Source organism: Bowdeniella nasicola (assembly GCF_001907295.1).
GTDB lineage: Bacteria > Actinomycetota > Actinomycetes > Actinomycetales > Actinomycetaceae > Bowdeniella > Bowdeniella nasicola.
In genome coordinates this window covers 1-43,394 of record NZ_MQVR01000012.1, presented here as the reverse complement: position 1 = coordinate 43,394, position 43,394 = coordinate 1, and the positions used below count along the sequence as shown (strand labels likewise).

35 protein-coding genes and 1 tRNA gene are annotated in these 43,394 nt (G+C 68.2%); 22 read left to right on the top strand and 14 right to left on the bottom strand.

Annotated elements, in window-relative coordinates; genetic code table 11:
* The first annotated feature begins 180 nt into the window (after window positions 1–180).
* The gene (locus BSZ39_RS03460) at window positions 181–888 is read left to right on the top strand and encodes a TetR/AcrR family transcriptional regulator (protein ID WP_158025080.1); all 708 of its coding nucleotides are present in this window, start codon (window positions 181–183) and stop codon (window positions 886–888) included.
* Window positions 889–1,292: 404 nt separating this feature from the next.
* Here the strand turns inward: BSZ39_RS03460 and BSZ39_RS03455 are convergent.
* The 3 genes from BSZ39_RS03455 to BSZ39_RS03445 all read right to left on the bottom strand — a co-directional run bounded on the left by BSZ39_RS03455 (window position 1,293) and on the right by BSZ39_RS03445 (window position 4,827).
* Window positions 1,293–1,366, bottom strand: a tRNA-Pro gene (locus BSZ39_RS03455).
* Window positions 1,367–1,422: 56 nt separating this feature from the next.
* Window positions 1,423–2,436 carry a metallophosphoesterase gene (locus BSZ39_RS03450; RefSeq protein ID WP_073715992.1) on the bottom strand — a complete coding sequence of 338 codons (1,014 nt, stop codon included), beginning with the start codon at window positions 2,434–2,436 and terminating at the stop codon, window positions 1,423–1,425.
* A gap of 6 nt (window positions 2,437–2,442) precedes the next feature.
* The gene (locus tag BSZ39_RS03445) at window positions 2,443–4,827 is read right to left on the bottom strand and encodes a penicillin-binding protein (RefSeq protein ID WP_073715991.1); all 2,385 of its coding nucleotides are present in this window, start codon (window positions 4,825–4,827) and stop codon (window positions 2,443–2,445) included.
* 145 nt (window positions 4,828–4,972) lie between these two features.
* Between BSZ39_RS03445 and BSZ39_RS03440 the strand changes: the two genes are divergently transcribed.
* The 3 genes from BSZ39_RS03440 to BSZ39_RS03430 are packed head-to-tail and all read left to right on the top strand — an operon-like array spanning window position 4,973 to window position 5,973.
* Entirely contained in the window at window positions 4,973–5,335 is a 363-nt protein-coding gene (locus BSZ39_RS03440; protein ID WP_073715990.1) for a WhiB family transcriptional regulator, read from the top strand.
* A gap of 9 nt (window positions 5,336–5,344) precedes the next feature.
* Window positions 5,345–5,509 carry a Sp36 family protein gene (gene sp36, locus BSZ39_RS13380; RefSeq protein ID WP_073715989.1) on the top strand — a complete coding sequence of 55 codons (165 nt, stop codon included), beginning with the start codon at window positions 5,345–5,347 and terminating at the stop codon, window positions 5,507–5,509.
* Window positions 5,506–5,973: a RidA family protein gene (locus BSZ39_RS03430; RefSeq protein WP_073715988.1), complete on the top strand. Its 468-nt coding sequence runs from the start codon at window positions 5,506–5,508 to the stop codon at window positions 5,971–5,973. The genes sp36 and BSZ39_RS03430 overlap by 4 nt, the downstream gene beginning before the upstream one ends.
* Window positions 5,974–6,034: 61 nt before the next feature.
* On the opposite strand, the gene BSZ39_RS03425 is transcribed toward BSZ39_RS03430, so the two are convergent.
* Window positions 6,035–6,703, bottom strand: a complete 669-nt coding sequence (locus BSZ39_RS03425; protein ID WP_245792410.1) for a Crp/Fnr family transcriptional regulator — start codon at window positions 6,701–6,703, stop codon at window positions 6,035–6,037.
* A gap of 148 nt (window positions 6,704–6,851) precedes the next feature.
* Between BSZ39_RS03425 and nth the strand changes: the two genes are divergently transcribed.
* The gene (gene nth / locus BSZ39_RS03420; protein WP_073715987.1) at window positions 6,852–7,475 is read left to right on the top strand and encodes an endonuclease III; all 624 of its coding nucleotides are present in this window, start codon (window positions 6,852–6,854) and stop codon (window positions 7,473–7,475) included.
* Here the strand turns inward: nth and BSZ39_RS03415 are convergent.
* The 4 genes from BSZ39_RS03415 to BSZ39_RS03400 all read right to left on the bottom strand — a co-directional run bounded on the left by BSZ39_RS03415 (window position 7,472) and on the right by BSZ39_RS03400 (window position 14,426).
* A complete protein-coding gene (locus BSZ39_RS03415) occupies window positions 7,472–8,350 on the bottom strand; it encodes an alpha/beta fold hydrolase (protein WP_073715986.1) in 879 nt (292 codons plus the stop codon). The genes nth and BSZ39_RS03415 overlap by 4 nt on opposite strands.
* A 47-nt stretch (window positions 8,351–8,397) precedes the next feature.
* Window positions 8,398–10,353: an acetate--CoA ligase gene (gene acs, locus BSZ39_RS03410; RefSeq protein WP_073715985.1), complete on the bottom strand. Its 1,956-nt coding sequence runs from the start codon at window positions 10,351–10,353 to the stop codon at window positions 8,398–8,400.
* A gap of 150 nt (window positions 10,354–10,503) precedes the next feature.
* A complete protein-coding gene (locus BSZ39_RS03405) occupies window positions 10,504–12,747 on the bottom strand; it encodes a metallophosphoesterase (protein ID WP_073715984.1) in 2,244 nt (747 codons plus the stop codon).
* Between the two features lie 152 nt (window positions 12,748–12,899).
* Window positions 12,900–14,426 carry a hypothetical protein gene (locus tag BSZ39_RS03400; RefSeq protein ID WP_073715983.1) on the bottom strand — a complete coding sequence of 509 codons (1,527 nt, stop codon included), beginning with the start codon at window positions 14,424–14,426 and terminating at the stop codon, window positions 12,900–12,902.
* A 111-nt stretch (window positions 14,427–14,537) separates the two neighbouring features.
* Between BSZ39_RS03400 and BSZ39_RS03395 the strand changes: the two genes are divergently transcribed.
* Window positions 14,538–15,296, top strand: a complete 759-nt coding sequence (locus BSZ39_RS03395; RefSeq protein ID WP_143180349.1) for a hypothetical protein — start codon at window positions 14,538–14,540, stop codon at window positions 15,294–15,296.
* Here the strand turns inward: BSZ39_RS03395 and BSZ39_RS03390 are convergent.
* The gene (locus tag BSZ39_RS03390; RefSeq protein ID WP_073715981.1) at window positions 15,293–16,078 is read right to left on the bottom strand and encodes an HAD family hydrolase; all 786 of its coding nucleotides are present in this window, start codon (window positions 16,076–16,078) and stop codon (window positions 15,293–15,295) included. The two genes, BSZ39_RS03395 and BSZ39_RS03390, sit on opposite strands and share 4 nt — an antisense overlap.
* Before the next feature lie 121 nt (window positions 16,079–16,199).
* Here BSZ39_RS03390 and BSZ39_RS03385 point away from each other — a divergent pair, with 121 nt between their 5' ends.
* The 6 genes from BSZ39_RS03385 (at window position 16,200) to BSZ39_RS03360 (ending at window position 20,464) form a co-directional block, all read left to right on the top strand.
* Complete coding sequence (locus BSZ39_RS03385; protein ID WP_073715980.1) at window positions 16,200–17,213, top strand: CpaE/TadZ family protein; 1,014 nt, start codon at window positions 16,200–16,202, stop codon at window positions 17,211–17,213.
* Entirely contained in the window at window positions 17,210–18,307 is a 1,098-nt protein-coding gene (locus BSZ39_RS03380; RefSeq protein ID WP_245792409.1) for a TadA family conjugal transfer-associated ATPase, read from the top strand. Before BSZ39_RS03385 ends, BSZ39_RS03380 begins: the two co-directional genes overlap by 4 nt.
* The gene (locus tag BSZ39_RS03375) at window positions 18,304–19,314 is read left to right on the top strand and encodes a type II secretion system F family protein (RefSeq protein ID WP_083602905.1); all 1,011 of its coding nucleotides are present in this window, start codon (window positions 18,304–18,306) and stop codon (window positions 19,312–19,314) included. The genes BSZ39_RS03380 and BSZ39_RS03375 overlap by 4 nt, the downstream gene beginning before the upstream one ends.
* Window positions 19,315–19,470: 156 nt before the next feature.
* Window positions 19,471–19,746, top strand: coding sequence for a DUF4244 domain-containing protein (locus BSZ39_RS03370; RefSeq protein WP_073715979.1), 276 nt, complete (start codon window positions 19,471–19,473; stop codon window positions 19,744–19,746).
* Window positions 19,743–20,105, top strand: coding sequence for a TadE family type IV pilus minor pilin (locus tag BSZ39_RS03365; RefSeq protein WP_073715978.1), 363 nt, complete (start codon window positions 19,743–19,745; stop codon window positions 20,103–20,105). The genes BSZ39_RS03370 and BSZ39_RS03365 overlap by 4 nt, the downstream gene beginning before the upstream one ends.
* Window positions 20,102–20,464, top strand: a complete 363-nt coding sequence (locus tag BSZ39_RS03360) for an Rv3654c family TadE-like protein (protein ID WP_073715977.1) — start codon at window positions 20,102–20,104, stop codon at window positions 20,462–20,464. Before BSZ39_RS03365 ends, BSZ39_RS03360 begins: the two co-directional genes overlap by 4 nt.
* Here the strand turns inward: BSZ39_RS03360 and BSZ39_RS03355 are convergent.
* Entirely contained in the window at window positions 20,421–22,808 is a 2,388-nt protein-coding gene (locus BSZ39_RS03355) for a DEAD/DEAH box helicase (protein WP_073715976.1), read from the bottom strand. The genes BSZ39_RS03360 and BSZ39_RS03355 overlap by 44 nt on opposite strands.
* A gap of 33 nt (window positions 22,809–22,841) precedes the next feature.
* Here BSZ39_RS03355 and BSZ39_RS03350 point away from each other — a divergent pair, with 33 nt between their 5' ends.
* Entirely contained in the window at window positions 22,842–23,834 is a 993-nt protein-coding gene (locus BSZ39_RS03350) for a phosphatase PAP2 family protein (RefSeq protein ID WP_143180348.1), read from the top strand.
* On the opposite strand, the gene BSZ39_RS03345 is transcribed toward BSZ39_RS03350, so the two are convergent.
* Window positions 23,831–24,487, bottom strand: coding sequence for a class I SAM-dependent methyltransferase (locus BSZ39_RS03345; protein WP_073715974.1), 657 nt, complete (start codon window positions 24,485–24,487; stop codon window positions 23,831–23,833). The genes BSZ39_RS03350 and BSZ39_RS03345 overlap by 4 nt on opposite strands.
* Before the next feature lie 193 nt (window positions 24,488–24,680).
* Here BSZ39_RS03345 and BSZ39_RS03340 point away from each other — a divergent pair, with 193 nt between their 5' ends.
* The 7 genes from BSZ39_RS03340 (at window position 24,681) to purL (ending at window position 35,919) form a co-directional block, all read left to right on the top strand.
* Entirely contained in the window at window positions 24,681–26,540 is a 1,860-nt protein-coding gene (locus tag BSZ39_RS03340; RefSeq protein ID WP_073715973.1) for a ribonucleoside triphosphate reductase, read from the top strand.
* Between the two features lie 16 nt (window positions 26,541–26,556).
* Window positions 26,557–27,384, top strand: a complete 828-nt coding sequence (locus BSZ39_RS03335) for an anaerobic ribonucleoside-triphosphate reductase activating protein (protein ID WP_245792408.1) — start codon at window positions 26,557–26,559, stop codon at window positions 27,382–27,384.
* Between the two features lie 107 nt (window positions 27,385–27,491).
* Entirely contained in the window at window positions 27,492–29,237 is a 1,746-nt protein-coding gene (locus tag BSZ39_RS03330) for a variant leucine-rich repeat-containing protein (protein WP_073715972.1), read from the top strand.
* A gap of 54 nt (window positions 29,238–29,291) precedes the next feature.
* A complete protein-coding gene (locus BSZ39_RS03325) occupies window positions 29,292–30,269 on the top strand; it encodes an N-acetylmuramoyl-L-alanine amidase (protein WP_143180347.1) in 978 nt (325 codons plus the stop codon).
* A gap of 497 nt (window positions 30,270–30,766) precedes the next feature.
* The gene (locus tag BSZ39_RS03315; RefSeq protein ID WP_073715969.1) at window positions 30,767–32,446 is read left to right on the top strand and encodes a DUF7059 domain-containing protein; all 1,680 of its coding nucleotides are present in this window, start codon (window positions 30,767–30,769) and stop codon (window positions 32,444–32,446) included.
* Between the two features lie 51 nt (window positions 32,447–32,497).
* Window positions 32,498–33,478 carry a fatty acid desaturase gene (locus tag BSZ39_RS13155; RefSeq protein ID WP_083602903.1) on the top strand — a complete coding sequence of 327 codons (981 nt, stop codon included), beginning with the start codon at window positions 32,498–32,500 and terminating at the stop codon, window positions 33,476–33,478.
* Between the two features lie 140 nt (window positions 33,479–33,618).
* Window positions 33,619–35,919 (top strand): phosphoribosylformylglycinamidine synthase subunit PurL, encoded by a 2,301-nt coding sequence (gene purL / locus BSZ39_RS03305; RefSeq protein WP_073715968.1) that lies wholly within the window; start codon window positions 33,619–33,621, stop codon window positions 35,917–35,919.
* A 13-nt stretch (window positions 35,920–35,932) separates the two neighbouring features.
* On the opposite strand, the gene BSZ39_RS03300 is transcribed toward purL, so the two are convergent.
* The gene (locus BSZ39_RS03300; protein ID WP_073715967.1) at window positions 35,933–37,630 is read right to left on the bottom strand and encodes an HNH endonuclease signature motif containing protein; all 1,698 of its coding nucleotides are present in this window, start codon (window positions 37,628–37,630) and stop codon (window positions 35,933–35,935) included.
* Between the two features lie 297 nt (window positions 37,631–37,927).
* Here BSZ39_RS03300 and gdhA point away from each other — a divergent pair, with 297 nt between their 5' ends.
* Window positions 37,928–39,265 (top strand): NADP-specific glutamate dehydrogenase, encoded by a 1,338-nt coding sequence (gdhA, locus tag BSZ39_RS03295; RefSeq protein ID WP_073715966.1) that lies wholly within the window; start codon window positions 37,928–37,930, stop codon window positions 39,263–39,265.
* Here gdhA and BSZ39_RS03290 read toward each other — a convergent pair.
* Window positions 39,262–40,509 carry a hypothetical protein gene (locus tag BSZ39_RS03290; RefSeq protein ID WP_073715965.1) on the bottom strand — a complete coding sequence of 416 codons (1,248 nt, stop codon included), beginning with the start codon at window positions 40,507–40,509 and terminating at the stop codon, window positions 39,262–39,264. The genes gdhA and BSZ39_RS03290 overlap by 4 nt on opposite strands.
* A complete protein-coding gene (locus BSZ39_RS03285) occupies window positions 40,506–41,963 on the bottom strand; it encodes an MFS transporter (protein ID WP_073715964.1) in 1,458 nt (485 codons plus the stop codon). Before BSZ39_RS03285 ends, BSZ39_RS03290 begins: the two co-directional genes overlap by 4 nt.
* Before the next feature lie 196 nt (window positions 41,964–42,159).
* On the opposite strand from BSZ39_RS03285, the gene BSZ39_RS03280 reads away from it, so the two are divergent.
* A complete protein-coding gene (locus BSZ39_RS03280; protein ID WP_073715963.1) occupies window positions 42,160–43,230 on the top strand; it encodes a bifunctional metallophosphatase/5'-nucleotidase in 1,071 nt (356 codons plus the stop codon).
* Window positions 43,231–43,394: the final 164 nt, after the last annotated feature.

Here is a 43,394-nt window from a genome sequence, read left to right as displayed (position 1 = left end):
CGACCATGACCGATACCGACACGCCCGCACTAGCAAGCTAAAACCCCAAACGAGAGGAAAACGCCGTTACACCACTACAAGGGACTTGACCGTCAGGGGCCCGTTCCTTCATCCCCGGTCGGTGACTACAACGTCATGACCCACAACATCTAGATGGGGTCAAGAGCCTATGATGATTGCATGCCGAAACCAGCGAAGGATACCTCTCGTCGCGTGGGGCTTGATCCGCAGCAGATCACCATGCGCGCTCTGAAGCTCAGTGAGGAGCGTGGTCTTACCGGCTGGTCCATTCGCGAGCTGGCAGCTGAACTGGACGTCGCGACCTCGGTGGTCTACCACTACTTTCCCGCCAAGGACGACATCTATGAGGCGGTCGTCGATCACGCGACCACCACCGTCGAGTTGCCCGATGAGTCCTTGGACTGGAAGGAGTGGTTCACCGAGGTCTTGATGTCGTTGCGGGCCGCGTGCCTGCGCGTGCCGGGCATCGCCGAGCGAACGGTCACAGGGAAGCTGACCCCCGCAATGGTGCCGATCATTGAGGCTGCCTACGCCCGCTTGAAAGCGGCGGGATTTGCCGAGATGACGCCGTGGGCCTATTCCATGATCTTCAACGTAGCTATGTCGGCGGTGGCGGCCCGTGACCGTCAGTCGCCCCATCATCCCGACCAGTACGTCATCGCCGACATGCTGGAGGACATGAGCGACCTAACCGTGTCCTCCCCGGCACTGAGCGAACTCAGCGAACACTTCATCGCAGGATTGACCACGGCGGACTCCGAACGCATCAGCAACGACTACTTTCGTTTGCTGCTCGCTTCTCTGCTTGACGGACTCAGCCACGTGCTGCTGCCAGCGGCTACCACCACGGTGGACCGCCAAACATAGCGGAACTCCCCGCGGGTTCCCAACACTCGGTTTGGTCGCTGATCGTTGAAGATGAAGCTCTCCTGCGGGGCTGGATGGCAGCAACCCTGACAACCGCCGTGCGCGATGTCGCATCAGGGCTCCGCTATATCGAGCAGAACCTCGCCATCGAAGCGATCTCCTCCGGCTAATCGCCACTTAGCGCTCGCGAAGCCGATGTCGTAAAACTCGCAGCAGAGGGAGCCTCCAACCGCCACGAGGCAACACGGATAGCAAAAGAGAGTGGCTGGATTTAACCGACGATGAAGACCGCACCCTTATGGATGGCCAGTCACGAGGATTTTCTGCCTGCGAGACATACCCGGGATAAAAACAAGTAATGTCCCACGCCATCGAGTGAACGATGACGTGAGACATCACAATTGTCGGGGTGGCGGGATTTGAACCCACGACCTCTTCGTCCCGAACGAAGCGCGCTACCAAGCTGCGCCACACCCCGTGACCAGTTCACTATAGCGGGCAATGGCCCCAGAACAAAAACCGGGAGAGCGTCCGTTACGCCACATTCTCGCGCGCTGTGAGCGTCAGGAGCGACGCCTCGGGACGCGTGAAGAGTCGGATGGGAGCATACGGGGACGTGCCGAGCCCCGCGCTGATGTTGACCCACATGTCACAGGGGCTGAGGCCCTTCGGCTGGGGCCGCAGACGGTGCCAGGGGACGACAGGAGCGTCAACAAGGCTCGGGTGCACCCCGGGCCAGGCCTGCAGGCCGCTAGCGCGCCAGGACGGCAAATCGCAGTTTGTCACGAGGGCCCCGTAGCCGGGGACCCCGACCTGGCCGCCGTGGGTATGTCCGGCCAGCACCAGGTCGGTACCGAGGGCCGCGAACTGGTCGAGGACGCGCGTATAGGGCGCATGCGTGAGGCCGAGCGTCAGATCGGCGCGGGGATCGAGCTCATCGCGGCTCGCGACGGGCATTGCGTCGCGATCGATATGCGGGTCATCGACGCCGACGAGTTGCATCCGGGTGCCGGCGACATTGAGCAGCGCGGTCGTGTTGCGCAGGTCGTGCCAGCCGGCCGCGCGCAAGGATTCGGCGAGGGTCTCGGCGGGCAGCAGCGTGCGATCGGAGTCGCTAAGGTCGGCACGACGCGAGGGCGGCAGCAGGTAGCGCAGCGGGTTCTTCCACGTCGGCCCGTAGTAGTCATTCGAGCCGAAGACGAAGGCGCCGGGCAGGGAGAGGAACGGCTCGAGCGTTTCCATCACGAGTGCGAAGGACTGACACGAAGCCATGTTGTCGCCTGTGTTGACGACCATGTCGATGTCACGCTCGGCGAGGCGCGCGATCCACCGCGATTTTGCCTTCATCGATGGCAGCAGGTGGAAGTCGGACAGGTGCAGGATCTGGACGGGCCGGGATCCAGCGGGCAGGACGGGCAGGGTGTGCTCGCGCAGTTGGAAGCCGATGCGGGCTTCCACGACGGCGCCAGCAGTCACCGCCGCCCCGAGGGCGACGGTGAGGCCGAGACCTTTCAGCGCGAGAGATGCGGCCGAAGACGTCGGAGTCATCGAAGCCTATCCGCCCGGGCCGGAGGACGGGTAGACGGTAATCGTTGCGCCCTTTGGCGCCGAACTTGTCGACTGACCCATGACGACGCCGGCCTGCCATTCGCTCGGGCGCGCACCGCCCACGGAGATGTTGAAACCGGAGCGACGCAGCACCGTCGTTGCATCGGCGATGGTATAGCCGACGACGCTCGGAACGGACTCATTACGGCCGGATTCCTGGGAGGCGTTCTGGTCGCGTGGCTCCTCCTGGGAGGGACGCTCCGACGGGGACTGCGAGCCCTGGACGAGCGCGGGGTCGGGGGCCGGGAAGTTCTCCGGTGCGACGCCATCGAGGGCGACCTGCATGAAGTTCTTCCACGTCGGGGCCGGGATCTTGCCGCCGTAGACCATGCCGGTCCACTCTCCGTTGATGCGCTGGTAGCTCATCGACTTGTCGCCGTCGGCGTAGCCCATCCAGACGGACGCGGCGAGCTGCGGCGTGAAGCCGACGAACCAGGCGTGCTTGTTGTCGTTCGCGGTACCGGTCTTGCCGGCCGCGGGGCGGCCGTTGAGGATCGCGCCGGAGCCGGTGCCGCCGGGGGAGACGACCTGCTGCATCGCGTATACCGCGGTGTTGACGACGTTGCGTTCGATGGTTTGCTCGCAGGAGATCTTCGGGACCTCGATCGGGTCGCCGTTGGACTTCGTGACCTCGGTCAGGAAGACCGGGGTGCAACGCTTGCCGCCGGCAGCGAGCGTCGCGCCGACGTTCGCCATCGTGAGCGGCGTGAGGTTGTTCGTGCCGAGCGTCATCGACGGGATCGCCATGAGGTCCTTACCGTTGCCGGTGGTCAGCGCGCCGAGGTCATTGGCCGTCTTGCGGATATTGCACAGGTCGACCTTCGTCGTCATATCGATGTAGGGCCGGTTCACGGAGTGCTTCGTCGCGTCGAGCACCGACATCGAGTGGCCGCCGGGGCCGAGCTCCATGTTCTTGACCTTGTAGCCGTTGGGGAGCGAGATCTTCGCGCAGGAGCTGATGAAGTCCTTCGTCTGGTACGTGCTACGGTTGGTCAGCACCCGGTCGGACAGGTGGCGCCCGGAGCGCAGCCACTCGACGAGGGTGAAGATCTTGCCCGTCGAACCGGTCTGGAAGCCGAAGCCGCCGGCGAGGTCGGTGCCGACCGACAGGTTGAGTTTGGTGAGGCGCGGGTTGTCGGCGGTCGGGTCACCATAGCCCCAGTTTTGAGCCATCGCGAGGACCTTGCCGGTGCCCGGCTCGACCGCGTTGACCGCGATCGAGATGCCCGACGAGTCGTTAGGCGGCACGGAGTTGACCGCCGAGTCGTAGGCGGCCTTCTGCTTGACCGGGTCCAGCGTCGTCTTGATCGTGAGGCCGCCGCGGTACAGCAGGCGCCGGCGATCGTCGGGCGTTTCCCCGAAGTGCTTGTCGGTGAGGATCTGCTGGATGACCGATTCGCAGAAGTAGGCGGCCGTGCCGGCGGTGGAACAGCCCTGGCGCTGGTCTTGCACCTTGAGCAACTCTTCGACGGGCTGCTTGTCGGCTTCTTCGCGCTCGGCGGCCGTAATGTAGCCCTCGCGCTCCATCCACATGAGGACCAGCGAGCGGCGCTTGGCGGCCGCTTCCGGGTGGCGGGTCGGATCGTGGCGAACCGGCGACTGTGTGATGCCCGCGAGGAGCGCGGCCTCCGAGATCGTCAGTTCGGAGGCGTGCTTGGAAAAGTACCGCAGGCTCGCGGCCTCGACGCCGTACACGGACGGGCCGAACGGCGCGATATTGAGGTAGCCATTGAGGATTTCATCCTTCGACGCATGCTTTTCCAGCGTGATCGCGAGCTTTGCTTCGCGCAGCTTGCGGCCGTATTCCTGCTCCTTGGCGGAGCGGACGGCGTCGTCGTCACCCGCGACGCGGGCGCGCTCGATCAGCGCGTTCTTCACGTACTGCTGGGTGAGGGTCGACGCGCCTTCGACATCGTCGCGCAGGGCGTTGTTCACGAAGGCGCGAGCAATGCCCTCGGGGTCGATGCCCTTGTGGTCGTAAAAGCGGCGGTCTTCGATCGCGATCACGGCGTGCTGGATGTTCTTCGAGATCTGATCCAGCGGTACGACGATGCGGTTATCGGCATAGAACGAGGCAATGCGGGAGCCGTCGGCGGCGAGCATCACCGAGCGCTGCGAGGGCTCGTCGATCTGAATCTCGTCAGGCAGATCATCGAACAGCGAGGTGCCGGCCGCGGTCGTCGATGGCGCGGCGAGGACCACGGGCATGGCCAAACCTGCCATCGCGACGCCACCGGCCCCAACGGCCAGGACGAACGCCAGGAGTAGCGCGAGGATCTGCGCTGGATGTTTGGCCCGAGCCGGAGCGGTGGGCGACGGTTTATTCGGCATAGGTTCAACTCTAGTTGGCCGCGGCGTTTCGGTCACGTGTGCGATTCGGCAACCCCCTTCAGCGTTGCCGTGGTAATGGTGAATTTCACACGTGGGCAGTTACGGGGTACCTTTGAGACTGTCAGTCCGATTATCGGGAGGGACCATGTCAGTCGACGGAGACCAAACGTGGGCCGCATATGCGGCATGCGCCAGCAACGAACCGGACGCCCTGTTCGTCCGCGGTGCCGCGCAGCGCGAAGTTCGCGTCATGTGCTTTTCTTGCCCGGTCAGGATGGAGTGCCTGATCGACGCACTGGAATCCAACGTCACCTACGGCGTGTGGGGTGGATTGACGGAGCGGGAGCGAAGAGCTCTCATGCGTCAGTACCCCGACGTGACAGATTGGCGGGAGTGGCTGGAGACCGACGACGACGATGTGGTCGTCGAACTGAAGTCTCCGGTGGCGCCGCGAATCATCACGCGGTTGCGTCGTCGCCAGGCCGCGACGCGAGCGACCGTCAACTAAGCTCATCCCATGACTACATGGGAGTACGCAACGATCCCGTTGCTCATTCACAACACCAAGGCGATCCTCGATCAGTGGGGCGCCGACGGCTGGGAACTTGTCCAAGTCGTGCCCGGACCCGAAGGCTCGAGCAATCTCGTCGCCTACCTCAAACGCCCCAAGGATGATGCATGAGCGAAAAGACCCCTAGCGAGCGCCTAGCCGAGCTCGGTATCGAGCTGCCGGCGGTGGCCGTCCCCGTCGCCGCCTACGTCCCGGCCGTGCAGCACGGCGACCTGATCTACACCTCCGGCCAGCTGCCGCTGCGCGCGGGCGAACTCACCGCGACGGGCATCGTCGGCGATGATGTGAGCCCGGAGGACGCCGCCGACGCCGCCCGCGTGTGCGCGCTGAACGCGATCGCCGCCGCGGCCGATCTGGCCGGCGGAATTGATAAGATCACGCGCGTCGTCAAGGTCACCGGATTCGTGGCCTCGGCGCCGTCGTTCACCGGCCAGCCGGGCGTCATCAACGGCGCCTCCAACCTCCTCGGCGACGTGTTCGGTGAGGCCGGCACGCACGCCCGCGCCGCCGTCGGCGTGGCCGCGCTGCCGCTCGGCGCTCCCGTCGAGGTCGAAATCGTCGTCGCGACGAACTAGCCTCCCTAAAAACGTTTCGGCCCCCGCACCAGAAACTGGGCGGGGGCCGAACGCTTGCGTCTTAGCGGGCGCGACGGCGCAGGCGCTCGATGTCGAGCAGGTGGACGCCGCGGTTTTCCAGAGCGAGCCAGCCGCGCGAACCGAATTCGGCGAGCGACTTGTTGACGGTCTCGCGGGAGGCGCCAACGAGCTGGGCGAGCTCTTCTTGGGTGAGGTCGTGCGGGACGTGGACGGTGCCATCGGCTCCCGCGTGGCCGAAGCGATCGGCGAGGTCCAGCAGGGCCTTGGCGACGCGGCCGGGAACGTCCGAGAAGACGAGGTCCGCGAGCGCGTTGTTCGTGCGGCGCAGGCGCTGCGCGAGGGCCTTCAGCATGTGCTTGGACAGCTCCGGATGGGCGTCGATGAAACGCATCATGCCGTCGTGGTCCAATTCCATCATGCGGGTGGCCGCCACAGCGGTCGCCGTCGTCGAGCGCGGGCCCGGATCGAACAGGGTGAGTTCGCCGATCATCTCGCCGGGGCCAAGGACCGCGATCAGGTTGTCTCGGCCGTCTCCGGAGGTGTGGCCCAGCTTCACCTTGCCTTCGACGATGAGGTAGAGCCGGTCACCCTTATCGCCCTCGTTGAATAGCTTTTCTCCGCGACGCAGGGACACTTCAGACATCATCGAGCGCAGCTCGTCCTGGTCTTCAGCATTCAACGCGGAGAAGAGCGGAACAGATCTGATCATGTTCTCGTCCACGTAGCTCCATTTCTCCGATGTGATTGGACACATCACATTGTGTCACGTGATGTGAGATCAAGCACTCAGATCATAGCGGATGGCGCGAAATTGGCCGAAGATGCGCATTTTCGTGCCCGAAAGTTAGGCTGGCGCCATGAGTGAACGGGCCGTAGCGATCGACGATATCCTCATCGAGACGTATCCCGATGCCCATTGCGAGCTCGATTTCGCCTCGCCATTTCAGCTGCTCGTCGCGACGGTCCTCTCGGCACAGACGACCGACGTGCGCGTCAATCAGGTGACGCCCGAGCTGTTCAACCGCTATCCGAGGCCGGCCGACCTCGCGAGCGCGGGGCGTGCGGACGTGGAGGAGATCTTGCGGCCCCTCGGGTTCTTCCGGGCGAAGACCACGTCGCTGATCGAGCTGTCGGGCCGGCTCGTGGCCGAGTTTTCCGGCGACATGCCGGACTCCTTGGATGCGCTCGTGTCGCTACCGGGAGTGGGACGCAAGACGGCGAACGTCGTGCTCGGAAACGCGTTCGGGATCCCGGGCATCACCGTCGATACGCACGTCGGGCGGCTCTCCCGCCGCCTGGGGCTGACGAAGAATACGGACCCGGTGAAGGTCGAGCGCGACCTCATGGCCGAGTTGCCCAAGGAGCGGTGGACCGATGCCTGCCACCGGCTGATCTTTCACGGGCGGCGCTGCTGCACCGCGCGCAAACCCGACTGCGAGGCGTGCCCGCTCAGCGAGCTCTGCCCGCGAATCGGGGTTTAGCTGAAGTCCGAGAGCGCGGCGCGCAACGCGGTAAGGATCGTGTCCGGGTCCTCTTCGGGCAGGAAATGGCCGCCGGGCGAGACGCGGGCGTCGTCGGAAAACGAACTCGGATCCCACAGGGCGTCGCGCTGACCGCAAATCTCGGTGACGGGCACGATCCAGTAGGCGCGCTCGAGTTCGGCGAGGAACTGGCGGCCCGAGGGGCGGCGGCGCGAGCGGATGAGCCAGCGGAGTTGTTCGAGGGCGCAGCGCGCGGCGAACGGGGAGCGCAGCGCGTCGGTATAGGAATAGGACGCGGGGCGGGTGGGGGAGGACTCGTCGGTCAGCTCGTTGATGACGAGGGAGACCGTCGTGCCCGACGTGAGGCCGCGCTCGGCGAGGACGGGCGTAAGGACGGCGGGCGCGATGCGCGCGAGATGGCGGGAGCGGGCCAGGCGCCAGCGCGCCGGATGCGGTGAGGAAACCGCGACGACGTGGCGGATGACGTCCGGGTAGTAGGCGGCCGCGGCGCGGGCGACGACGCCGCCGAGGCCGTGGCCGACGACGATCGCTTCGCGCGCGCCGAGCACCGAGACGACGCCGACGACGTCCGAAGCGAGCGTCGGGATCGAAAACCGGCTCGGCGGATTATCGGAGGCGCCATAGCCGCGCAGATCGACCGCGACCATCGCGCAGTCGAGGTCTCCGGCCGCAGCGAGCACTTCGCGCCAGGCGTACCAGTGCTGCGGGAAGGAATGCAGCAGGATCACGACGCGCTGCGGCGTGGATGTCGGATCAAAACCCGCTGTCACGGTATGGAGGCGGGCGCCGTTCGCGTCGAGGAAACGATGCGACCACGGCCCGGGTGCATGCAAAAGATCGGCGGATTCACTCACTTAAGCGAGGCTACCGCAGAGGAGCTGGCCGGGCCGTAGGACGAAGGTTAGGTGGCAAGGCCCTTGGAGATGAGGTCCATCACCGAGGAGTCGGCGAGCGTCGTGACGTCACCGATCTCACGGTTTTCGGCGACGTCGCGCAGCAGCCGGCGCATGATCTTGCCGGAGCGGGTCTTCGGCAGCTCGGGCACGATGAGGATGTCGCGGGGTTTGGCGATCGGGCCGATCTCCTTGCGAACGTGCTCGCGCAGCGTCGCGACGAGGTCGGCGCCCTCGCCCTCCTCATCGGCCTGGGCGAGGTATTCCTCGCGCAGGATGACGAAGGCGACGACGGCCTGGCCGGTCGTATCGTCCTTCGCGCCGACGACGGCGGCCTCCGCGACCGCGTCGTGGGCGACGAGCGCTGATTCGATCTCGGCGGTCGATAGCCGGTGGCCGGAGACGTTCATGACATCGTCAACGCGGCCGAGCAGCCAGACGTCGCCATCCTCGTCATAGCGCGCGCCGTCGCCGGCGAAGTAGACGCCCTCAAAGCGCGCCCAGTACGTCTCGTTGAAGCGTTCGTTGTCGCCCCAAATGCCGCGCAGCATGGCGGGCCACGGCTCGGTCAGGACGAGCAGGCCGGGGGTTTCGTCGGTGATCTCTTCGCCGAGGTTGTCGAAGATTTCGACGCTGATGCCGGGCAGCGGGCGCTGGGCGGAGCCGGGCTTGGTGGCGGTGATGCCGGGCAGCGGGCTGATCATGATGCCGCCGGTCTCCGTCTGCCACCACGTGTCGACAATGGGGCAGCGCTCGGCGCCGATGACGCGGTGGTACCACAGCCACGCCTCGGGGTTGATCGGCTCGCCGACCGTGCCGAGGATGCGCAGCGTTGATAGGTCGTGCGCGTTCGGGAATTCCTCGCCCCACTTCATGCACGTGCGGATCGCGGTCGGCGCCGTGTAGAAGATCGTGACGCCGTACTTTTCGATGATCTGCCACCAGCGGCCCTTGTCGGGCGTGGCGGGCGTGCCCTCGTAGACGACCTGCGTCGTCGCGTTCACGAGCGGGCCGTACGTGACGTAGGTGTGGCCGGTGATCCAGCCGACGTCGGCGGTGCACCAGTAGACGTCCGACTCGGGGTGGACATCGAAAACGTTTTTGTGCGTGAACGCGGCCTGCGTGAGGTAGCCGCCCGTCGTGTGGACGACACCCTTCGGCTTACCCGTGGTGCCCGAGGTGTACAGGATGAACAGCGGATGCTCCGCGTCGACGATCACGGGGGCGTGCTCCGTCGACTGGTTCGGGACGGTCTCGTGCCACCAGATATCGACGTCGTCGTTCCAGTTCACGTCCATCCCGGTGCGCTGGTAGACGAGCACATGTTCGACAGGAGTATCACCGCCCGCGATCGCGTTGTCAACGGCGAGCTTCAGCGGCAGGGCTTTACCGCCGCGGAACTGTCCGTCAGAGGTGATGACGACACGGGCACCGGCGTCGAGAATGCGCGAGTGCAGTGCGTCGGCAGAAAAACCGCCGAAAACGACCGAGTGCGGGGCGCCGAGGCGGGCGCAGGCGAGCATCGAGATGATCGCGATCGGGCCCATCGGCAGGTAGATTGCGACGCGGTCGCCGGTCTTGACTCCGAGTTCGACAAGCGCGTTCGCGGCCTGCGAGACCTCGTCTTTCAACCGCGCGTAGGTGTAGTCCTCGCTCCTGCCGTCTTCCGCCTCGAAATGCAGGGCGATTCGATCACCGAGTCCGGCCTCGACGTGCCGGTCGACCGCGTTATAGCAGGCGTTGAGCTTCCCGTCGGCGAACCATAACGCCTTCGGAGCATTCGACCAGTTCAGAACCTCGGTGAAATCGGTATCCCACGTGAGGTATTCGCGTGCAATCTCGGCCCAGAACCCTTCTCGATCTTCCTTCGCGCGATCGAACAGCTCCTGCGTTGCGACGGCGTTGCGGCGGATCTCATCCGACGGGGCGAACGTTTCGGGTGCGACGGGGGCATCGTGGGACATACAAAACTCCGATTTGTGATCGCGAACACGTGGTACAGCTCACTATTGTGCGCGCCGAGGGCGGTCGTGTCCACCCGTGTCTCACGTGGGGGGACTGACCAGAAGGCGCCCCGGCCGGTTGGCTCGGGGCGCCTTCGGATGCTAGCCGCGCTAGCCGATGCGGTGGCGGGCGGATGTCGCGCGAAGCATGAGGCCCGACGCGGCTAGCGCTGCCGCGAGCGCGACGAACGCGAGCGCGTTGCTACCCGTGATTGGCATGGACGGTCCCGGCTGCTGCGGCGCCGGCGTCGTCGGGGCGCCCCCGCTCGGAGCCGGCGTCGTGGGCTCGTCGGTCGGCGCCGCCGTCGGCCCCTCAGTGGGTTCCTCGGTCGGTTCTGCCGTCGGCTCCGGGGTCGGCTCATCGGACGGCTTACCCGCGAGCGGCGAGCCCGCCGCGTCGAGGTAGACCGTGAACTGGCCCGAGACCATCTCGCGGCGCTCGACCGTCTTCAGCGAATAATCGTCGGCGAGGATCGGGAACATCGACACCGGCGTCATCGTCATCGCCGCGGCCGGCATGACGCCCGAGTCGAGGGCGGGGCCGTCGTACGGCGCGATGCGGATATCGAGGTGCCCGTAGTGCTTACCACCGGCGACGAGGTGCTTCACGCCCGCATCGTTCGTGCGCCACAGCTCGGGCTCGTCCCGCTGGGCCATCCACACCGAGTGTGTGTTGAAGCCGAGCGGCTCATACGTACCGTCGGCGGTCTTGATCATCTTCTCGCCGCGCAGCCCGTCGGAGGCGACGCCGACATCCCAGTGATAGACGCCGGTGCCATCGCCGGCCTCGTCGACATAGGACGCCTGGAACGTCTCATCGTGGCCAGAGAAAACCGCGGCGACATCGTACTTTTCGAGCAGTGGCTGCAGATGGCGCATCGGGGTGCCGGGCTGGCCATCGGGCGACTCATGGCCCATCGGGGTGCCGTGCACGCCGTTGGAGTAGGCGACGTGATGCCACTGCACGAGGATTATCTGGCCCGCGGCGCGGGCGTCGGCGAGCTGGGCCGCGGCCCAGGCGTACTGTTTGGAACCGGGCATGAAGTCCGGCTGGTCTGGCGTGTTCGGATCCGTGCCGGTAGGGAACCAGCCCGCCGCGACGGCCGCCGGGAAATCGCGCGCGTACTCGGCGAACGTGAACGAGTTTTGGGTGTCGGTGCCGTACTGCTGGGGCGTCAGGTTCTTATCGGTCCCACGGGAGGCCATCTCCGGTGGGGTCTTACCCGGGCTCTGGTCCGCCGAACCATTTGTCGCATCGAGCGTGATGATCGTGACGGGACCGTAGTCGACGCGGTGGTAGGCATCCAGATACTCGGGATTGGTTGATCCGAACGTGTCAAAGTTTTGGTTGTAGGCGGCGCGGGCGCGCACGACAAGGGAGCGATCCTCGGGCTTGCCGTAGCCGTAGACCTCGTGGTTGCCCAGGGCGGTGACGATCGGGATCGAGTCAAGCACATGCCCCTTATCGCCCGCGAAGTAGCGGAACCACTCATCCCAGTGGGTCTGGCTCGAGCCGCGCTCGGCGAGATCGCCAGGCAACAAGATGAGGTCCGGCTTCGCCTGCGCGATCAGGGAGTTATTGAGCTCTTGGGCCCGATCCTCGGTGATGGCGTAGTTCAGGGCGTGGTCGCCATCGCGCGTGGAGGAACCGAATTTCTCGTCCCAGGCCGAGCCCGGCGCGGGACGCTCTTCGGAGCCCTCGGCGAGCGGAGACTTCACCCATTCGCGGTAGGTGACGCGACCGATCGGGTCCGTTTCAGTATCGGAAAACGCGATGAGGTGCAACGGCTCGGTGATTGTTGTGCCCTTGGCGGGCAGCGTCGTGAACTGTGCGTCATGCCGGTAGTCGTCGACGATGACCGCATAGGCGTAAGTCGACTTGGGGGTGAGGCCGGTGATGCGGTGGCTGTACTTGACCGGCGCATTCGCGCGGATCCAGCTGCCCTGCTTCGCAACGAGCTCCTTGCCACGCGTGAGGTCTCCCTGGGCGAGTTCGGAGTCCTGGTATTCATTGACCGGGTTCGCCTCGCCGATGATCGTTGCTCGGTAGCCGTCGGCGGGAAGGCCTGGGCCGGTCACGACGAGCTCGGCGTCGGAGCCGAGCTCGGTGAAGAAGTTGATCGTCATCTCGGTTGCCGCGGGGCGCTGCAGGTAGGGCAGGACACGGAAACCGGCAGCGGCCTCGCGCGGGACGGTGGCGCCGTCGACGATCGTCGGATGATCAAGAGTAGAGACGAGTGCGGGGGACTCGACGCCGGGGCGGGCGGCATCCGGGCTTGCGACGCTAGAGAGGGGAATGATGGCGAAGAGGAGCGCGGCACTGGCCGCCGCGAGGAGCCGGTGAGGGCGGGCCATGATCGACCTTTCGGTGAGGGGACGTGGCGCCCTGACCGTAGGCAACGAGAATGACCCGCAGATAGCGGGGACGTAAACACCGCGTGGTGCAGACAGCAGGAAAGTGCCCGGACCTTGCGGGCCCGGGCACTTTCGGTGGTAGGGGAGGTGACTTAGTGTCCGACGCGGCGTTCGAAGGCGGCCTGGAGGCGTTCGCCCCGGCGGCCGGCGCGGCGAGCCGCGTGCGAGATGTAGCCCGCGAGCAGGAGCGCGACGCCGTAGGCGAGCATGCGGCCCGTCGAGACGTCGGCGAGGAAGTGGTGGGCAGCGTTCGCGCCGATCTGGTGCAGGTCCGAGATCTTGTCCAGCGGGCCTGTCGAGAAGTCCTTCAGCATGCCGGGAGCGACAACGTAGGCCGCGCCGACGATCGAGAGTAGTGCGCCCGTAATCCACGCGCCGACGGAGGACGCCTTTACCAGGATCGCGATGAGAACGACGAGCAGGAGACCGCCGACCATCTCACCGATGGCGGCGGGGTTGATCGTGCCCGTCTCCCACGGCGCGTTCGAGGCGAGCGTGAAACGCGCGCCGGCGTCAGCGATGAGGTACCAGGCGATCGGGGCCAGCAGGAGGACGAGGAAGATCGACGCGATGTGGGCGCCGACGCGCGAGCGCGGGGCCTCGAGCTCTTCGCCCGCGAGGATGTCGTCCTCGTAGCGGGAGGCGGGATCGTGGGGTTTGTAGGTTTGGGTGAGCGGCTCGCTCGACGTCGTGGCCGGATCGGCGGTGCCCGCGGCACCGGCGGCCCCGGTTCCCACAGCGGCAGCGCCCGCGGCGGCGGCGCCGGGGGCGTAGGACGCCGGTGCGTCGTCGCCCGACTCGCTGTTCCACAGGCTCGTGCGGCGCACCATCGTCGACTCGACATCGTCGTCGGTGCGGGCGTGGGCCTTGCCGTCGTCCTCGATGTCGGCGACCTCGGCGGTGCCGCCATAGGAGGAGGCGCGGCTCCACGGGGAGGCCTCCGCCGGTTCGGCGCGACGCGCGGTCAACGGCGAGTCCTCCTCGACGCCAGCCTCGTCGGCCTCGGCCACGTGTGCGGTGCCGGCCGCGACGGCGCCCGGGCCCGCGAACGCGGCCTTATCGGTGGCCTCTTCGACCGGCTCGTCAGCGGGGGCGTCGACGTGGTCGACAACCGGCGCCTGGGGCTCATCCGAATCGAGCACGCTCGCAGAGCGGTGCTCGCTCAGCTCGGGCTCATTGGCAGCGGGGGCCTCGAACACCGGCTCGTCGGCGACCGGGGCGTCGGGTGCCGGCTCGTCGTGCGGGCGGGCAGTCTCGGGCAGCGGAGCCTCGCCGGGCTCGGAAAACTCCGGCGCTACCTCCGCGCGGGAGTCACGCGCGCGAATATTGTCCGGGTGGAAGTGCGGCTCAAAACGGCCCGTGTCCTCGCCGGCCGGCGGCACGGCGGGCGGAACCGGCATCGGGGCGCCGGCATCCTCGGCGGGCGGGGCGGCCTCCGGCGCGGGCGTTTCGCCCTCGGTCGGGAAGGCGCCGTAGACATCGTCACGCTCGAAGGTCTCGTCCGGGGGACGGAACTCGGGCATGCGGTCGTCTGCCGGGGCAGTGTCGTAGGGGGAGGACGTCTCGTTGCCCTCGTACGCTACGCGGTCGTCGCGTTCGTTGTCGCGGTTGTCTCTCATGAGTTCTCCCAGAGCTATGGCGATAAAACCACGCTATGCGCGGATGCCCGTTTTTGCGCGTCGGGCACGCCGAAACCGCGATAATTTGCGTCGCATCCATAGACTGAGGCGGTGATGACCGACCCGTTAGGACGCCTCGCTTCCGAACCTGCACTCGTGGCGCTCGCCGCCGAGATCAGCGAGCAAGCGGCCGCCCTCCGCTTCCACGAGGCGCTGCGCCGACACAGCGCGCAGGCCCGGCACGCCGCGATCGTCGCGTCGAGCACGCACCTCAGCGATGCCGCGGGACTGCCTCCGGGTGGGGATTTGGCGGAACAGATCGTGACCGGGCAGGCAGCGGGCGACGACCCGCGCTGGCGCTGCTACCGCGTGTTGCGTCGCAGTCTCGATTTTTTCGGCACGCTCGGTGGGGCCGCCGACCGCACACCGCCGGGACAGATCATCTCCGCGCTGCGCCGCGACGCCGGTCTACCGGGCGCACCGCCCGCCGGACTGCAGCAAGCAGGCGGACTCATGACGTCGACCAGCCCGGCGTTCGTCGTGACAGCACTGATCTGGGCGCATGCCCAGCTCGCGAGCGAGGAGGAAACCGCGGCCTTCGGGGCAGGCGGGCCGTTGCCGATCCCGACGACGACGTTCGCGGCCGCTCTCGCGTCGATCCATGCCGTGCGCTCCGGCCTTGATCCCGCGGGCGTCAGCGTCGTCAGCGACGTGGAAGCCCCACAAGCACTAGCCGACTACCGGGCAGGGTCCTGGGTGGGTGCACTCGGGTGGTGCGAGGCATTCGGGCAGATGTGGCGCGCCGGGCTCGCGGCCGGACGCGTCGTATGCGACGAGGTGCGTGCGGGCAGGCGCGGCGGCGCCCGCTAGGCGTTTTTCTGATCGCGGTCGCGCAGCCACCACCACAGGCCCGCGCCGATCCCCACGGCGAGCAGCAGCCCGACGGCGGGCAGCGCGTGGCGCGGTTTCAGCGGCACCGGGTTCGCCCAGCGCGCGATGTCCCAGCCGCCCTCCATTGCGAGCGTGGCAAGGCCGCGATCGGGATTGACGGCGACGGGATGCCCGACGGCCTGCAGCATCGGCGCGTCGGTAACGGAGTCGGAATACGCCCAGCAGTGCGCCAATTCCCAGCCGTAGCGGCTCGCGAGGCGCTCCATCGCCTCGGCCTTGGCGGGACCGTAAACGTAATCAGAAATGACGCCCGTAAAGCGCCCGTCCTCGCCGACCTCGAGTTGGGAGGCGACGACGTGATCCGCGCCGAGCATCTCCGCGATCGGGGTGACGATATCGCTGACCGATGCGGAGACGATGACGACGTCGTGCCCGGCGGCATGGTGGGCGGCGATCGCGTCGAGGGCCTCGCCGAAGACCTCCGGTTCGATGCGGGTCTGCAGTGAATTGCGAACGACCTGCTCGAAGGCCTGCGGCGCCCACCCGGCCACGAGCGCCGAGAGCCGCTCGCGCACGCGCTCGGAGCGGTCGTGGTCGGCGTCGAGGAAGTGATAGGTCAGCTGGGCATGCGCCGAACGCGCCACGTCGGTCCGGGAGATCAGGCCCGCGTCCAGCAGAGGACGAAACAGCGCGAGCGTTGCCGATTTAGCCAGGACCGTTTTATCGAGATCGAAAAAGGCGGCAGCGGAAGAAGAGCGCATATTCTCACCCTAACGAACGGCGCGGACCTGGTCGATGGTTAGCTGGGGAAAGCGCCAGCAAGGAGCGCGGCAATGCTGTGGATAGCGCCGCTCGCCGCCCCGCGCCTGGAACGGTGGCACCATGACCACTTCGATCCTCACCACCCGCACCGTCGTCGCGATCATCCCCGACGACGACCTGCGCGCCACGGTCCACGACCTCGCCGAGCTGGCCGGAGCCGTCGTCCCCGAGCGGCCGTGGGAGATCGCGCTGGGCGACCCGCACTGCATCGTCGTCCTCGGACTGCCGCTCGACGCCGCGACCGTCGCGAGCCTCGATGCGGCCGCCCGGGAGCGCGCCATCGTCGTGACGCGCGAGGGGCCCGACGACGAATGCGACCTGCCCGAAACCCTCGGCACGCACCTGTCGCTGCCGCGTCAGTCCGATGAACTGCTCGCGCGGCTGTCCCACCTGTCGGCGGCGGCGCCGATCATCCGCGTCGCCGGGCTGCACGGGGGAGCGGGCGCGACGCGGTTCGCCGCCAGCCTCGCCCGCCTCGCCGAGCAGGACTCGTTTCGCGTCGTCCTCCTCGACGCCGACCCACGCGGCGGGGCGGCCCTGCTCCTCGAGATCGAGAGCGGCGAAGCCTACGCGCGGCTGCCCGAGGCGATCTCGTGGGCCGACATCGGCGACGGCCTCGACCTCCTCCCGCTACGGATCGTCGCGGGCCTGCCGAAGGTCAACGGCGTCTCGATCCTCACCGGCGGCGCGCCCGATGCCGCCACGTGCTGGCGCGTCGCGAACGTCCTGCGTCACGCCTGCGACCTCGTTATCGTCGACGGCTGCCTGCCCACCGGGGCGCTCGCGGATACCCGCGCGGACCTCGACGTCGTCATCGGAACCCCGTCGCCCGCGACGATTCGGGCCTTCCACCTGCTGGAGCCCGATGACGCGCGCGTGCTCGCGCTGCGCACCCCCGGCACCCATCCGCTAGAAATCACGTTGGCGGAGTGCGGAGCGATGCGGACCGTGACGTTCCGCTCCGAGCGCAGTGCCGACCGCGACGCCGAACACGGGATCGCGCCGGGCGACCGCGTCCGATCGGCGACGATGGTGTGCGCACGCAAACTCTGGCGGGAGGCGAAGGCGGCGTGAGCGAGTCGTGGCAGCGCCGGGCCGCCGACCTCGCCACCGGTATGTCCACGGCGAAGGCCCTCCGCGATGCGCCCGTCGCCGCCAGCGACCTCGCCCGCAGCCACGCCGACGCCGCCGCCCGCGAGGCCGGCCTCACCGGGGACCTCGCCCGGCTCCTTGCCGATCCGCTCGTCACCGACGTCCTCATCAACCCTGACGGCAGCGTCGTCATCGAGCGCGCAGGAGAACTCGCGACGACGGGCCTCGCGGTACCCGACACGCGGGCGCTCGCGGTGCGGCTCGCGGCCGCGGCCGGGCGGCGACTCGACGACGCATCCCCCATCGTCGACGGCACGATCCACTCCGGCGTACGGCTGCACGCGATCCTGCCTCCACTTGCCTACGGGGGCGCCGCGATCAGCCTGCGCGTCGCCCGCCACCAAGCCTTCGACCTCGCCGCACTCGCCGAGCGCGGCACCCTGCACCCCGAGCTCACCGCCGCGCTGTGCACGCTGCTGGTCCGCCGGGCCAACGTCGTCCTCACCGGAGCGACCGGCACGGGCAAAACGACGCTTCTCGCCGCGCTCATCCGCGAGCTGCCCGACGGCGAGCGCATCGTCGTGATCGAGGAAGCGCGCGAGCTTGCGCCGCCGCATCCGCACCTCATTACGCTGCAAACCCGCGGCGCGAATACGGAGGCGCGCGGCGGCATCGGCCTGGCCGACCTCGTGCGCGCGGCCCTGCGCATGCGCCCCGACCGGCTCATCCTCGGCGAGGCGCGGGGCGCCGAAATCCGCGACGTCCTCGCCGCGCTCAACACCGGCCACGCCGGCTGCTGGTTCACCCTGCACGCAAATACTCCCGCCGACGTACCCGCCCGGCTGCTCGCGCTCGCCGCCCTCGCGGGCCTGAGCGAGAGCGCCCTCAGCGCACAGGCCGGCGCCGCGCTCGACGCGATCGTCCACCTCGAGCGCACCGGCGGGCAGCGCCACGTCTCCCACATCGCGGCCTTGGCCCGACGCGAGGGGCGCCTCGTCGTCGAACCCGCCTTGAGCAGGCGCGGCCGCGAGATCGACGTGGGCCCCGGCGCCGCGCACCTGGGGCTGGGCCCATGACCCGCGCCGGCCTCGCGCTACTGCTCGCGACGACGCTGTGGGGCATCGCGCGCATCCCACTCACGAGCCCGACCCGCCGCACCCGCACCCGCCGCAGGCCCGCCGCACCGCCCGTCGACGTCGGCTCACTCGCCCTCGACTTCGCCGAACGCCTCCGCTCCGGCGCCCCGCTCGCCACCGCCTGGGAAGCGTCCGCGGCGAGCCACGGCCTAGCGACCGACTGGGATCCGCTGCGCGGACCGACGGGGCTCGCCGACCTCGGCGCCGCGGGCATGACGCTCAGCGCCGCGATCCGGCTCGCCCTGCGTACCGGCGCGCCGCTCGCCGATCTCCTTACCGCCTGCGCCCGCGCCGCCGCGGGCACGGAGGACGCGGCCGCCGCCCGCCGCATCGCGCTCGCTGGCCCGCGCTCCTCCACGCGCATCCTCGCCGCGCTCCCGCTGGCCGGCCTCGCGGGCGCGGCCCTCCTCGGCCTCAACGTCCTGGGCCGCATCCTCGACGGGAGCGTCGGCACCGCCAGCGCCCTGCTCGGCCTCGCCGTCTGGCTGGTCGGCCACCTGTGGACCCGCCGCCTCATCGCCCGCGCGGCCGCCGCCCCGCTCGATACCGAACACGTCACCTGCGACCTCGCCGCCGCCGCGCTGCAATCGGGCGCCTCCATCCCGGGCGTCCTGCAGGTCCTCGCCGAGGTGTTGGACGACGAACGCCTCGCGACGACGGCACGCGCCCTGCTGCTCGGCGTAGACTGGCACACCGCATGGGGCGATCGCGCCACGGGATCGCTCGCCCGCAGCCTCGACGTCGCGTGGACCTCCGGCGCGAGCCCCGTCGCGCTCCTGCAGCGCCGCGCCGAACGGCTCCGCGCCACCGCCGAGACCGACGCGAAGGCTGCTGCGGGCCGCCTCGCCGCGCGCCTCGTGCTGCCGCTCGGAGCCTGTTTCCTCCCGGCCTTCATCTTGCTTGTGCTCATCCCGGCGATCGTCTCGATCGTCGCCACGTTCACCTAAGGCGCCCTGCCGCGGCAATCCACAACCGCACCTCGCCCTCGCCGCCATCCGAAGCCGAGCCGCGACCCGCCGCGCCGGCGCACGAGACTACCGCACACTGCCAGCACCGGCACCGCGCCGAGCGCGCCGCACGGCGCGACGACCCAAGGAGAGACCATGACCTCGATCCACCACCACTACGCCGCCCTCATCCGCCGCGCCCACCGCCTCAGCTCCCGCCTCCACCACCTCGCCGCCCGCGCCCACGGCCTCGCGGCCCGCGCCACCACCCGCAGGCTTGCGCTGAGCGAGCGCGGCTCGGCCACCGCGGAATACGCCATCGCGGCGCTCGCGGCCGCTGCCTTCGCCGCCCTGCTCATCGCCGTCGTCTCCTCCCCGGAGATCCGCGGCCTGCTCACGGGCATCATCTCGAAGGCGCTGAACACGAAATGAACCGACGCCCCGGCGCGCGCCCAGCAGAACGCGGTTCGGTAACGGTCGAAACGGCCCTTGTCCTGCCCGTTGTCGTGCTGTTCGTCCTCATCCTCCTCGCCACGGCCCTGGCCGGCAGCCAGCAGCTCGCGGTGACGGAAGGGGCGCGCGCCGCGGCCCGTTCCCTCGCGATCGGCGAGAGTCTCGCTGAGGCCCGCGCTACGGCTGCCCGCGTCTGCACTTGCGATACGCAGATCGCGGCCGAGGGCGGCACCTGGGTCCGCGTCACGGTGACGTCGACAAGCCCGACCGTCTCCTGGATCCCGGGCTTCAACGTCGCCGCCACCATCACCGTGCCCGCCGAAGCAGGCACCCCATGACAACCCCCATTCCCGACGAACGCCGAGCCATTGCCGACGAGCGCGGCTCGATCACGCTCATCGCCGCGGCCACCCTCACGATGGTGACCCTCCTCGTTGCAACGCTCACCACCCTCGCCGCCGTGCGCGCCGAACGCGGCCGCATGCAAGCAGTCGCCGACGTCATCGCGCTTTCCGCCGGGCCGCACCTCGCCGACGGCTGCGAACGCGCCGCGCGCATCGCCGCGCGCAACGACGCCACTCTGTCCAGCTGCGAGCGCCGCGGCCTCGACCTCCTCGTCACGACGAGCGCACCGGTCCTCAGCCTCGGGACGGTCAGCGCGAGCGCCCGCGCAGCTCCGCAGTTTGGTCCGCCATAAGCGCGAGTACGGTGATCGCCCCGGCCTTTGACAGCGGCTCGTTCCCGCTGCCGCATTTGGGTGACACGATGCACCGCGGACAGCCCGCCTCGCACGGGCACGACGAGACGAGCTCTGCCGTCAGGCGCGTCCAGCGCGCCCGATCCGCAAACCCATGCGCCGCGAACCCCGCCCCGCCGCGCGTCCCGTCGTAGACGAAGATCGCCGGCGCGAGCTGCTCGCCGTACAGCGCATAGGACACCCCGCCGATATCGCTGCGGTCGCACAGCGCAATGAGCGGCAACATCGAAATGAGCGCATGCTCGGCCCCGTGCAGCGCCCCGGCCACATCGGCCGCCGCCACCCCGGCCGCCTCGAGTGTCCCGGTCGGCACCTGCCAACACCACGCGACGGTCTGCAGCACGCGCGTCGGCATGTCGAGCGTCTGCGAGGAAATGATTTCGCCCGTCTTGGCCCGACGCCGGTAAAACCCCGTCACCTGCTTTTCGACCTCGACCTGCGCGAGCGAAAACGGCGCCGCCTCCGCAAGACTGCGTTCGATCCGCACCCGCGTCTCACCGCGCGCGACAGTACGCAGCTCCTGCGGCGCGATCGGTTCGGCGACAGCGGCCTGCTCATCGAGCTCGCGGATGATGAACTGCCGCCCCTGATGCAGATAGATCGCCCCGGGGTGGACGGCCGAATCGGCCGAGTCCGCAGGCACGGTCCCGAGGAGTCGGCCGGTTTCGGTTTCGACGACGGCGACCTCCCGCGCCCCCGACCCCCGCAGGTCGGTGAGGTCGTGCGCCCGCGTCGGCAGCAGCGAATTCCACATCCACCCGGCGGGCCGCGCCTTCAGCAGGTCCCGCACGAGCAGGTCGTCGATCATCTCGCGCGCCGCCTCACCCCCGAAGAGCGGAAAATCTTTTTCGGTCAGCGGCAGCTCGCTCGCCGCCGCGAGCAGGTGCGGGGCGAGCACGTGCGGATTGGCGACGTTGATGACGCTCGCCTCGACGCCCGCAGAAAAAATTTCGGCCGGATTCTCGACGAGATACCGGTCGAGGGGATCCTCACTCGCGGCGAAGATCGCAACCCCGGGCCGTCCGACGCGCCCAGCCCGACCCGCCTGCTGCAGCAGCGACGCCCGCGACCCGGGCCAGCCGGACGTGATGACGGCGTCGAGGCCGGAGATATCGATGCCGAGCTCGAGCGCATTCGTCGCGGTCAAACCCGCCACGGCCCCGGAGCGCAGGTCGGCCTCGAGGGCGCGCCGCTCCTCGGGCAGGTACCCGCCGCGATAAGCAGCAACCCGCCCGACGGTGCCGCTATCCTTACCCTCTCCGGCCGTAAGCAGGTCGCGCACGTGCAGGGCGAGCGCCTCGGTCCCAAAGCGGGAGCGCACAAAAGCGAGGGTGCGCGCCTGCCGCCGGACGAACGCGGCCATGACATCGGCGACGTCCCCGCCGCCAGCACCGCCCGCCGTACCCGCAGTACCGCCCGCCGCCGAACCGCCCGCCGCAGCCGCTTCCTTCTTCGGCCTCACCAGCACGATCCGCTTGGCGCCCACCGGCGACCCATCCTCGGTCACGGCCACCGGATCCACCGCAGCGCTCCCGAGCAGCGTCTGCGCCAACGCCCCCGGATCCGCCGCCGTCGCCGACAGCAGCACGACGCGCGGCGCCGCGCCATAATGCCCCGCAATTCGCAACAACCGTCGCAACACCAGCGAGACATGCGCCCCAAAAAGCCCCCGGTACGTATGTGCCTCATCGACGACGACGAGCGAGAGCCCACGCAGCAACCGCGCCCACCGATGATGCCCAGCCAGGAGCGAAAAATGCAGAAAATCCGGGTTTGTCGCGACGATATCCGCCCGAGCGCGCGCCGCCGACCGCTCCATCGGCGCACTATCGCCATCGCACGTCGCCGCCACCGCGGGCAGCGCGCCCGCCGCAATCACGCCGCGCGCCGCCGCCAACTGATCGGCCGCCAGCGCCTTCGTCGGCGCAATGTAGAGCATCGTCGGGCGCACCATGCGCTGCGCAATCGACCCGGCCCGCCCGCCCGCGACCGCCTCCTGATGTGCCGACACCTCCGACAGGATCGACGCCCACACGGGAAGCGACTTACCGGATCCCGTCCCGGTCGCGACGACGGTCGTGCGCCCCGCGGCGATCGCTTCCAGCGCCGCCACCTGATGCGTGTACGGCCGCGAGATTCGGATCCGCTCGTACGCCGCCGCCACGTCGGCGTGCACGTGCGCGGGCCAATCACCGTAGCGAGCCGGGCGCGACGCCGCCTCGTGGACATGCGCGATCCGCTCGGCACCAAATACCGCGCGCGCCACGTCCACTAGATCCTGCATGGCCCCATTGTGCCGGTGTTCTACACTGTTCGCGTGCCCGCCTCGAAGCCGCCTGAGCAGCCCACGGCCCGCCCGCCGTCCGGCTCGCCCAGCTCCCGCCCGGCGCTTTCGGCGACCGCGGCGCGCCTCGCGTCCGGCACCTGGCGGCGGCGCCGCACCCATCGCCGACGCATGACGGGACTTGCCACGTGCGTCCTCGGCCTGTTTCTCCTGTGGCGTCTCGCGGTCCACACTCGCCTCGGCCAGGCCCTCGACACGCTCGCGATGCACCGCCTCACGGACCTCGCGGCCTTCGACCCGTCGTCCATCTCGGTCACGCACACCGTGATCTCCTTCGGTGGCCTCGCGGCGATCGTCCTCGCGGTCGCGCTCCTGGCAGTCCTACGCGGCCGCTGGCAACTCGCGATCCGCGCCGTCGCGGTCCTCGCGGGCGCCAACCTCACGACCCAACTGCTAAAAACGTTCCTGCTCTCGCGCCCCGACCTCGGCATCGGCTGGGCGCTGCCGCCCTCGCTGCCCTCGGGTCACACGACGGCCGCCGCGGCGACGGCGGTCGCGGCGATCATGGTCGTCCCGCCCGCCTGGCGCACGGTCAGCGTCCTGGTCGGCACGGCGTGGACGGGCTTCATTGGCCTGACGACGCTCATCAACGGCTGGCATCGCCCCGCCGACGTCATCGCCGCCGTCCTCGTCGCCACCGCCTGGGGCTTCATGCTCTCGCCGAACGAATCCGGCCCGATCGCCACCGCGCGCCTGCGCCTCACGACGCTCACGCTCGGCACGATCGCCACCGTCCTCGGCGCGCTCGGCGTCGCGGCCGCCGCGATCCGCCTGAATTTCAGCGGCCTGCTCGTCGAACCGTTCGTCCCCGGCATCCCAACGACGCGCGTACTCACGAGCGCGTCCGGCCACGGCGGCATGGGCATCGTCGCGGCCACCGGCGCCGTCCTCCTCTTCCTTGGCCTCACGGCCCTGTTGCTGCGCCAGATCGACCTGATCCGCAGCGACTGGGATGGCCGCGCCTAACGACGCGCAAGAATATCGACGACGAAATCCGACTCGTCGGTGAACGGCTCAAACTGCCACGTGGCAAATCGCGACTGCACGATAAGCCCCGCCGCAGCCAGGTCCGCCTCGTACTGCGCCAGCGAGTATCCGCGAGTCAACCCAAATCCGATGATGATTCGGCCGCCCTCGGCGAGCGCGTCGGCCGCATGCCGCAAAAACTCGGCGGGCCCGGGCGCATCCAAGAACGTGATGACGTTGCCCGCGCACAAGATGAGATCGGCGCCGACGGACAGCCCAAACGGCTGGGTGATGTCGGCCTGCTTGAACGCGACCTGCCCGGCCTCCGGCACATCCTCCAGCGCCCCGTCGTCCCCGACGCTCGCCGCCACCCCGTGCTCGGCAGCGACGCGCCGTCCCTCGGTAATAAACAGGGGATCGATGTCGAGCCCGACGACGCGATGGGAACGCTGCGCCAGCTCGACCGAAATCCGGCCCGGCCCACACCCCGCATCGACGACGACGGACCCGCGCGCCAGCATCGCATCGGCGGCGCGCGCCTCCCCAAACAGGTCGAAGCCATTCGCCGCGAGCTGTTTGAAACGATTGATATACCGCGTCGAATGGCCAGGATCTGCGCTCGTAATGCGCTGCCAACGGGCCGGCTCAGTCATGCACGCCATTGTGCCTCACCGGGACGAAGGTCCCGAAACCGAGACAAAAGCCGAAAAAACAAAACACAACATGCGGTGGTGGACGCGTGTCGCTTCCACAAGATGTAGTGGTTCGTCTAGCGTCGGTAGGGCGCGCTCAGAAAACGCGCGGCACTAGAGAGCCAACCGATCACCAGCTTTCAAGGAAGTAGCGATGACAGCCTCCGTCACGAACTCGAAGCCCACACCCGCGCCGGAGGAAGGCGCCCCCACCCCCGTCAAGGTCGACGCCGTCTCGACGATCGAGGAGTACCTCGACCGCTCCGACTGGCGCGTCAATGCGAACGCCAACCAGGGCTATTCGCTCGGCGGCATGATGCTCAACACGTCGGGCAAGATGATCGCCAACTACTGGCTCTCGCGCGTCTACCGCCCGGAAGCTGGCGCCGCGCATCGCGAGGGCGACCTGCACATCCACGACCTCGACATGTTCGCCGGCTACTGCGCCGGCTGGTCGCTGCGCAGCCTGCTCGAGCAGGGCTTCAACGGCGTGCCCGGCGCGATCGCCGCCCGCCCGCCCAAGCATTTCTCTTCCGCCATCGGCCAGATCGTCAACTTCCTTGGCACGCTCCAAAACGAGTGGGCCGGCGCGCAGGCCTTCTCCTCCTTCGATACCTACATGGCGCCGTTCGTCCGGCTCGACAACATGACCTACGACGAGGTCGAACAGTGCATACAGGAACTCATCTACAACCTGAACGTGCCCTCCCGCTGGGGCACCCAAACGCCCTTCACGAACCTCACCTTCGACTGGACCTGCCCGAAGGACATCGCCGACGAAGCCCCGCTCATCGGCGAAGAGCCCTGCGACTTCACCTACGGTGACCTCCAGGAAGAAATGGACATGATTAACCGCGCCTACATGGCGGTCATGACCGAGGGTGACGCCGAAGGCCGCGTCTTCACGTTCCCGATCCCCACCTACAACATCACCGAGGACTTCGACTGGGACAGCGAGAACGCTACCCGGCTGTTCGAAATGACCGCGAAGTACGGTCTGCCCTACTTCCAAAACTTCTTGAACTCCGAGCTCGACCCGGGCATGATCCGCTCGATGTGCTGCCGCCTGCAGCTCGACCTGCGCGAACTGCTCAAGCGCGGCAACGGCCTGTTTGGCTCGGCGGAGCAGACGGGATCGCTCGGCGTCGTGACGATCAACTGCGCCCGCCTCGGTTACCGGCACGCCAAGGATAAGGACGCCCTGTTCGCCCGCCTCGACGAGCTCCTCGAGATCGCCCGCGACACGCTCGAAAAGAAGCGCGTCGTCATCCAGCACCACATCGATTCGGGCCTCTTCCCGTTCACGAAGCGCTACCTCGGCACGCTCGAGAACCATTTCTCGACGATCGGCGTCAACGGCATCAACGAGATGATCCGCAACTTCACCCTCGACGAGCACGACATTACCGACGAGGTCGGACACGCCCTCGCCGTCGAGCTCCTCGACCACGTCCGCGACACGATGGTCCGCTTCCAGGAAGAGACCGGCCACCTGTACAACCTCGAGGCCACGCCCGCCGAAGGCACGACCTACCGGTTCGCGAAGGAAGATCGCAAGCGTTTCCCGGGCATCATGCAGGCCGGCACGGACAAGAACCCCTACTACACGAACTCCTCGCAGCTGCCCGTCGGCTACACCGACGACGCGTTCCAGGCCCTCGAAATGCAGGAAGATCTCCAGGGCAAGTACACCGGCGGCACGGTGCTGCACCTCTACCTGCCGGAGAAGGTTTCCTCCGCCGAAGCCTGCAAGACTCTCGTGCACCGCGCGCTCGCGAACTTCCGGCTGCCCTACATCACGGTCACGCCGACGTTCTCGATCTGCCCGACGCACGGATACCTCGCCGGCGAGCACTTCACGTGTGAGCGCTGTGAGGAGGAGTTCGACGAGACGCAGGCCTGCGAGGTATGGACCCGCGTTATGGGCTACTTCCGCCCGGTCTCCTCGTTCAACATCGGCAAGCAGGGCGAGTACGCCGAACGCTTGATGTTCGACGAACCGGTCCTCGCCTAACTTAGGAGGAATTGAGATGACGACGATGGTACCCGCGGAGCAGCGGCTCGTACCCGACCAGGCGCCCACCCCCGCGCCCGAGTCGGCACCCGAGCGCTCCTTCCGCGCTGCCCGCGGGGCCGTCGCTGCCACCGACCTCCCGATCGCGGGGCTCGTCCCGCTCTCGAGTGTCGACTGGCCGGGCAAACTCGTCGCGACCGTGTTTGTCCAGGGCTGCCCCTGGCGCTGTACGTACTGCCACAACACGGGCCTGCTCGACTGCCGAGCGCCCGGAACGCGAATGTTCGACGACGTGCTGCAACTGCTCGAGCGCCGCCGCGGCCTGCTCGACGGCGTCATCTTCTCCGGGGGCGAGGCCACCCGCCATCCGGCGCTGCCCGCCGCGATCGCCGCGGTGCGCGCGGCCGGATTCGACGTCGGCCTGCACACGGGCGGCGGCTTCCCGAAGCGCCTCGCAGAGATCGCGCCGCAGCTGTCCTGGGTGGGATTCGACGTCAAGGGCCAGCCCGCCGACTACCCGAGCGTCGTCGGCGTCCCCGAGATCATGGGCCAGCGTGCCTGGCTGGCGCTCGAGGCATTGCTCGACGCCCGCCGCACACCCACAGTCGAAGCCCGCATGACGGTCTACCCTGGCTCGCACACGCGCGCGACGATCCTTGAATGCGCCCGCCGCGCCCTCGACCTCGGCGTCGACGCCTTCGCCCTCCAGGAGGCGCGCACGGCCGACGGCTCCCGGCCGTATCGGCCCGAAAACGCAGATCCTGACTGGGATTTCGACGAGCTCGCGGCCGACGTTCAGGCGCTCGCCGACACCCGCATCATCATCCGCGCTGCAAAGGATTAACCCTTTACATTCCAACTTTCCGGGCGATAGCGTTGGTATAACCGCCCTGCCAAGGGCGCAATCCCTCATATAGACGCTGGAATCCACCCTGCGGAAGGATAATCCCCATGGCGCCGAACTCGTCTCACCCGGACGCGGAATCCTCGCGCGACGACGCCCTCGTTCGCGATCCGAACGCGACCCCTGCGGACCTGCACCGCATGGCCTCGGAGCGCCCCGACCTGCGACCCCTGATCGCGGCGCACCCCCAGCTCTATCCCGCGCTGCGCGACTGGCTCGGTGGGCTGGGCGATTCGGCGATCGATGCGGCGCTCGCGGGCGACACTCCTTTCGACCCGACGCCGGCGGACGCGACTCCCGCTGACGAGACGCGCGTCGACGGAACCCCGGCCGGCAGTGATGCCGACGCGACCTCAATCTGGGCGCCGACGACCGACCCCACCGAGGAGCCATCTCCCGAAAGCAACGCGCCGCTCGTCTCCGACGACCCCGAGCCTGCCGACGAGCCCGAGCCTGCCGACGAGCCCGAGCCTGCCGACGAGCCTGAGCTGTACGACAATTCTGAGCCCGCCGCCGAGTCGAGGTTCGCCGACGAGCCAGAGCGGGCCGACGACTGCCCGCTGGTCGCCGCGAGTACACCCTGCGCCGATGACACCTCCGACGCAGACTCCACTTCCGCAGAAGCCGCGTCCGACCCCGACGCGGACCTCGTCGTGAGCCCCGACGCCACGGCCGCCGACCTGCACCGCATCGCGGGGGAGCGCCCCGACCTGCGTGCGGCCGTCGCCGCCCACCCGGCGGCGTACCCGGATCTGCTGACCTGGCTCGGGTCGTGGGACGACCCCGAGATTAACGCCGCGCTCGCCAGCCGCGACGATGCCCCCGCCAAGACGACCTCCGCAACCCAGGACGACGACGCGACCGTTCAGACGCCCGCCGCCACCGGCTTTGACGAGGCGAGCGACGCGGACTCCCAGCGCGCGAGCGTCCTGGGCGCCGGCGCCGCCTTCGTGCCCGCGACCGACGCGAGCCGCGACCCCTATTCGGCACAGGACGCCCCGACGACGACCCTGCCGGACGCCGCCGCAGGCGCGGCCCAGCCCGCCAGCTACCAGCCGACCTACGGCCACACCGGACAGGACTCCCCGCACGCCGCCGGCTACGCGGCCGCCCCGGCCGCAGCTGCCGCGACCGGCCACGGGGGCGGCGGCGAACCGCCCCGCCGCTCCGGCTCCGTCGCATCCTCGGTCGTGCTCGGCGCGCTCATCGGCCTTGTCGTCGTCCTGCTCGCCGTGATCCTCATGCTGTGGCGCCCCTGGGAGGACAAGGACACGTCCGCCTCGCCCAGCCCGACGACGAGCGCCACGAGTGAGCAGCCGTCGACGGACCCGAGCGAATCTCCGAGCGAGTCCCCGTCTGAAAGCCCGTCCGAGTCGCCGACGCCGAGCGAATCACCGACGACGTCACCCGCGGATATGCCGTTCCTGCCCGTAGACACCCCGACGGTCTCGCAGTTCACCGCACCCTCGGGCAATATCGCGTGCCGCAGCGACGGCCCCCACGCGTTCAGCTGCACGATTTACGAACACAACATCACCGACGTCGACGGTCAGGGCGGCACCTGCGAAGGCCCGCTGACCTACCACTGGCCGCACGCCTCCGAGCCGCACTTCTCGTGTGACGAGGCCCCTGTCCCCAAGGGCGGCACGACGCTCGGCTACGGCTCGAGCGCGATCCTCGGCGAAGGCATCGGCTGCACCTCGACCGAGGGCGGCATGCAGTGCTGGGACGGCGAGAACGGCCTCGGCATCTCGGTCGCCCGCCGCGGCATCACGGCCATCGATAAGCGCTAACGGGCCGGGCCGGATGTGACTGATGCCCGACGACGGGTGCACGCTCGACGACGGGTGACAGCTCGACGACGCGGCGCCGGTCACGTCCCACTAGCCTCGCCGGGCCCGGCAGCACCGACGGCACCCGCGAAGGCTGCCGTGCCGACGGCACTCACGAGGATGGTCGCGACCGCGGCGCTCGCCCTCGCGCCCCTGCTCGCGCTCACGGCATGCACCGACTCGCTCGCTCCGACGGTCGGCGCCGGCACCGTCACATCGACCGCGGGCACGTCCACCCAGCCCTCCGCCACGCCCGCACCCACCCCGACGCCGCCCCCATCGCCGACTCCGGCGCCGCCGCCCTTCCGGCTCGCCCTGGACCCGGGCCACAACGGCAAGAACGCCGAAAACCCGCGCATCATCAACACCCCCGTGCCCGACGGTCGCGGCGGCACGAAAGCCTGCAATACCGTCGGCACCTCGACGCGCTCGGGATACCCGGAGCACGAATTCAATTTCGACGTCGCCACGCGCATGCTGCCGATCCTGCGCGACGCCGGCATCGACGTCGTGATGTCGCGCGCCGATAATGACGGCATCGGCCCCTGTGTCAACGAACGCGGCACCTTCGCCGCCGACGCAAACGCCGACGCCCTCCTGTCCATCCACGCCAACGGCTCCGCCTCCTCGCGCCCGCACGGATTTTTCCTCATGATCACCTCCGACGCAGACGCGACGACGAAGAATTTCGCCACCCACATCATCGACGGCCTGAGCGATGCGGGCTTTGCCATCAACACGGCGGCGGGTTCGACGCAGCCCCGACGCGATATCGCGGGCCTCAATCACGCCACCGTGCCGGCGGTCCTCGTCGAACTGGGCGAAATGCGCAACCCCGAGCACGCCGACCTGACCTCGTGGCCATCGATCGTGCGGGTAAAGATCTGGTACGGCTTGTGGGCCGGCTTATCGGTGGCGACGTCAATGACATTCGCGCCGAGCAGCGGGGCGTCGAGCTCCGACTCGTACTTCGCGAGCTTGTCCAGCCCGTAGTTGTATTCATGGTTGCCGACGACGAGCGCGTCGTAGCCGATGAGGTTGAAGGCCGTAGCCATCGGATGCTTGTCGAAGCCGAGCTTGTCCTTCTGCATGGCCAGGTAGGTCAGCGGCGTGCCCTGGATGGCGTCGCCATTGTCGACCACCAGGACGGAATCCGGGCTCTTCGCGGCAGCGCGCTTGGCCTGAATGATGGAATCGACGCGGGCGAGGCCCAGTTCCTTACCTTCGGGGTAGGGTGCGTCTCGGAAGTAATCCCAGTTCATGACGTGGCCATGGACGTCGGTCGTCGCCAAAAGATTCAGCTCGACGGAGTCCCCGGGTGCGGCGCTGGCGGGCACGATGGCCGATGCGGCGAGTGTCGCAGCAGCGAAGGTTCCCGCGATAATGCGTGATCGCATGGGTGTCCTTTCAAATTGAGGGGCGTGCCTAGGCTATGGGTGATGTGCGCCACGCACCAGGGGTTGAATGGTGCAAATGAAACAATGGGAGCCATGACGTTTGCTAGCGGCCCCGCGCGCGAGCCGGAATTAATGCCGCCGCCTAGTTTTGCCCGATCAGAGCAGGCCAGTCGCTTGCGGGCGGACCTCACCGAATTTTCCTCCGAGAGCCTCGATTCGCTGCTCTCGCCGCTCGCCGTGGCGGCGCTCGCGCGCGAAGAGCTCGCGCCGGCCCGACGCGAACTGGCAGCAGATGAGCGGCCGCTGGCGCTGCTCGCGCGGCTGTTCCTGCTTGGCCAGGAGCTGACGGCCGCGCAGGTGGCGGCGGCGCTCCCGCAGTTCGGGCTGGCCGACGCGCTCGCCTGCCACCTCGTCGGGCAGGTGCCGTCTGATACGTCGGCGACCGATGCGGCAGCGACTGATGCGTCGGCGACTGTCCCGACGCCTAGCGTCGAACCGCGCTATCACTCCCTTGTCGACCTGTCGCCGACGGGCGATGACACCCCGGGCGCCCCGGCCTGGATCATGTCCGACCTGCCCGAAACCGTCGTCGGCGGGCCGCTGCCGTCCTGGCACGTGCTCGGGATCGGCGGCGCGTCGCAGACCCTGCATGCGCTGCTGCCACGCGAAGCCGATCTGGGGCGCGTCCTCGACCTCGGGACCGGCTCGGGCATTCAGGCGCTCTCGCTCGCGCCTTACACTGACGCCGTCGTCGCGACCGACCTGTCCGAACGGGCGCTCGCCTTCGCCCGTGCCAACGCCCAACTCAACGGCGTCGACGAGACGCGGCTCGAGGTGCGCGCCGGGTCGCTGTTCGAACCCGTAGCAGGAGAGCGCTTCGACGTCATCGCCTCGAATCCGCCGTTCGTCATCACGCCGGCCGCGGCCTACGACGCCGGCCTGCCGGTCATGGAGTACCGCGACGGCGGCATGCGCGAAAGCGGCGATGGGCTCGGGCGGCGCGTCGTCAGCCAGCTAGGGGAGCACCTCGCGCCCGGCGGCCGGGCCGTGCTGCTCGCCAACTGGGAAGTGACGGGCGAGGAGCCGTTTGCCGCGCCGCTTGCCTGGGTCGCCGAGGCCGAGGCCCGCTCAGGTGTCGCCCTCGACGCCTGGATTGTGCGCCGTGAGTTCCAGGACGCGGCCGAGTACGCCGAAATGTGGCTGCGCGACGGCGGCCACGCCGTCGGCCCGGACCGGCAGCTGCGCGAGGCCACCTACCTCGCCTACCTCGAGGACTTCGCGAGCCGCGACGTGCGATGGATCGACTTCGGATACCTGCTCGTTGCGCGCCCCGACGCCGACTTACCCGCGGGCGAGGGCATGCGCGAGACGACAGACCTCACCGGCCTCGCAGCACCGAGCGGCGAGGACCTCTGGCGCCTGTTCGCCCGGCGCCGCCGCCTCGCCCGCGCCAGCGATGACGCGATCGCCGCCGCCACGATCCAGACCAGCGACGACGTGACGATCGAGCACCACTACCGCGTCGGTGCGAGCCAACCCGAGGTCATCACCGCGACGCAGGGCGGCGGCCTGCACCAGGTTATTTCCTGCCCGACGGAGCTCGCGGGAATGCTCTCCGCCTCCGACGGAACCCTCACCGTCGCGCAGATTGCCGGGGCGCTCGCGGCCCTGCTCGAGGTGGACGAAACCGAGATGCTCGCCGCCTGTATCGCGCACGCCCGTCGCCTCGCCAGCATCGGCATGGTCGCACTGAACTTCCACGCCGAGGGCTGAAAATGGACCGCTAAGCGACAACCTACGGTGGAGTAGGTTGCGGTGTCGTATATGAGTTCGGGCCGTACCCTTTCGCCCCGCGACGGCCAGTCGTCCGTCGCCGTCGCTCGGCCTGTCCTGCTGGCCCGAGTGCGATCGTCGGCCGCCAAAATCGCGGCCTCACTCGCGACGCCGCTCGTGCCCGGCGACTATCTCGACCTCATCAACCCGCTGCGCTCCGGCGCCGATCTGCGCGCCCGCATCATCGCTCGTACTCGCGAAACCGCCCGCAGCGCCACCCTGACGCTCCGCCCGTCGGGAGCCTGGCAGGGCCACCTGCCCGGCCAGTACGTGCGCATCGGCGTCGACATCGACGGGGTCCGCCGCTGGCGCGCCTTCTCGATCACGTCCGCCGCAACTCCGGGCACTGCCTCGAGCCCCGCGACCGGGCCGACGCCCCGGACGGCAGCCCTTGCCGGCGACGCCCGCGACTTCACGATCACCGTGACGATGATCGACGACGGCCTCGTCTCCGCCCACCTCGTGACGGGCGACGTCGTCGGCTCCCTCATAGCGCTCGACCTGTCCACCCTCGGCGCGAACGTCATCGCCAACGTTGTGCGCAACGTCTGGTCGCATACCGTCATCATCTGCGGGCACTTCCCCGAGGGCGTCCAAACCTTTGAGACGGAGTCGATCGACGGCGAGACGCGCGGCGAGTGGTATCTGCGCCAGCTGCTCGGCAGCGCCAATATCTCCGGCCCGCGCGCGCTGCACATCATGACGGGCAACCTCTCCCACCAGATCGAACACCACCTCTTTCCGGACCTGCCGAGCTCGCGCTACCACGAGATCGCCCCGCGCATCCGCGAGATCATGGCCCGCTACGGCCTCACCTACGTCACGGGCCCGATGCCGGTGCAGGTCGCGTCGGTGACGAAAAAGATTTTCCGCCTCGCGCTGCCGAACAAGGACCCGCACGTCTCGCGGCCGCGGCAGATCCTGCGCACTCTGCGCGGCGCCAGTAAATCCCGCAAGCTCCGCCGGGCGTAGCCCTCGGGCCCCTCAGGCACGACGAGCCCGCCGAGTGCAGGTGGGCATTCGTATCCGATGGGTGGGCCCGCCCGACATCACGAGTCGCCGGGCGGTATGCTCGGTTTCGCCCGCTACACCTCGATACTTGTGGGGATTACATGCCTGCCACCGCGCCCGCCCATCATCCCGATACCGTCGACGATGCCGCAGCCTCTCCGAACAAGGAGATGCCGTACGCCGAACTAGGCCTTAAAGAAGAGGAATATCGCCAGATCGTCGACCTGCTGGGCCGTCGCCCCACCGCCGCCGAACTCGCGATGTATTCGGTCATGTGGTCCGAGCACTGCTCGTATAAGTCCTCCAAAATCCACCTCAAGCAGTTCGGCGAAAAGACGACCGAAGAGATGCGCGAGAACCTGCTCGTCGGCATCGGCCAGAACGCGGGCGTCGTCAATATCGGCGACGGCTGGGCGGTGACGTTCAAGGTCGAATCGCACAATCACCCGTCCTACGTCGAGCCCTATCAGGGCGCCGCGACGGGCGTCGGCGGCATCGTGCGCGACATCATCTCGATGGGCGCGCGCCCCGTGGCCGTCATGGACCAGCTCCGCTTCGGCGCGATCGACCATCCGGATACGGCCCGCGTCGTGCACGGCGTCGTCGCGGGCATCGGCGGCTACGGCAACTGTCTCGGCCTGCCCAACATCGGCGGCGAGACCGACTTCGACGCGAGCTACCAGGGCAACCCGCTCGTCAACGCCCTGTGCGTCGGCATCATGCGGCACGACGATATCCACCTGGCCAACGCGACCGGCGAGGGCAACCACGTCGTCCTGTTCGGTGCGCGCACCGGCGGCGACGGCATCGGCGGCGCCTCCATCCTCGCGTCCGAAACCTTCGACGAGGGCGGCCCGACGAAGCGCCCGAGCGTGCAGGTCGGCGACCCGTTCATGGAAAAGCTCCTCATCGAATGCTGCCTCGAACTGTTCGCGGGCGAGCTCGTCGAGGCGATTCAGGACCTCGGCGCGGCGGGTATTTCGTGTGCGACGTCCGAGCTGGCCTCCAACGGCGATTCCGGCATGCACGTCGACCTCGAAAACGTCCTGCTGCGAGAACCGTCGCTCACCGCCGGCGAGATCCTCATGAGCGAGTCCCAAGAGCGCATGATGGCGATCGTCACGCCTGACAAACTCGACGATTTCCTCGCCGTCACTGCCAAGTGGGAGGTCGAGACCGCCGTCATCGGCAAGGTGACGGGCGATGGCCGCCTCACGATCGATCACTTCGGCGAGCGCATCGTCGACGTCGACCCGAAGACCGTCGCGCACGACGGGCCCACTTATGACCGCCCGTTCGCGCGCCCCGACTGGCTCGATGCCGTGCGCGCCGACGCCGCCGAAAAGCTCGCGCGCCCCGCGAATCCCGACGAGATCCGCGAGCAGATGCTGGCCCTGGCCGCCTCGCCGAACCTCGCCTCGCCGTCGTGGATCACCTCGCAATACGACCGCTACGTGCAGGGCAATACGGCGCTCGCCCAGCCCGACGACGCCGGCGTCGTGCGCGTCGATGAGGAATCCGGCCTTGGCGTCGCGATCTCCGCCGACGCGATCCCGCGCTTTGCCTACCTCGACCCGTACGCGGGCGCGCAGGCGTCGCTCGCGGAGGCCTACCGCAACGTCGCCACCGTTGGCGCGCGGCCGCTCGCCGTCACCGACTGCCTGAACTTCGGCAGCCCCGAAAAGCCGGACTCGATGTGGCAGCTCGTCCAAGCGATCACGGGGCTGGCCGACGGCTGCCGCACGCTCGGCGTGCCCGTCACCGGCGGCAACGTGTCGCTGTACAACACGACGGGCGACGAATCGATCTTCCCGACGCCGGTCGTCGGCGTGCTCGGCGTCATGCAGGACGTTTCGCGCGTCGTGCCCTCCGGATGGAACGATGCCGACCAGGCCATCGTGTTGCTTGGCGCGACGCGTGAGGAGCTCTCCGGCTCCGAATGGGCGCGCGCGATCCACTCGCACCTGGGCGGCGAGCCGCCGGTCGTCGACTTCGCGGCGGAGGCAGCGCTGGCCGACGTGCTCATCGCGCTCGGCGAGCAGGGGATGTCGCGGGCGGCGCATGACGTCTCGCGCGGCGGCCTGTCGCAGGCGCTGCTTAAGGGGGCGCTGCGCTTCGGCGTCGGCGCGTCGGTGGACCTTTCCGGCATCTGCGAGCGCGACGAGATCGACGGCGCCGTGGCGCTGTTCGCGGAGTCCGGCGCGCGGGCCATTGTGGCGCTCGATAAGCAGGACGTCGCAGCCGTGCAGCAGCTGGCCGACGAGGCCGGCGTGCCGTGTGCCGTCATTGGCGCGACGGGCGGCACCTCGCTGTCGGTCGCGGTCGCGGGCGGGACGCTCGAGCTGGCGCTCGACGCGGTGCGCGAGGCGTCGGAGGCGACGCTGCCGCGCCACTTCGGCTAGTAATTCCCCATCCCTAGGACGCTGGGCGGAGGTCCGGTGGCGGGTCGGGGCCCGGGCCCGGCGGGCGCGCAAGCGACTCCGGTAATCGGTAGGGCGTGCGGAATCTCGCGTGGCGGCGGGGCCGCTGATGCGGATCGATGTGCTCGGGAGGAATCGCGTCGGGGATACCGTCGTCGGCCATCCGGATCGTCCAGTACTCGCGACTTCCCGGGGGATGTTCGACCGTGACGTGGTGGGCTTTGCACAGGACGCACAGGTTTCGTACCGTCGTGCGGCCGCCGGTCGAAAACGACTTGATGTGGTGCACGATGCAGCGTTCGACGTTGACGTCGCAGCCCGGGAAGACGCAGCCGCGATCACGTGCGAGGACGCGCTCACGGAGGCTGCCGCGGGCGAGCCGCGCCGTGGAATCCGGTGCGTCATCAGAGGTCGAGTGGCTGGGGGTGGCTTCTGCGGTTTGCTCTGGCGAGGCGGTGCGCTCTGACTCGGTGGCAGCTGCTGCTTCGATCGTGCTGTCCGACTCGGTGGTGCTGTCTGGCTCGGGGGTGCCCTCTGCTTCGGCGGCGCGCTCCGCCTCTGCCGCGTCGATCACTTCCTTCACCCAATCCGGGGCCGTGTCGTAATCGTCCGGGATCGGGAGGTCGTCAAAGAGCGGGCTCGTCAGATCAAAACTGGGTTCGGGGATGGGCTGCGTGGCGGCGGGAGGTGCGGAGCGCGTGGCAGTTCGGCTCCGTGTGCGGGCCGAGGATGATTCTGCGGCGGCCGGTACTTCGGCGTCTGCGGCTGTCGGGGCTTCTTCGCCTGCGGAGGGACCCGTCGTCGGCTCGGATGTAGGCGTCGGTGCGGCATCGCCGAGAGCGAGGGCGGCTTCGGCTGCTCGGGAGCGTTCGGTGTCCGTCGCTGCCTGTTTCGCGATCTCCATCATCGCGGCGACGCGGCGCTCGCGCAGCGGCATCGCGGGTAGCCCGTTGGCGAGGCGGAACCGGCGAATCCGTTCGGCGTAGCGGTCGATGACGGCCTGGAAGAGCGGGGTATCGCCGCCGGCGAGGTGCATCTGCACGTCGGTGCCGTACTCGGGATGGTTCGGGTCGCGCGGCACGATCGTCATGCCGCGGTCCGCCTTCGACTGCTCGATGCGGGCGGCGCGGATCTCGTCCATCGATTTCTTCGCCAGGTCGTCGACCTGACCGACGAGGTCATTGCAGTCGACGCGGAAGGCCACCGGGTCGACGGCTGCCGCGCGCTCGATGAGGTCTGCGGCAAGGACCGCGAAAGCGTCGTCGTCGAAAAAGCGTGTCAGTTTCTTGAGGGTGCGCACGGCTGTTGTCAGGTGGCCGCGGCCGATGCGGCCGGTGCGGTAGGCCTCCAGGGCGGTGGGGAAGGCTGCGGCATCGTGGGCGGCGAAGATGTCGTTGGCGGCGTGCTTGGGGAGCGACTTGGCTGCTTCGGCGACGATATCTTGCAGGTAGCCGCCCTCGGCTTTGGCGGCCTTGGCGTCGTCGGCGTCGCGCAACAGTGTCATGCGTAGGACGGCGACCGCGCGGGTGAGACGCTCGGCGAGGCGGACGGCCTCGAGGTGGCTCGGAGCGTCGGGCCGGGACCAGGTCAGCGCGGCGCTCGCGTCGAGAGTGTCATTGATGAGTTCGAACAGGCGGAGGTCCAGATGTCCGTCGTCCATGGTGAAATGCTCAATGAGCTGGTTGGCGTCCATGTGGTCCTCCTTTCGGCCGCCGGTGTTTCGTCAGCGTCACAGGGGATGCACGACGCGACAACAAGGCGGAGTGGGTCTGGGGATCAGCGTGCGCGGGGAGAGCGGGTGTGGATGGGCGCGGACGGCGCGCGGGTAAGTGCGGAGGGGGCGCGAGCGAGACAGAAGGGTAAATGTCGGTTTTACTATGTGGTCACCTTTCTTTGGTGGTTGGCATAGCTGGATAGCCTGGGGACGTACTTTCAGCCAAGGAGGGCCGTCCGGTCTCCCGGTCGCCACGGTCCTGCTATAGGAGGAACCGTGGATGAGTATCTCGATCAGCTCTTTGAGCACGTGCGCACCCTGAACCCTGGTGAGGATGTCTTCCACCAGGCCGTACACGAGGTGCTGGAGTCGCTCGGACCTGCGCTCGCCGCGAATCCCGAGTACCGCGAAGCCGGCATCCTGGAGCGGTTGATCGAACCCGAACGCCAGATCGTCTTCCGTATCCCGTGGGTCGATGACGACGGCAAGGTTCAGGTCAACCGCGGTTACCGCGTCGAATACAACTCCGCGCTCGGCCCCTACAAGGGCGGACTGCGCTTCCATCCGTCGGTCAACATTTCCATCATTAAGTTCCTTGGCTTCGAGCAGATCTTCAAGAACTCGCTGACGCGCCAGGGCATCGGCGGCGGTAAGGGCGGCTCGAACTTCGACCCGCACGGCAAGTCCGATAACGAGGTCATGCGGTTCTGCCAGTCGTTCATGACCGAGCTGTACCGGCACATTGGCGAATACACCGACGTGCCCGCGGGCGACATCGGCGTGGGCGGCCGCGAGATCGGATACATGTTCGGCCAGTACAAGCGACTGACGAACCGCTACGAGGCCGGCGTGCTGACCGGCAAGGGCCTCGGCTGGGGAGGCTCGCTCGTGCGCACCGAGGCGACCGGCTACGGCACAGTGTTGTTTGCCGAGTCGATGATGGAGGAGCACGGCGAGGACTTCGAGGGCCAGCGCGTCGTCGTGTCCGGGTCAGGCAACGTCGCGATGTACGCGATCGAAAAGGCCCAGCAGCTCGGTGCGACCGTCGTGTCGTTCTCGGATTCGTCGGGCTACGTCGTCGACGAAGAAGGCGTCGATGTCGAACTGCTGAAGCAGATCAAGGAGGTCGAGCGCGGTCGCGTCGCCGACTATGTCGATCGCAAGTCGAGCGCCGAACTCGTCACGGGCGGTTCCGTGTGGGACGTGCCGTGTACCGTCGCGCTGCCGTGTGCGACCCAAAACGAGCTCGACGAGGCGGCCGCGCGCACGCTCGTGAACAACGGTGTGAAGGTCGTGGCCGAGGGTGCGAACATGCCGTGCACGCCCGAGGCCGTCGAGATTTTCCAGCTCGCCGAATGCCTGTTTGCGCCCGGTAAGGCCGCGAACGCGGGTGGTGTGGCGACGAGCGCGCTCGAGATGGAGCAGAACGCGTCGCGCGAGCAGTGGACGTTCGATAAGGCGGAGCGCAAGCTCACGCAGATCATGAAGTCGATCCACGACGAGTGCGCCGAGACGGCCGAAGAATTCGGCGCGAGCGGCGACTACATCCTGGGCGCGAACATCGCCGGATTTCGGCGCGTAGCCGACGCGATGCTCGCGCAGGGCATCGTCTAAGACGCTGGGGAGCCCTTCGGGGCTGACGACCGGTTGCGGTTACCTCGCAGGCCAAGCGTGCCTGCGAGGTAACCCAGCGTGAGGCGGATCGTCGCGCTGGGCAGGCGCGACCACATGCCATAGGGGGCGGCCCAGCCCGTCCAGGGGCGGAGTGACGACGTATTGAGGCCAGCGATCAGCCAGGATGCTGCGAGCCCGGCCGCGAAGGCGGGTTCGGCCGCATGAATGCCGAACATCTGTGCGCCGCGCAGAGCCGTCTCGATCCGATTGGAGACGAGAACGGACGCCGTGCGCGTGGGCGGCAGGACTGGAGCGATGACGCGGGCGCCGTCATCGGCGAGCACCTCGGCACTCCATCGCTCGATGCGTTTGGCGGCGAGATAATTCGGTCCCTGCGGCGCAAGACTCGCGTCCAGCAGCGAACCGTCGACCCAGTAAGAGTCCGTCGGGGTGCCAAGGAGCATCACCGGCGTGCCGGGGCGTTTCGCCAGCACGCGGCTTGCGACGAGATGGGCGGCAAGCGCGAGGTGAACGTGCGTGCGCCCGGGGGAGTAGAGAGCGTTGACGAGCGCGATCTCGCCCGGCAGGTCAGCGAGATGGTCGGCTAGGGCCGACGGATCGGCAAGCACGTCGCCGAGATGATCGGGGGCGAAAGTGAGCGTGCCGGCGGCGCTAGCCGCCACCTTGTGCAGGTGAGCGCGCCGCGTAGACGTGGAACGCATGACGGCGTGCACGTGCGCACCGGCCAGCAGCAGCGGAATTGTCGGCGCAAGCTCGGCGCCCGCACCAAGGATGACGATCGTGCGTGCCGGGCAGGACCACGAGCTCGGGTCCCGGGTCACGGCCTCGAGCGCCTGCTGCCCTTCCTCGGTCAAGAGCCGCGGGTCGATCCCGCGCGTGTGCGTTGGAACCGGGCTAACCGGCTGGGAGCGACCCGAGTCCGCTCGCTCGTCGGGCATTGCGTTGACGCCGTTCGGGGACGACGGAGTAGAGGAAGCCTGCGTCATCGCCGCCGACGTGAGGACGTCGAGCCCCGCACGTGCCATGGCCGGATTGCCGTCGGGCCCCGCGAGGCGGGTGAGCTCCCGGAAGGCTCGCCGGTAGCGCCGCCGCCACGCCGGATCGCCAACTTGTGTCAGCGGCTTCGCGGGCGGAGTCGGAGCCGCAGCACCGGCAGCGGCCACGGCCGCCTGGATCGCGCGGGTCACCGATTCCTTGCCGTCGAGTGGGAACCGGTGCGTCATGAATTCGCCTCCGCATCCGCATCGTGTTGGCGCCGCCTGGCATCGATCACCGCGATGATGAGAGCGACGACGATCATTCCGACGGTCACGCGCAGTGCCATCGAAAACGCATGCCCGTAAGAACTCGCGGCATCGCCTCCGGCCGTGGCCTGCGTCGTGAAGAACACGCTCGTCATGACCGCAAGGCCCACCGAGGCGCCGACGCGCTGCGTCGTTTGGAGAACACCGCCCGCCGTGCCACCGGACGCGACGGGCACGTCGGCGAGGGTCAGCGCTTGGTTGGGGGAGATCACGAACCCGGAGCCGACGCCGGCGACGCCCATGATCGCCATCATCACCCAGGGAATATATGGTTCTGGCACGACGATGGACGCGATATCAAGGGCCGCAATCCCAACGCCCATGACGGCTAGGCCAATGACGACGAGCCAACGCCCGTAGCGTGGCAGCCAGTGGCCCGAGCGCGCCGACATGTAGCCCGCGGTGATGGAAAACGGCAGCCCGATGAGCCCCGCGATTAGTGCGCCCAGTTGCAGTCCGGACTGGATATAGACCGAGATGACGATCCAGATGCCGGTGAACCCCGCGAAGTAAGCCGTGCCCATCGCCGTTCCGAACACGAACCCGGTATTGCGCATGAGAGAGCGGGGAACGACGGCGCTGCCGCCGCGCGAATCGAGCCGCAACTCCCAGGCCATGAACGCGACGTACCCGACGGCCGCGATCGCCAGCCACCACCAGGGCGCGCCCGCCAGGCCGGTGCGTTCGGCACCGACGAACGGCATCATGATCGCGAGCACCGTGACGCCGAGCAGTATCAGGCCGACGATATCGAGCCCGAGCTTTGCCGCCTCCATGCGGCTGTGTCCCGGCAGGTAGCGTCGGGCCGCGATAACGAGAATAATCCCGACGGGCAGGTTGACGAGGAAAACTGCCCGCCAGCCGAGCTCCGGGCCGAGCCCTCCGATGAGCGCGCCGCCAAGGACCGGGCCGATCGCTGTCGAGACACCGATCGACGCGCCAAAAATCCCGAACGCTCGCCCGCGCTCAGGACCGGAGAACAACTGCTGGATGAGCCCGACAACCTGCGGATTAATGAGCGCCGCTGCGACGCCTTGCAGGAGCCGGAAGATCGACAGCAGCGCTGCCGTCGGCGCCAGCCCGCACGCCACCGAGGCGATGACGAAACCAATGACGCCAAGAAGGAAGATGCGCCTGCGTCCGTAGACGTCTCCCAACCGGCCTGCGGGTACGAGCACGAGCCCGAACGCGAGCGAGTAGCCCGCGACGATGAGTTGGATGTGCGTCGCATTCGCGTTGAGCGACGCCTCGACCGACGGCAACGCGATATTCACGATTGACACGTCGAGCAACGTCATGAACCCCGCGGCCAAAATAACGGCGAAGGCGCGTCGCCGCTCTTCGGGTGGCAGAGTTGAGCTCTCAGACGTCATATCGCAGTTCTATCACCCACGAACGAGCGCGCGAGTTGACGAGAAGGTTACGGGGGAGTGACGGGGTGAGAAAAGTTAATTCGATTGTCCCGGTCGTTTGCCAACTCTCTTCCTATTCCGTAGCTCACGGGTTAGCCTGCGGGGGACGGATGCCACCAGCGGCCAGACCTATCCATGACCAAAAGGACGAGGTTTCATGTCGAAATCCATTTACACCAGGTCCCTTGCGGGCCTGAGCGCTGCCGCGCTGGCGCTCGTGGGGTTTGCCGGCGCAGCCTACGCTGACCCGGAGGGCGACGCGTCGCCCAACCCGGAGGCAACCCAGACCACGCCCCCGACCGAGACCGACGCCCCCGGCGAAGGGTCGGAAGATGAGTCCGACGGCAAGGACACCGACGATACCGAAAAGCCCGAAGAAACCGAGCCGGGCGAAAAGCCGGTCGAACCCGACAAGGGCGAAGCTGACAAGGATGAGGCCGACAAGGGCGAGGAGAGCGGCAAGGAGGCGACCGGCCCCGACATGGGCACGATGGCTGCCGAAGCCAAGGCGATCGACATCCTGAACATCACCGACTTCCACGGCCGCATTAAGTCCGGCCCGGTGATCTCGTCCTTCGTTAAGCAGGAACGCGCCAAGAACCCCGAAGGCACGATCTTCTCATCCTCGGGCGATAACTTCGGCGCCTCGACGTTCGAATCCAGCATCCTGGACGATAAGCCGTCGATCGATGTCCTGAACGCCATGGGCCTCGAGGTCTCCTCCGTGGGTAACCATGAGTTCGACAAGGGCTGGGAGGACTTCAAGAAGAAGATTGCTGCTTCGAAGTTCCCTGTCCTTGGCGCCAACGTCAAGGGGGAGACGCCGCCCGAGCTGAAGGGCTCGCACGTCGTGACCCTGGATAACGGTGTGCGGGTCGGCTTCGTCGGCCTCATTACGGAAGACATGCCCTCGCTGGTCTCCCCGGCCGGTATCAAGGGCATCACCTGGGAATCGATCACCGACACCGCTAACAAGGTCGCCGATGAGCTGACCGACGGCAACGATGACAACGGCGAAGCCGACGTCCTCGTCGCGCTCGTCCACGAAGGCCCCGCCACCTCGGAGATCACCGCCGGCGGCGCGTTCAAGAAGTTCGCGGAAGGTGTCTCGGAGAAGTACACGGCCGTGTTCGCTGGCCACACGCACATCGCTTACAACACCGAGTTCCGCGGTATCCAGTTCCTGCAGGCCGGCAAGTATGGCGGCTCTTCACAATCCAGGGTGTAGGTAGCGTTGTTCGGGTTTGCGGCGTGGCGGCTGGTTGAAGGGGTCGAGGTCCTCCGAAGATGAAGGTTCCTACACGCCTGATCTGGAAGACCTCGACGTGCTTGACGTTACCTTCAGTTGCCCTGATCTGACTAGTTTCTGCCTGCTCGACGGGCTCGGGTTGG

What these genes read in the sequence shown, in the direction of transcription:
- BSZ39_RS03460 (WP_158025080.1), top strand. Translation starts at nt 181, where the DNA reads ATGCCGAAACCAGCGAAGGATACCTCTCGTCGCGTGGGGCTTGATCCG.
- BSZ39_RS03450 (WP_073715992.1), bottom strand. Translation starts at nt 2,436, where the DNA reads ATGACTCCGACGTCTTCGGCCGCATCTCTCGCGCTGAAAGGTCTCGGC.
- BSZ39_RS03445 (WP_073715991.1), bottom strand. Translation starts at nt 4,827, where the DNA reads ATGCCGAATAAACCGTCGCCCACCGCTCCGGCTCGGGCCAAACATCCA.
- BSZ39_RS03440 (WP_073715990.1), top strand. Translation starts at nt 4,973, where the DNA reads ATGTCAGTCGACGGAGACCAAACGTGGGCCGCATATGCGGCATGCGCC.
- sp36 (WP_073715989.1), top strand. Translation starts at nt 5,345, where the DNA reads ATGACTACATGGGAGTACGCAACGATCCCGTTGCTCATTCACAACACC.
- BSZ39_RS03430 (WP_073715988.1), top strand. Translation starts at nt 5,506, where the DNA reads ATGAGCGAAAAGACCCCTAGCGAGCGCCTAGCCGAGCTCGGTATCGAG.
- BSZ39_RS03425 (WP_245792410.1), bottom strand. Translation starts at nt 6,703, where the DNA reads ATGATCAGATCTGTTCCGCTCTTCTCCGCGTTGAATGCTGAAGACCAG.
- nth (WP_073715987.1), top strand. Translation starts at nt 6,852, where the DNA reads ATGAGTGAACGGGCCGTAGCGATCGACGATATCCTCATCGAGACGTAT.
- acs (WP_073715985.1), bottom strand. Translation starts at nt 10,353, where the DNA reads ATGTCCCACGATGCCCCCGTCGCACCCGAAACGTTCGCCCCGTCGGAT.
- BSZ39_RS03405 (WP_073715984.1), bottom strand. Translation starts at nt 12,747, where the DNA reads ATGGCCCGCCCTCACCGGCTCCTCGCGGCGGCCAGTGCCGCGCTCCTC.
- BSZ39_RS03400 (WP_073715983.1), bottom strand. Translation starts at nt 14,426, where the DNA reads ATGAGAGACAACCGCGACAACGAACGCGACGACCGCGTAGCGTACGAG.
- BSZ39_RS03390 (WP_073715981.1), bottom strand. Translation starts at nt 16,078, where the DNA reads ATGCGCTCTTCTTCCGCTGCCGCCTTTTTCGATCTCGATAAAACGGTC.
- BSZ39_RS03385 (WP_073715980.1), top strand. Translation starts at nt 16,200, where the DNA reads ATGACCACTTCGATCCTCACCACCCGCACCGTCGTCGCGATCATCCCC.
- BSZ39_RS03375 (WP_083602905.1), top strand. Translation starts at nt 18,304, where the DNA reads ATGACCCGCGCCGGCCTCGCGCTACTGCTCGCGACGACGCTGTGGGGC.
- BSZ39_RS03370 (WP_073715979.1), top strand. Translation starts at nt 19,471, where the DNA reads ATGACCTCGATCCACCACCACTACGCCGCCCTCATCCGCCGCGCCCAC.
- BSZ39_RS03365 (WP_073715978.1), top strand. Translation starts at nt 19,743, where the DNA reads ATGAACCGACGCCCCGGCGCGCGCCCAGCAGAACGCGGTTCGGTAACG.
- BSZ39_RS03360 (WP_073715977.1), top strand. Translation starts at nt 20,102, where the DNA reads ATGACAACCCCCATTCCCGACGAACGCCGAGCCATTGCCGACGAGCGC.
- BSZ39_RS03355 (WP_073715976.1), bottom strand. Translation starts at nt 22,808, where the DNA reads ATGCAGGATCTAGTGGACGTGGCGCGCGCGGTATTTGGTGCCGAGCGG.
- BSZ39_RS03345 (WP_073715974.1), bottom strand. Translation starts at nt 24,487, where the DNA reads ATGACTGAGCCGGCCCGTTGGCAGCGCATTACGAGCGCAGATCCTGGC.
- BSZ39_RS03340 (WP_073715973.1), top strand. Translation starts at nt 24,681, where the DNA reads ATGACAGCCTCCGTCACGAACTCGAAGCCCACACCCGCGCCGGAGGAA.
- BSZ39_RS03335 (WP_245792408.1), top strand. Translation starts at nt 26,557, where the DNA reads ATGACGACGATGGTACCCGCGGAGCAGCGGCTCGTACCCGACCAGGCG.
- BSZ39_RS03330 (WP_073715972.1), top strand. Translation starts at nt 27,492, where the DNA reads ATGGCGCCGAACTCGTCTCACCCGGACGCGGAATCCTCGCGCGACGAC.
- BSZ39_RS03315 (WP_073715969.1), top strand. Translation starts at nt 30,767, where the DNA reads ATGACGTTTGCTAGCGGCCCCGCGCGCGAGCCGGAATTAATGCCGCCG.
- BSZ39_RS13155 (WP_083602903.1), top strand. Translation starts at nt 32,498, where the DNA reads ATGAGTTCGGGCCGTACCCTTTCGCCCCGCGACGGCCAGTCGTCCGTC.
- purL (WP_073715968.1), top strand. Translation starts at nt 33,619, where the DNA reads ATGCCTGCCACCGCGCCCGCCCATCATCCCGATACCGTCGACGATGCC.
- BSZ39_RS03300 (WP_073715967.1), bottom strand. Translation starts at nt 37,630, where the DNA reads ATGGACGCCAACCAGCTCATTGAGCATTTCACCATGGACGACGGACAT.
- BSZ39_RS03290 (WP_073715965.1), bottom strand. Translation starts at nt 40,509, where the DNA reads ATGACGCACCGGTTCCCACTCGACGGCAAGGAATCGGTGACCCGCGCG.
- BSZ39_RS03285 (WP_073715964.1), bottom strand. Translation starts at nt 41,963, where the DNA reads ATGACGTCTGAGAGCTCAACTCTGCCACCCGAAGAGCGGCGACGCGCC.
- BSZ39_RS03280 (WP_073715963.1), top strand. Translation starts at nt 42,160, where the DNA reads ATGTCGAAATCCATTTACACCAGGTCCCTTGCGGGCCTGAGCGCTGCC.